This window comes from Bacillus sp. PPSBB_2 (assembly GCF_045291115.1).
Lineage (GTDB): Bacteria > Bacillota > Bacilli > Bacillales > Bacillaceae_G > Bacillus_A > Bacillus_A cereus.
Map to the genome: position 1 here is coordinate 4,406,731 of NZ_CP147983.1, position 57,213 is coordinate 4,463,943.

Below are 57,213 nucleotides of genomic sequence, written 5' to 3' on the forward strand. Positions count from 1 at the left end.
TTGAAATGAAGCTTCGCGATATAATGTGAAATTAGGACGCCTTACAACTAATTGCGGGCATAACCTTTTCGCTTCCCAAAGGGGCATCGTCGTACGTATTCCGTATTCTCTCGCCTCATAACTACATGTTATAATAATTCCTTTTCTCTCTTTTTCATTTCCAGCAACCGCTAATGGCTTTCCTTGTAATGATGGATCATGAGCAATTTCAACAGATGCGAAAAAGCAATTCATATCTACATGTAAAATAACACGACCATTTTTCGGATACATTTCTCGCATAGTACTCACTCCCTAATCAGAACGTTCGTTCTTTTATTATATCAAATTTTGCACAATAGTTATAATAATTACTTGTTCTTTTTTATAATCGATATAAATCGAAACTTTAATCAACTCTCACTAATCGGACTTTTACGGGCAGCAGGGCCCCCACCTAACTTCTTTACTTTCGCTGAATTTTGAGGTAGGGGTCTTACTGTCCGGCAAATAGCGGGATAAACTCAATTATACATTCCTTGTAGTTATATTAATCATTGCAATTAATTATTTACTACTTCCGATTTTCAATATGAATACGTTAGGATTATTCCTTCGTCTAGTACATGTAGCAACAACGTATATACTTCCATAGGTTTTCTTATATTGGCTTATACGTCTTGTCAAAGCAATCGAATCAAAATAAAAAGCGTGTAAATCACAATTGATTTACACGCTTTTTCTATTCCATTACTTCGCTACTTCTTCAATAATTGCAACAACTAATTCTGCTGTTTTTGCTAATTCTTCAACAGGAATCTTCTCGTTTGTTGTATGAATTTCTTCATAACCAACCGCTAAGTTAACTGTTGGGATACCATGTCCTGCAATTACGTTTGCATCACTTCCGCCACCACTTTGGTGAAGAGAAGGTGTACGACCAATTTTTTCAGCTGCACGTTTTGCAACTTCTACAACGTGATCGCCATCAGCAAATTTAAATCCTGGGTACATAACGTTTACTTCAACGTCTGCATGACCGCCCATTTCTTTTGCAGTTGTTTCAAATGCTTCTTTCATTTTCGCAACTTGTGCTTCCATTTTCTCATTAATTAAAGAACGAGCTTCTGCAAAGATTTGTACATGATCGCAAACGATATTCGTTTGTGTACCACCTTCAAAACGTCCAATATTTGCAGTCGTTTCAGAGTCAATGCGACCAAGTGGCATCTTCGCAATTGCTTTCGCTGCGATAGTAATTGCAGATACACCTTTCTCTGGCGCTACACCAGCGTGAGCTGTTTTCCCGCGAATAATTGCGTTCACTTTCGCTTGTGTTGGAGCTGCAACAACGATTTCACCAACTTTTCCATCGCTATCTAATGCGTAGCCATATTTCGCTGTAATACGCTCACGGTCTAATGCTTTTGCACCAACAAGACCTGATTCTTCTCCGACTGTAATAATAAATTCTATTTTACCATGAGGGATATTTTTCTCTTTTAAAACACGGATTGCTTCGAACATTGATGCTAATCCAGCTTTATCATCCGCACCTAAAATTGTTGTACCATCTGATACGATATATCCATCTTTAATAGAAGGCTTAATTCCATTACCAGGAACTACTGTATCCATATGAGAAGTAAAGTAAATTGTATCAACACCATCTTTTGTTGCTGGTAAAGTACAAATTAAGTTACCTGCACCATGACCAGTTACAGCCATTGTGTCATCTTCAAATACTTCTACACCTAAATCTGTAAATTTCTTCGTTAATACTTTGCAGATTTCTGCTTCAAATTTCGTTTCAGAATCTACTTGTACTAATTCCATAAATTCATTTACTAAACGTTCTTGATTAATCATAAGACTGCGCCTCCTGCACTACCATTATGTATGTAACACTATTAATTATAACAGAATTTCGCAAAAGTTTCGAAATACAAGACAAAAAACAGATGGTTTACATGTCTAGATAACCATCTGCTTTCTATTACTCATTTAACAATACCCAGCGCATATGATCTTCCCACACGCCATTTACCATTAACATCTTCCTAGACACGCCTTCATATTGAAAACCTATCTTCGTTACTACTTGTATAGATGCTAAATTACGAGGCATAATCGGAGCTTCTATACGATGTAACTGAAATTCCCCAAAAGCAACTTGAATTGCTTTTCTAAGCGCTTCTGTCGTATACCCTTTGTTTAACTCTGCTTTATCTAATTTATAACTGAGTACACAAGATTGATAAATGCCACGAACGATTAAATTAAATGAAATACACCCAATTATTTTCGTATCATCACCCTTTTTAAAAATCCATAGTCTGATGATTTTCCCTTCTTCGAACTCTTTTCTATCCTTTTGCAACTTTTTCTTTTGATAATCTAGCGTAAAAAAATCATCCGGTCTATACTCTTCCCAAGCTTTTAAAAATTCACGATTTCTGTCGTAATATTGAAGAACTGTTTCAGCATACGACTCATCAATTTCCCTTAAGTATAAACGATCTGTTTCGTATATTTTCATCATCGTATCTCCATTCTTCAGCTTGCCCAACTAAAAATTAACAATATACCCTTTTACTATATTCTCTATACACACTCAAATTTCCTGTTATATTTTGCAATCCCCTCCCGAATTTTGTCCTCACTCTCCCCTTGTCCATAATTTCATTTCTCGTTACAATGAAATTGTACTGATTTGCAAGGAGGTATAACGATGCATAAAAAAGCTCAAAAAGTTATGGTTTATGTGATGCTGATTTCTATGCTTGTAACAACATTACTTGCTGGCGCGAGTATGTTTTGGTAAAAAGGGCGATGTGTTCGTCCTTTTTTTACTTTTTACACATGACAAAATAAACCATCTCGACATCGAGATGGTTTATTTTATATAAAACACAATCGCTACAATACTAAAGGAAAATGACATTACAAGTGCTATTACAAAACTTGTATATTGTTTCTGCTGAAATGCTCCAATAACAAAAGTTAGATTAAGTAATGCCATACATACAATCGCTACAAGATAAGAACATATATTAAAAGTTGCCAATATGAATGTAATAACAAATAGAAATCCCATAAAAAACTGCATATACGAAAGTTTTGGATTCAAGTACATATGAGCAACCCCTTTATCTAATTTTATCTTTCTATATTCTCATTAACGCACGGTTATGTACACATGTCAAGACAACTTATTATAATAGAAAAAGCCAACCTTTTCGTTGGCTTTTTCATATGCAACGGCTCCTTTTTCTTTTGCCAATTGCTGAAATGATTTTTTCGATTTCACAATCCATACTTTCGTTCCAATTGGAATGCGATCAAACAAATATTCCACATCGTTTTTCTTCATTCTTATACACCCTTGTGAAATATACTTTCCAATTGAACTCGGTTGGTTTGTTCCATGTATTCCATATTTACTTCCATCAGTTCCTCTTGCATTAAATCCAATCCACCTTGACCCAAGTGGATTTTTTGGCGATCCACCTGGAATATCCTTCGCAATGTAATACGGATCCTTTGCTTTCATTACAACATCAAAAGTTCCTTCTGGAGTTAATTCATTCGTTTTCCCTGTCGCTACTGGAAAAACCTTTTGAATCTTTCCATCGTCAATGTAAGCTAATTTATTCGTTGCTTTATTTACAATAATAAAAGGATCTCCGGCACGTGGATTATCCCCAAGAGGCCAAATCGGCAATAAAGAAAGACATAATATGATAGAGAGAAGATACGGCATAGATAATTCCTACCTTCTATATAAGTTCTTTTATATTATCCTTTCCCTTAAAGCGACTTTTAATGAGTAAATATTGTTCCATTTCATACACAAGTTGAACAAGTTTCGCACGTATCTCAAATTCTTCGCGTGTAGCTGGCAATGGCATGTCTCTAAATAATTCCCTCATTTCTTGAAGCTGCCTTAAGGAAATAACGCCAGTACTCTCAGGGCTAATAGCATTACCAATGTTTTCAACAACATCTGCAATCATGTCAGCTTGTTCATATGTCCACGATAAAGAAGCTGCTAGTGGTATCATTCGCTCTAAAATTTCGAATTGTTGCATACGCATATTAAAATAACGATAGTAATAATCATCTTCTCGCATAAATGCATTCTCAAGTTTTTTAAACGATAAATCTCTTGCTTCATTTAACATATTCTCGGTTTCGATGAGTTCTGCTCCACTCCAACTACTTTCTCGATTTCGTAAATACACAACCATTTCAAACAAAATCGTTTTAAAATTACTCTCTATTTTATCCTGATACTCTTTTAGCTTATTTTCACTACTCGGCATATACATATTTACTAATAACGCCACACTAATCCCTATCGTTAATATAGCAATTTCATTTCCAACTATAAGCCATGTAATTTGCTTCAATGAATATAGATGCATAACAATAACTGAACTCGTGACAATACCTTCTTGAATTTTAAGCATTACTGCAGTCGGAATAAATGTAAGTAACAATATGCTAATTGCAAGTGGTGTATAGCCGATTGTTTCAAAAATACAAAACGCGAATACCATTGATAATACACAAGCTAGAAAACGATGTAACGACACTTGAAGCGATTTGCGCTTCGTATTTTGTACACATAAAATAACTAAAATACCTGCTGAACTATAAAATTCCAACCCTAATAACTGAGCAATAAAAACTGCCGCGCCTGTCCCTATTGCTGTTTTTACTGTACGGTATCCAATTTTAAACATATCATTACTCCTATATGTATAAACGTATTTACAGCTAGTATAAAAAAAGGATGACACAATGTCATCCTTTTCTACTTATTATTCACATAACCTTTTCATATTACAATATTTTTTGTAAAAATTGTTGCGCACGTTCACTTTTCGGCGCTGCAAAAAATTCTTCTGGCGCACTATCTTCTACAAGCTTTCCTCCGTCCAAGAAAAGAACACGATCTGCCACTTCTTTTGCAAAGCCCATTTCATGTGTAACGATAGCCATCGTCATTCCTGTCGTAACTAACGATTTCATAACTTCTAACACTTCTTTCACCATCTCTGGATCTAGCGCCGATGTCGGTTCATCAAATAACATAACTTCCGGTTCCATCGCTAACGCTCTTGCAATTGCTACACGTTGCTTTTGTCCTCCCGAAAGACGATTTGGATACGTATCTTTTTTATCTACTAATCCAACCTTTTCTAAAAGTTTCTCAGCTTTCTTTTCAGCTTCTTGCTTCGTTACCCCTTTTACATTGATAGGAGCATACGTAATATTTTCTAATACAGTCATATGAGGAAATAAGTGAAAATGTTGAAATACCATACCGACATTTTCACGAACATGCATAACATTCGTTTTCGGATTCGTTACTTCTTCCGTCCCAATCCAAATGTGACCATCCGTTGGTGCTTCTAACATATTCATACAACGTAAAAATGTTGATTTTCCTGATCCAGAAGGCCCTATAATTGCGACTACTTCCCCTTTTTCAATTGTTGTTGTAATTCCTTTTAATACTTCGTTTTTACCAAATGATTTATGAAGGTTTTCAATTTTAATCACTTTTCTTCATTCTCCCTTCAATTGCCTTCCCGACTAATGTAAGAATAATGACTAACATATAATAAATCAGTCCAACAAAAAGTAATGGTTCAAGATATTTAAATGTCTCACCGCCTACAATGTAAGCACGACGCATTAAATCAGTCGCGCCTATTACTGTTACTACAGCCGATTCTTTCGTAAGTGTCGCAAATTCGTTCACAAGCGCTGGTAATATATTTTTTAATGCTTGAGGGAAAATAATATTTTTCATCATTTTTCCGTACGGTATCCCTAAAGCCATTGCTGCTTCTGTTTGTCCTTTATCAACCGCTTGAATACCAGCACGAATTACTTCTGACATGTATGCACCTGAATTCAAGCTAAATGCAAGTACAGCAGCTAAGAATGCTGGTATTTCATAACCAATTATTTGTGGGACGCCGAAATAAATAATCATTAATTGCAATACAAGGGGTGTACCACGAAAAATTGATGTATAAAAATCTGCTGCTATATTTAATGCTCGTATTCTAGCAATTTTACAAAGTGCTAATAGCGTTCCTAAAATAAATCCTGCTAAAGCTGATACTGCTACAATCTTCAAAGTAACTTCTAAACCTTTTAGTATATATGGTATCGAAGGCGTAATCGCCGAAAAATCTAAGTTCATTCTTTTCATTCCCCTCACAGAAAAGTGAAAGGCAGCTTATTTTCCGCTGCCAAACCATTTCTTCACTAATTTATCCATTTCTCCATTTTCTTGCATTTTTTTAATTACTTTATTAAATTCTGCTGTTTTATCACTGTTTTTCGGAAGGGCAATTGCTGCTCCAACTTCTTCTGGTGCTTCTTTAATTTCAATTCCTTGTAAATCTTTCATTTTCTCTAAATAATTTTTAGCAACTGTGTCTTCTATAATTGCAGCGTCAAAACGACCAGCTTTAATTTCTTGTACGATTTCTGGTATACGGTCACGTCCCTCAACTTGGAAATCTACTTGTTTTTTAAATTCTGCTGCTTTCTCTTCTTGAATAGACCCTGTTTGTACCCCTACTTTTTTCCCTTTTAAACCCTCTACAGATTGAATGTTAGAGTCCTTTTTAGAAACGACCATGTTTTTCGCAACAAAATAAATATCTGTAAAATCAACATTATTTTTACGCTCTGCAGTTGGCGTCATGCCTGCCATTACGAAATCAACTTTTCCTGAACTAAGAGATGCTAATAAACCACCAAAATCCATATCTTTCACTTTCACTTCATACCCAAGTTCTTTTCCGATATATTTAGCAACATCAACATCAAAGCCAATAATTTCATCGCTCTTTGACGCATCTACATATTCATAAGGTTTATAATCTGCTGAAGTTCCCATTACGAGTACTTTTTTATTTCCTTTTGTTTCTTTCGATTCCTCATTACTACAAGCGCTGAATATACTTACAATTAAAATAAGTGCAAACGATATTGATACTAACTTCTTCATCTTTCTTCCCCCTAATAATGTATATTTAAAAGTTTAATAGAATATTTATTCGATGTTTGTATTGTATCAGCACTTTTATTTTTATGCAATATATAAAATAAAAATAAATAAATAAACAATACAAACGCTGTTTGTTATGTATAAAATGATGCATAAAATAACATAACTATGCATATCTCAGAAATTTTAATAATAAATAAAAAAGGCGGCACATCCACTTGATTGTGGACGTGCCGCCTTTTCTCTTATTTTTTATAGTTCTTCACAACTCTCTTCGAAATATGATTGTAGTTTCGCAATAACTTGCATCGGTTCATGACCTTCAATTTCATGACGCTCTACCATCGTTACAATTTTTCCATCTTTTAATAAAGCAAATGATGGAGAAGAAGGTGGGTACCCTTCGAAATATTCACGCGCTCTTGCTGTCGCTTCTTTATCTTGACCTGCAAACACCGTTACAAGGTGGTTAGGACGTTTATCATAATGTACGGAATGCGCAGCAGCAGGACGAGCAATACCACCTGCACAACCACATACAGAGTTTACCATTACAAGTGTTGTTCCATTTCTTTTAAACGCTTCTTCTACCGCTTCCGGCGTCGTCAATTCTGTATATCCAGCAGAGACAATCTCTTCACGCGCTTGGCGGACAACATCATTCATAAAAAAGTTAAAATTAATCACTCTTTTCCCTCCTCTAAAACTACCTATTTGTATCTTACCAGTTAATGTTTATGAAATACAAGTAAGTTTACTTGTATTTAAGTATAGAAAAGGTGTTAGAGCTCTTGCTCTAACACCTTTTCTTTAATGACCACGATGTTTTTGCTTTGCTTTTTGTACTTTCATTAAACGTCTTCTTTCTTTTTCAGCTTCTCGCTTCTCTTTAGACTGCAGTTTCTTTTCTTGTTTATGCAATTCATAAGATAAACTAATCGCCTCTTGCGCCTTAGTAAAACGTTTAATAGTTGTTTCTTTTGCTGCTTGTCGTATGATACGCTTTATGTTTTTAGGACGCTGTTTTTCTTTAACTTCTACACCACATTTTGCAAAGTGCTGAAAATGCTCTAAAAGTGAACCATTCACAAACATAAGCACTTCTTCATCTGACGGTTCCGCCCCAAAAATATACCTCGCCCCATACAATTTCCCTTTTTCTTTACATGTAATGATTCCAACAAAAAATTGGCCATCGTGATATACTGTCAAATCCATTGACAGCCCCTCCTTTAAAAGATTAGAAATACGGGACATCCCGGAGGGGAAGGTTACTGACATGAAATCATGCGTCTGGACTACCAACCAGAGCTGTGTTTTTGTATTTCTTTCACTATTATTATATCTTTTTTTCCATAATCTTCATATATTCAGCAATCATTTTTTTATGCGATCCTACAATATAGTCAGGTAGTTCTGTTACTGAAAAGAATTTAAGCTGAACTGCTTCTTCTTTATTCATAACAAAATCCCCTTCGTATTCATCCGTATAATAGGCGGTTGTTACAGATTGAAATTCATCACCGTTTTCTAATTTTGTAAAGTAGTTCGCTCCAGAAAATACATTGATTAGTCGCAAGTTCTTCACTTTTATTCCTGTCTCTTCATATACTTCACGATAAGCTGTTTCTTCTGGTGATTCACTAAGCTCCATTAGCCCGCCAGGTAGCCCCCATTTTCCGTACGGCTCTGTCCGCTGCTGCAATAAAACATATCCATTTTCATTTATAACGAGTACAACAGCACCAACTAAAATTAAAGGGCGATGACCAACTATTTTTCGTAATTCTTCTACATATCCCACCGTATCGCCTCCTTTTTCGTTGTCCACACTATTGTATCATATGTACGAAACGACAAAATGCGTATATTTTTCATTTTTTTAACAAAATATTTATTTTATGTGATTCATCTACTGTAGCTAACATAATAGATTCGACTTCTGTACTCTCCTCTAGAAATTCTCTCGCCCACGCTTCTGTTTTTCCTAATAATGCAAGAACATCTTTCTGTATCCTCCCATCCTTTACTAATACAAAAGAAACTGGAGATTTTTTTCCCGCCACTTTAAGATCAAGCCGCGAAACTGCTTCATATTCTGGATACCGAAATATAGAAACGACACCGTTTGCTTCCCATAATGCTAATTTAATCGTTTGAATATCGCTCACATTTCGCATACGAAGTTCCGAAAACAAATATTCCAAGGTAATTCTCGCCTTTTTCAAATTGCTAAAATTAATGGAACCATTGTGTATAAGAATAATAGGTGCAGGCTCTAAAAAACGTCTCCATCTATCCCATTTCAGCATTAAAACTGAGCTTATAATATGAAGTACAACAAGTATGAACGTTGTAATCATCGATCCCAGTAACCCTACTTTTTCATCAGACAATGCGTTAGAAATATTCCCACCAAGCAATAACACTAATACAACATCTAAAAAACGAAGTTGTGCGATAGACCTTTGCCCCATCGCTTTCGCAACTAATATTAAAAATATGTATGCTATAATAGCCCGAATAACCCATTCACTATTAGAAAGATGTCGTGCTCCTTCAAAAATATGCATATGCATCACTTTGCACTCCTTACCCGTCTCAAACTGCTATCCTGTTTTAGTTTGCAACGTTTATGAGCATATATGTAAAAAAGCTGGTTCGTTTAAAAACGAACCAGCTTTTTTTACTTAACTGAAAACATATATTTTTTATACGTTTTCCGTACCGATAATATGAGCCCCATCATAATCATATTTGAGAATAAGGAACTTCCCCCATACGATAAGAAAGGTAATGCAATACCTTTTACAGGCATTAACCCAACGATCATACCGATGTTTTGGAATATTTGAACTGTTAATATACCGATAGATCCAGCGCATAATAATGTACCAAATAAATTATCAGCGGAATAACCAATAATAATTGTTCGATATAGTAGCAACAGGAACAAGAAGACAACTAACGCTGCTACGATAAATCCACCTTCTTCGGCAATTGTAGCGAAAATAAAGTCAGTATGCTTCTCTGGGATATAGACGCTTCCTCCACCGTATCCTTTACCTTCCATACCTCCACTACCTACAGCTAGAATCGATTGCTGTGTTTGATAGCCTTGATCTGTATGTTCAAATGGGTCCAACCAACCTAAAATACGTGACTGTTGGTGAGGTTTTAGTAATGTAACTAAATTATTATAGAAAAAATCCTGATACTTAAAGTAAATAAACATTAACACAGATAATATCGTCACCGGAATAACTGTGCATATTGCTATCAATTTCTTCTGAATACCTGACATAAATAAAATACATGCAATAGCAGCAGCATATAAGAACACCATACCTGTATCCGGTTGGCTATATACAATTGCCGTAGGAGGAATAGATACTAGCATAATCTTTCCTACTAATATTAAGTCTGTTTTAAATGTTCGAACCATATGCTGTGCATTATGCTTTACGGCTAAATTTGCTACTAACATAACCAGTGCAATTTTGAAAAACTCTGACGGCTGAATAGATCCAATTAGTGGAAATCTAAACCATCTTTTTGCTCCTAGTATCTCCGGTGTAAAGGTTGAAACCGGTAATATTTTTAGTAGAATAATTGACAAAAACGTTGCAATATACAATGGCCATGATAATTTTTGTAGCTGATCTGAATCAACACTTGCAACAAGAAGTAACATTACAATTCCAATTATGTAGTTAATACCTTGTTTCAAAGCAAAATTCTCCGCCCCATATTGGCCAGTTTGCTGACTGCTATATATAGCAGCTATACTCGTCACACATAGTGCACACAAAATTAAAATTAATTTTACATCTAAACTTTTTAGAAACTCGGTACTTCTTTTCATGACATCCTCCTGAAACATTGTTACGGCAAAAATAAAAAACCAGGAGTCAACATTCTTCATGTTTTGACGACTGATTACACATTATCTATAAAACACTTATATAGAATAACTCTCTTTTTCATACAATACAATATATTATACTACAGTTTCATCAGTAAGATTTGCCAAAAAAATTATTCTTTTCTTATTTTATATCCATATACCATATATCAGCAATGTATTTTCGTAAATTCCTAATACATAATCATTTATTGTAAGATTACTGGGAAAGGTATTTATACATATAGTAGGATGTAGATGAAGAAATAAGATAATAAAAAGCTCGCATAAGCGAGCTTTTTATTAATATACAGATGTATTATTTTCTGACATGTTTTCTAAAATTTCTTTAACACGCCCTAAGAACTTACCACAAATTAAACCATCAAGTACTCGGTGATCAAGTGATAAACATAAGTTAACCATATCACGAGCACCGAACATACCGTTATCCATAATTACTGGGCGCTTTACAATTGATTCAACTTGTAAAATAGCCGCTTGTGGGTAATTAATAATACCCATAGATTGAACAGAACCGAATGATCCTGTGTTATTAATTGTAAATGTTCCACCTTGCATTTCGTCTGCTTTTAACGATTTCGTACGTACTTTTCCTGCAAGTTCTGTAATTTCACGAGCGATACCTTTAATTGTTTTCTCGTCCGCTTGCTTAATTACTGGTACAAATAGTTCTTCCTCTGTTGCAACAGCGATAGAAAGGTTAATATCTTTCTTCTGAACAATTTTATCGCCAGCCCACATTGAATTAATTTGAGGATACTCTTTTAACGCTTGTGCTACTGCTTTTACGAAGAAAGCAAAGAACGTTAAGTTAAAGCCTTCACGCTTCTTAAAGTCACCTTTAATTGAGTTACGGTATGACACAAGGTTTGTCACATCTACTTCAATCATCATCCAAGCATGTGGTGCTTCGTGTTTACTACGTAACATGTTTGCTGCGATTGCTTTACGCACACCTGTTACTGGAATTTCGATATCTCCAGGCATTGTAGGTACAGAAACTGGTTTCGCAGCTTCTACTTTTTGCGCTACTGGTGCTGCTTTTGGTGCTTCTGGGCGAGCTTCTACTACTGCCGCTACAGCTTCCTCTTTCTTCGCCGCACCTGCTTGTGGGATATTTCCAGATTCCACTAGCTTTAAAATATCTTTACGAGTGATACGGCCGTTTGCTCCCGTACCTTCTACTAGATCTAAATCAACGTTATGCTCACCCGCAAGCTTTAACACAGCTGGTGAAAAACGTGGTTTTCCATCAATTGGTTGTTTTACTTTCGGTGCTTTTTCAGACGTAGCTACTTCTGCCTTTGATTCTTCTTTAGTTTTTTCCTCAACAGCTGTTGCTGCTACTTCATCTGCGCCTTCTACTTGAATCACACAAACTACTTCACCTACAGCTAACGTATCACCTTCACCAGCGATTAACTCTTTCACAACACCCGTGAAAGAAGATGGTACTTCAGCATTTACTTTATCAGTCATTACTTCTGCAAGCGGATCATACTTATTTACGTGATCGCCAACATTAACGAGCCATTTACTAATTGTGCCCTCTGTAACGCTCTCCCCGAGCTGAGGCATTGTAATATTTTCTACAGCCATGTATAGTCCCCCCGATTAAAATTCCGCAAGTTCACGCATTGCTTTTTCAACTTTATCTGGATTTACCATAAAGAATTTTTCCATTGTTGGTGCATATGGCATTGCTGGAACGTCTGGACCTGCAAGACGTGCGATTGGCGCATCTAAATCAAATAGACAGTTTTCAGCGATAATTGCTGCCACTTCACTCATAATGCTTCCTTCTTTATTGTCTTCTGTTACAAGAAGAACTTTACCTGTTTTAGAAGCTGCTTCAATGATTGCTTCTTTATCTAATGGATATACAGTACGTAAATCAAGAATGTGTGCAGAGATGCCATCTTGTGCTAACTTTTCAGCCGCTTGAAGAGCAAAATGAACACATAATCCGTACGTGATAACTGTAATATCATCACCTTCACGTTTTACATCTGCTTTTCCGATTGGTAATACGTAGTCATCCTCTGGTACTTCACCTTTAATTAAACGATATGCACGTTTATGTTCGAAGAATAATACTGGATCTTCATCACGAATGGCTGCTTTTAATAAGCCTTTTGCATCATATGGTGTAGAAGGGATAACGATTTTTAAACCTGGTTGGTTTGCAAACATCGCTTCTACAGATTGTGAATGATACAATGCACCGTGAACACCCCCGCCAAATGGTGCACGAATTGTAACTGGACAAGTCCAATCATTATTAGAACGATAACGAATTTTTGCTGCCTCAGAAACAATTTGGTTTACTGCTGGCATGATGAAATCAGCAAACTGCATTTCAGCGATTGGACGCATACCATACATTGCCGCACCAATTGCTACCCCAGCAATTGCAGATTCTGCAAGCGGTGCATCAAGCGCACGATCTTCACCAAATTGATCATACAAACCGTGTGTCGCTTTAAACACGCCACCTTTTTTACCAACATCTTCTCCTAAAACGAATACTTTCTCATCGCGTTCCATTTCTTCGCGCATTGCTAATGTAATAGCATCAATATAAGACATTACAGCCATGAAACGTTCCCCCCTATTCTGCGTATACGTGCTTCAATGCATCTTCAGGTGCTGCATACGGAGCATTTTCTGCATATTCTGTTGCTTCATTTACGATATGCATAATTTCGTCTAACATTTGTTTTTCCGATTCCTCAGTTAATACACCAGCTTCTTTTAAATAAGCCGCGAATGTTATAATTGAATCTTTTTTCTTTGCTTCTTCTACTTCTTCTTTATCACGATAAACACGATCATCATCGTCACTAGAATGTGCTGTTAAACGATATGATACTGTTTCAATTAAAGTTGGGCCTTCACCACGACGACCGCGATCTGCTGCTTCTTTTACAGCTTTATATACTGCAAGCGGATCGTTTCCGTCTATTGTATATCCAGGCATACCATAACCAATTGCACGATCTGATACGTTTTTACATGCTAATTGTTTTTCAACTGGAATAGAGATTGCATATTTGTTATTTTCACACATAAAAATAACAGGTAGTTTGTGTACACCAGCAAAGTTTGCCCCTTCATGGAAGTCACCTTGGTTTGAAGAACCTTCTCCAAATGTAACGAACGTTACTAAATCTTTCTTCTCCATTTTTCCAGCTAATGCAATACCAACTGCATGTGGTACTTGCGTTGTTACTGGAGATGAACCTGTAACAATACGATTTTTCTTTTGACCGAAGTGACCAGGCATTTGACGACCACCAGAGTTTGGATCTCCAGCTTTCGCGAAAGCAGACAACATAAGCTCTTTAGCTGTCATACCAAATGCTAGTACAACACCCATATCACGGTAGTATGGTAATGCATAATCTTTCTCTCTATCAAGAGCGAACGCCGCTCCAACTTGTGCAGCCTCTTGTCCTTGACAAGAAATTACGAATGGAATTTTACCAGCACGGTTTAATAACCACATACGTTCGTCGATTTTACGTGCAAGTAACATCGTACGGAACATTTCTAATACTTGCTCATCACTTAAGCCAAGCTCTTCATGGCGCTTTTCTTTTACTTCTGCCATTTTTCATAACCTCCTAAATCCACATTTTTATGCGTGTAACGCTCTTCCATCTACAGCAAGTGCAGCTTCACCAATCGCCTCAGATAATGATGGATGCGGATGAATTGTATGTGCTACTTCCCAAGGTGTTGCATCAAGTACTCTTGCAAGACCAGCTTCAGAAATCATATCTGTTACATGTGGTCCAATCATATGAACACCAAGAATGTCATTTGTCTCTTCATCAACTACAAGTTTTACGAAACCATCTGATTCTCCGTATACAAGTGCTTTTCCGATTGCGCGGAATGAGAACTTACCTACTTTTAACTTATAGCCTTTTTCTTTTGCTTCTTGTTCTGTTAAACCGACAGAAGCAACTTCTGGACTGCTATATACGCATTTTGATACCATAGAGTAATCAATTGGTGTAACTTCTTTCCCTGCAATATGTTCTACTGCAGCAATTCCTTCATGAGAAGCAACGTGAGCAAGTTGCAGGCCACCGATTACATCTCCAATTGCGTAAATATGCGATTCTTTCGTTTGATAAAACTCATTTGTTTGAATGTATCCTTTTTCCACAACGATATCTGTGTTCTCTAAGCCAATATTTTGCGTATTCGCTTGTCTTCCTACAGATACAAGCATTTTTTCTGCTTTAAATTCTTTATTTTCACCGTTGTGTTCAGCTTGGATTGTTACTCCATTATCTTTTACCAATGTTTCTGGTAATACTTTTGCACCAGTTACCACTTTAATACCTTTTTTCTTGAATAGACGTTGCATTTCTTTTGAAACGTCTTGATCTTCTAGTGGTAATATCGTTTTCGCATACTCTAATACTGTAACTTCTACACCGAAGTCAGCAAGCATAGATGCCCACTCAATACCGATTACACCGCCACCAACGATAATAATCGAACTAGGAAGCGTTTCCATTTTTAGAGCATGATCTGAAGACATTACGTACTCTCCGTCTAATTCTAAACCTGGTAATGAATTTGGACGAGAACCTGTTGCAATAAGTACATTTTTTGGAATTAACATTTCATTCTCTTCTCCACTTGCAAGTTCAACTGAAATTGTCCCTGGCATCGGAGAGAAAATAGATGGGCCAAGAATACGGCCAATACCTTCAAACACATCAATTTTACCTTGTTTCATTAAATGTTGAACGCCTTTATGAAGCTGCGTTACTATCTTCTCTTTACGCTCTTGTACTTTCGCAAAGTTTAGTTCTACATTGCTTGCAATAACTCCGAACTCTTCGCTTTTTTTAGCAGTTGCATATACTTCCGCACTACGTAAAAGAGCTTTACTAGGAATACATCCTTTGTGTAAACAAGTACCACCAAGATTTTCTTTTTCGACTAGTGCAGTTTTTAACCCTAGTTGTGATGCACGAATTGCAGCAACATATCCACCAGTACCGCCGCCAACGATGACTAAATCATATTCTTTTGCCATTATCTCAACCCCTAGCTACCGTTTCTTTTTCACGTACAACGTATTCTTTTGGAGCTTCTTCTTCACGTAATACACGAAGTGCTCCTTCTGCTAACGCTTCTAACTCATCTTCGCCTGGATGTACGATAACATCTGCAATCCAGTCCACTCGCTCTTTTATTTCATCGACAAGAATTTTACTGTATGCCAGTCCACCAGTTAATACGATTGCATCGATTTTCCCGTGAAGTACAGCGCTAGCTCCGCCAATCTCTTTTGCAACTTGATATGCCATTGCTTTATAAATAAGAGTTGCTTCAGGATCACCTTTTTCAACCATTTGCTCTACTTTAATCGCATCATTTGTACCGATTAAACTTACAAGTCCACCTTGTCCGACAAGTTTTTTAATCATTTCATCACGGTAATACTCACCAGAGAAACACATTTCTACTAGTTGCCCTACTGGTACTGTACCAGCGCGCTCTGGACTAAATGGTCCTTCTCCGTTTAAACCGTTATTCACATCGATTACTCTTCCTTTTTTATGAGCACCAACTGTAATACCGCCACCCATATGTGTAACTAATAAATTTAAATCCTCGTATTTGTGATTTAACTGTTCAGCTACTTTACGAGCAACTGCTTTTTGATTTAATGCATGGAAGATACTTTTGCGTTCCATACCAGCAATGCCACTTATACGAGCAACCGGCTCCATCTCATCTACAACGACAGGATCTACAATGAATGCAGGAATGTTTAATCCAGAAGCAATTTCATATGCTAAAATGCCTCCAAGGTTTGAAGCGTGATGACCGCTAAAGCCATTTTTCAAATCTTCTAACATCGCATCGTTTACTGTATACGTACCGCCTTCGATTGGACGAAGTAATCCACCACGCCCACAAACAGCGTTTAATTTTGAAATGTTAATACCATGAGAATGTAGAACTTCTAAAATCGTTTCTTTTCGAAACTCATATTGGTCGATAATTCTCTTATATTTTCCAATCTGTTCTACGTCATGACGAATCGTTTCTTCTAGAACGGGTCTTTCATTATCAAAAACACCAATTTTTGTGGATGTACTACCTGGGTTAATAACAAGAATTCGATTTACAGACAATGTTGCTACCTCCACTAATAAATTCAAAAGGAAGTGGAAACCTCATAAGAGGTAACCACACCTTTTGTAAAAGTTATATATGAATGATTAGCGACGGCTAATAATATCGTGACCGTTGCGTAAGTAAGTGCTACGAGAATTCTTCAAGCTTGCAATGCGCTCTTCAGCTAGACGATCTGCCGCTACATAAGTTGCTATGCCATCGCGTTTTGAAATTTCGATTACTTTTGCAATCGTGTCATAAATAGACTCAACACGTTTTAGTGCACGTTCTCTATTGTATCCATATAATTCGTCTGCTACGTTAATTACGCCACCTGCATTAATTACATAATCTGGTGCGTATACAATACCCATTTCATGAATGATGTCACCATGACGATCTTCTTTTAATTGGTTATTTGCAGAACCTGCGATTACTTTTGCTTTAAGTTGTGGAATAGTTTCATCATTAACTGTTGCGCCTAGTGCACATGGTGCGTAAATATCGCATTCAACACCGTAAATTTCATTTGGTTCAACTGCTGATGCACCGAATTCTTCTACAGCACGTTGTACAGCTTCTTTATTAATATCTGTAACAATTAATTTTGCTCCTTCAGCGTGTAAATGTTTGCATAGGTGATATGCTACGTTACCAACGCCTTGAACAGCAATTACTTTTCCTTCTAAATTGTCAGTACCGAAAGCTTCTTTTGCAGCTGCTTTCATACCACGGTAAACACCGTATGCAGTTACCGGAGATGGGTTACCAGAAGAACCGAATGATGGTGAGATACCTGTTACAAAGTCAGTTTCTTCATGGATAATATCCATATCATCTACTGTTGTACCAACATCTTCAGCTGTAATGTAACGTCCGTTTAGTCCTTGGATATAACGTCCTAGTGCACGGAACATTGCTTCGCTCTTATCTTTACGAGGATCACCGATAATTACTGTTTTCGCACCACCTAAGTTTAAACCAGCTGCTGCGTTTTTGTATGTCATCCCTTTTGCAAGACGCAATGCATCTTCAATCGCCGCTTCTTCAGAATCATATGTCCACATTCTTGTTCCACCAAGAGCCGGTCCAAGTGTTGTATCATGAATTGCAATAATTGCTTTTAAACCAGATTCTTTATCTTGACAAAATACTACTTGCTCATAATCATATTTTTCTAAGTATTCGAAGATTTCTAATGTCATTGTCGTTTCCCCCTAATGTTTTACCCTTTTTGGTTTATTTTGAAGCAGTCGCAACTGCCAATGCTAATGAATATACTTTTGTTTCTGCTGAATCAGCACGAGATGTTAAAACAATCGGTGCTTTTGCGCCAGCAATCATTGCTCCTACTTTTGCATCCGCAAAGTATACGAGTGATTTATATAGCACATTTCCAGCTTCAATCGTTGGGACGAGTAAAATATCTGCCTTACCTGCTACATCACTTACTATGCCTTTATGCTCTGCTGCAATTTGTGATACTGCATTATCTAAAGCAAGTGGTCCATCAACGATACAATCTTTAATTTGTCCGCGGCGATTCATTTGTGTTAACATCGCTGCATCAATTGTCGCCTGCATCGCTGGATTCACAACTTCTACTGCTGCAATTGGTGCCACTTTTGGCAAGTCGATTCCTATTGCCCGGGCAACTTCTACAGTATTTTGTATAATAGCAGCTTTTTGTGTTACATCAGGTGCGATGTTCATCGCTGCATCTGTAACGAAAATAAGACGATCGTAATTTGGAACTTCAAATGCTGCTACATGTGAAAGTACGCTACCTTTACGTAGGCCCCACTCTTTGTTTAACACAGCCTTCAAAATATTCGCTGTTGGGATGTTCCCCTTCATAAGCACGTCTGCTTCACCATTTCTCACAGCTTTAACAGAAAGTTCTGCAGCCTCTGCACTAGACATTGCTGCAATCACTTCAACATGTTCTGAAGTTTGTAAACCATGTTCTTGTAGCATCCCCATTATTTTTTCTTGATTTCCATATAGACGAAATTGAGCTAACTGTAATTTAATTGCTTTCGCTACAGCTTCAATTACTTCATGATCTTCAGCTACTGCTACAGCTACAGTTTTTTTAGGCTGCCCTGCTGCTTGATCAATTAAGTATTCTAACTTCATATTTTGTAATCAACCCTTTCCGTCGTCCCTCGTCTATTTATAAAGCAAATACCGTGCCAACTTTTAAAAGTGGTCTTACCAATAATGAAAACGCATTCAAAATGCAGTAAAATCAATACTTTGGAAAATAACAAAAGATTCTGTCTTATTTTGTCGCTTTTTGTATACCATGCAATAAATTGCACGGTACGCAATTTATTGCATGCTATTTTTTGCATGGTCATACTTTTCTAGCTTGTAATATAAATTTCGAACGGAAATTCCTAACGCTTTTGCAGTTTGCGTTTTATTCCCATCAAATCTCTCCAAATATTCATGAATAATATTCCCTTCAAACTCTGTCACTAAATGTTCAAGTGGCTTTTCTTCTAATTCAGGTAATAAATGAGATTGCTTTGACTCCACCTGCTCTTCGTTATGTAATGGCGGTAAATGGTGTACATCAATATAGGTCTCGTTATAATTCATAAAGATAATAGCTCTTCCCAGAATATTTTCAAGTTCCCTCACATTCCCTGGCCATTCGTATGATTGTAAATATAAAATGGCTGAATCAGTGAGCCCTTCTACATTACGACCGTAATCTTGATTAATTTTTTGAATCAATCTGTCCGCAATTGTCGGTATATCTCCTTTACGTTGACGAAGAGATGGAATTTGAATTGGGATTTTATTTAATCGATAATATAAATCCTCCCTAAACTTCCCTTCTAGAATAGCCTTTTCTAAATTCACATGCGTCGCTGCAATTACTCGAACATTAATAGGTATCGCTTTCGTTCCACCAACTTTTACAATTTCTTTTTCCTGCAGTACACGAAGGAGTTTCGCTTGTGTATTTGCAGATAACTCCCCTATTTCATCTAAAAAAATACTACCGTTATTTGCTTCCTCAAAGAACCCACGTTTCCCGCCTCTTTTCGCTCCAGAAAACGCCCCTTCCTCATAACCAAATAATTCACTTTCTAACAACGTCTCCGAAATGGCCGCACAGTTTACACGGACGAACTTATTGTATTTTCGATTACTTCCATTATGGATTGCATGTGCAAACAATTCTTTACCAGTCCCAGATTCACCGCGTAACAGTACTGTTGCTGGTGTATTTGCTCCTAGCTTCGCCTGTTCGATAGCTGCCGTTGTTTCATCTGAATTCCCGACAATATCATCAAATGAATATTTCGCTTCTAATGTGCGAATAATTTGCCTTGCTCTATTCAATTCATTTGTTAACTTTTGAATTTCCGACACGTCACGGATAACGCCGACGCTTCCTTTCAATATTCCATCCACAATGACTGGTGCCACGTTTACAATTACATCGCGCTTTTTTTGCCCAATCTTCATATGTATTCCGCGCACCGCACGACGCGTTCGAAGTACTTTCATATGCATACTTTCGCCTTCTACAATATCAGTTGTAGCAGGCTTCCCAATAATATCTTCTTCTGTTAAACCCGTTAATTTCGTATATGCCGGGTTAATGACTAAACCTCTTCCTTTTTCATCCACAACCGAAATTGCTTCTTCAGATGAGTTAATAATTGCCTCTAATAGTGTTTGAATTTCCTTTAAATCTGTAACTTCTTCCGCTAAATCTACAACTTCTGTTATATCTTTAAAAATTGCAAATGCCCCTTGTACCTCTCCGCCCTCTTTTAATATCGGTATACGCGTTGTAATAATTTTCTTTCCATTCTCTAATGTTAGTTCATAATTTACTTCTATTTGTTTCGTACGTATAATGCGAAGTAATTTACTAGTTGGAATGACTTCTAAAATATATTTTCCTATCGCCTCTTCTTTTTTATATCCGATAATACGCTCTGCACTTTTATTAAAAAGACGAACTTGTCCCTCTCGATCAATTACGATCATGCCATCATGTGTAGAATTTAAAATTAATTCTCCTTGTTGCGTTTGTTCCTCTAATCGCCCAATTAGCCCTTCCTTCTCATGCGCTAATCCTGTAACAATTTTTGCGATATCACCTGGTATAAGAAGAGTGTCTTTTTTCTTTTTTTCCAATAAAACCTTATGCACATCATCTTCACCTGTCATATCAAATATTACATCGATATGCATAGAAAGAAATGGAGTTACACTTTCTCCAATTGCAATCCCGTATTCCTTAGCAATTTGTAGTCCTTTTGCCAACGGATTTATATCAATAATCCCTATAATTTGAAATATATTCGAACTTTGTAACAGATTCAGCAGTGCGCTCCCGCCTTCACCTGCACCAACAATTAATACTTTTTGTTTCATATATCCCACTTCCTCTCGAAGTAACTCTGCAAATTTTTTCACACTTTTATCTTACTCGTTCAGCACCCTCTTGACAAACCCCCTTTCCCTATAACATCATTAAAATATACGAAATAATCTGAAAAGGAGCGTTATGTATGCAGCGTTACGTTGCTCTACTATTAGCACTCATCCCTATTTCATTAGCTGTGTTTGGTATAAAGTTAATGAGAGATACTGTATTCGGGATTCTATTTCCACCAATCTCTATACTGTGGTTACAATTTTTAATCGGCGCTCTCTGCTTCGGGCTCGGGTTTTATATCTTCGGTGGCTTCGTCTTGCACCGAGACCGTAAACGAAATAAAGTACAAGCTCGCTTTAGAAGATAGGAATGCCCCACTATTTATAAATAAAAAAATGAGACCGTTACACGCGGTCTCATTTTTTTATTGGCATTAACGTTCTTGCCGTTTCAGGGTAATCAGTAATAATCGCCGATATATTCATATCAAAATATTTACGCATAAGCGTTTCTTCATTAATTGTATAAGGGCGAACCTCTACACCACTTTCCATCGTTAGTTCGGCAATAGCATCTTGAAGGTAACGATAATTCGGATGTACTGCTGTAGCCCCCATTTTTTTCGCGTATGCCCACGGACTATGCAAACCTTCGCGATATAAAATTGCTGTTTGAATATCAGGAGCCATCATATGGCACCGTTTCATACTGTAGTGATTAAACGAAGAAAATATAACACGATCCTCTAGACTAAATTTCCGCACAAGCGTTATAACTTCTTCCTCTAAACCTCTGTATGGAATTTTATTATTTTTAAGTTCAATATTAAGTAGCAAACTCGTTTGTTCAAGCCATTCTAATACCTCTTCTAAAAGTGGTATTTTACAAAAACCTACTTTATCACCAAATTTATAACTTGCATCTAACTTGCATAAGTCCTCATATACATAATTCCGAACCGCGCCTTTTCCATTTGTTGTCCGGTCCACCGTTTCATCATGAATGACGACAACTTTTCCATCTTTCGTTAATTGAACATCAAGTTCAATTCCATCCGCTCTAAAAGACTCAGCCGCTTCAAATGAAATCATTGTATTTTCTGGGTACGTTCCAGCCGCACCACGATGTGCAAATATAAGAGTCATCCTCACTCCCCCAATCTTATGCTATACTATACGAAAAAGGAGGTACTTCTATGAGACCATTACAAATCTCTCCAGATACTGCAGTCCGCTTATCAAAAGCACTAGGTGTTCCACTTGAACAACTCATGCATATGCCGCAGCACATTTTAATTCAAAAGCTAGTTGAATTAGAAAAACAAAATAAAGACGAAGAATAATACAGTCCTGTTTTGCAGGACTTTTTATTATTTTCTATTATATCACGGATGCCTTTCCTACTAAAATCCTTTAACAGATGTACTACGATGTGATTTAGCCGTTCCTTCATCATTTAATAATGAATCACATCTTTTCTTTTTTTGTTACACGTCATAAAGAAAGCAGACTATTTATTTATAAGTCCCCATTGCGTTCTAAAAACACGATCATAAAAAAACTAGAAGCCCTTTATATTATTTTTTATTGAACGTGCGGAGCATCCCCTGATTCGTATAGTTCTTTCGCTTTTCCCTCCCCGAATGTAGTTAAAATATAATGTTGCTCTTCTAACGCATCCATTGCTCTAGTTACTTTACAAACGCTATCTTCTTGAGCATCCGAGAAATAATTGTGATCTTCTACAATTTTACTAAAATCTTTTTTCGCCCATCTATCAGCAATTGCTAAAAGTTCATTTTTCTTCGTAAAGCTACTCTTATTTATAATTTCTTTTAATTTTTTAGCATTACTTTGAATCATTGGGATAGAGCCCGATTTTCGTTCTGCCACCACTTTTTGATGAGTCATGCGATGCATCGCTGTAATGACTTCGCTTTCAGTAGAATTTTCAGTAACATACACATCAACAAAGACCCCATCCACCTCTCTACCTACTATTGTTTGGTCTTCTTTTTTATCTATTTGAGCGCTCACTTCTTTATCTACTGGATTATCTGCAAGTTCTAACATTCCAAATGTAACTGCAATAGCAAGAACTCCCATAGCTGCTACTATTCCTAGCCAAGTTGAAATTTTATTTTCCATTCCCCTTCTCCCTATCTATATCTATTTTATTGCCTTATAAAAAACTCACTTACATGTAATATTACTGAAAATAGGTTTTATTTTCCACACTATCAAATAATCTCTTTTTCTCAACAAAATAAAAAGACCAACGAATTATAGCATTCATTGGTCTTTCATTAAAAAGTTTATTGGCTTTAAATTTGATATCGAGTATCAATTTCAAGAATTATTAAGCTTTACTAAAGCTTAAATCCCTTACTACTTTTACTCTCAACTAGCTTTATGTTCAAGTCTCAGCTTATCCGCAACCATTGCGATAAACTCAGAGTTCGTAGGTTTTGCTTTTGACATGGATACTGTATAACCGAATAAGGACGAAATAGAATCAATATTCCCACGGCTCCAAGCTACTTCAATTGCGTGACGAATTGCGCGCTCCACACGGCTTGCTGTGGTATTATATTTCTTTGCGATATCTGGATACAATACTTTCGTAATCGATCCTAATAATTCGATATCATTGTATACCATGGAGATTGCTTCTCGTAAATACATATATCCTTTAATATGAGCGGGTACACCAATTTCATGAATGATACTCGTAATACTCGCATCTAAGTTTTTCGGTTTTCCATCTACTGTTGTTGCTGATCGGAATGATGGTAGTGGACGCTTAATCATAGCGTTTGCTTTACCACTCACTTGACGAATATGACTCGTTAAATTCTCCATATCAAATGGTTTTAATATGAAATATGAGGCACCTAAGTCAACTGCTTTTTTCGTCACATCTTCTTGCCCGAATGCTGTCAACATAATTACGCTAGGCTGTTTTAACCTTTCAATATGTCGCATTTTTTCCAATACAGCTAAACCATCTAAGTGTGGCATAATAATGTCTAAAACGAGTACATCAGGTTGCTTATCTGTTAATAAGTTTAAACACTCTTGACCATTATAAGCAGTACCGATTACTTCCATATCATCTTGAGCGGCTACATAGCTCTCTAACATTGATACTAATTCTTTATTATCATCCACAAGACATACTTTAATTTTCTCCACAGCTTTTCCTCCCTTACCGAATCGATTCTCCGACATGTGTATCCTTCTAGGCTACATGAATTGTTCGACAATTGTGTGAAAATTCCCTTTTAAAGTTTCTTACTTTCCGATAAAATCACAAAAAAATATGTTTATCGTTCATTTATTCCCTTTCGCAACACATTCCATCATAGAAATACAACGAAACGTTCAACCCTTTCCTTTTATTTTACAACAAAAAACACCTCTTGCGGAGCTTTTACAAAATTTCAACGAATTTTTCAACAGAAAAAGCGAGCTAATAATATATATTAGCTCGCTTTTTTCTCTTGATCATAAATATTAATTCCAGCTTGATGTAACATCCATTCAATATGAACACCATATCCTGATGTTGGATCATTTACAAATACGTGTGTAACAGCACCAATTACTTTTCCATTTTGTACAATTGGACTTCCACTCATTCCCTGTACGATACCGCCCGTTTTCGCTAATAGACGTTTATCTGTTACTTTTATTACCATACCCTTTGTGGCTGGGAATTTTTGTTGCACTGTACTAACAACTTCAATATCAAACGCTTCTACTTTATCTTGATCAATAACTGTTAATATTTTTGCCGGTCCTTCTTTTACTTGATGAGATAATGCGATAGGCATCGCTTTATCCATTATACCGTTTTTCATATTCGTATTTAATTTTCCAAAAATACCATATGGACTATTAATTGTAATATTGCCAATCACTTCACGGTCTGGTGAGAATCTTGCTAATTTCTCCCCTGGATTCCCATGACTACCTCTTTCAATTGATGTAACTGTCGAGCGCATAATTTGTCCATCTTCGACTTGAATCGGCTTTTTCGTATCATTATCAGAAATAACATGACCAAGTGCCCCATATTTCATAGAATCTGGATGAACAAATGTCATCGTTCCAATTCCAGCTGCCGAATCACGGATATACAAGCCAATTCGATAAGACGATTCACCGTTGTCTTTTTGTGGAGTTAGCTTCGTACGAATATATTTTCCATCTCTTAACAATACAAGATTAAGCGGTTCACCTGTTTCTCCACTATTATGAATAAACGGTGCTACATCACTCATTCTTTCAATTGTTTTACCATTAATTTCAGTAATCATATCTCCAATTTGTACACCTGCTATTTCACCAGGAGATATTTTACCTTTTTCAGTTTGAATTAAATGATGGCCTACAACAAGTACACCTTTTGTATTTAATTTCACACCAATTGATTGTCCACCTGGAATCACTTTAAAATCTTTTAACACTTTCACATTTACTTTTTTCACTGGAAAACCAGCAAGCTGAAATACCATATCAGCTTCACCATTTTGATGAGAATTTACCATAAGTCCTTGTTTTTGTTCATTCGAACTCACTGTAAATACATGACGATTTGTGGATGAAGCTTTGAAAACTGGTAATGATGATATTTCTGATTGTTGTCCTTCAAAAACAACAAGTTGTTTCGGTGATGAAATAAACGTTCGAAGCGGTTTAAAACATCCAATAAAAACTAAAGAAACAAGGAGACAAAGACCTATTATTTTTCGAAATTTTTCTAATTTCAACTTGTTCACTCTCCTCGCTCCTACCCCACATTCAGCCTCTTGGCTTCACTTTTTAATCTCTCCTTGCAGTGCTTTATTTATAACCGGAAGAATTAAGAAATCGTCATTTGAGAAAAAAAGCTATCCATTACTGGATAGCCTCTGCTGTCTGTTTAAAATGATGTGCTTGCGTAAGTAATTCTTTCGCATGCTCCGTCGTTAAATCTGTGATTTCCACACCAGAAATCATTCGAGCTATTTCTGTTACTTTATCCTCCATAGTTAAAACAGTAACTGATGTAATTGTCCGATCATTCGCTACTTGTTTTCGAATAAATAAATGTGAATCTGCCATTGAAGCTACTTGAGGTAAGTGCGTAATACAAAGTACTTGCGAGTTTACTGATACTCGATAAATTTTTTCCGCAATAGCCTGCGCGACCCGGCCACTTACACCCGTATCCACTTCATCAAAAATAACAGATGCAACTCCTTGATGCTTAGAAAAAATGCTTTTTAAAGCTAAAATGATACGAGATAACTCTCCGCCAGAAGCAACCTTTGAAAGTGGTTTTAGCGGCTCTCCTGGGTTCGTTGAAATATAAAATTCCACATGATCGTAACCATCCGCCGTAAGTCTTACCGGCGCACCTTCCACAAGGGGCTCTTCTGCATTTCCTTCTCTCTTCATAATTCTCACTTCAAATTTCGTTTTTTCCATATATAATTCTTTTAATTCCTGATGAATTGCATTTGTAAGGTGTTCTGCAAGTTCATGACGCATATTACTTAACAACGTTGCTTCTTTCAGAATAACACTTTCTAATTCCTTCAACTGTTTCTTCGTCGTTTCAATATGAACGTCTTTATTTTCAATCGTAAAAATTTCCTGTTCAATTTTATCAGCATACGCTAAAATCTCTTCTACAGTATTTCCATATTTTCTCTTTAGCATACGAATTTCATTCAAACGTGTTTCGATTTCATCTAAACGATTTGGATCATATTCCATCATATCGAGCTTTTCTCTCAGTTGATAGGCAACCTCTTCTAATAAGTAATAGCTATTTGCAATTGAATCATGATTTTCCTGATACACTTCATCTAAATGTGTAATACTTTCCATTTGCCCCATTGCACTTCTTACATTATCTAACCCTTGTCCGTCGGCACTTAACGAACGATATGCATCACCTAACGCTTTATAAATCTTTTCAAAATTAGAAATTTGCAATCGTTCCTCAGTTAATTCATTTTCTTCATCCATCTTTAAATCCGCCTTGCGAATTTCTTCATGCTGAAATTGAATTAAATCTAAGCGATGTGCCATTTGTTGCTCATTTTCACTTAACGATTTCAATTGTTTTTTTAATTTTTCATAGTCAGCGTATACGTTTTGATATATGTCTAATTGTTTAACGATTCGATCCCCATCAAAGTGATCAAGCATAAACAGATGTCGTTCTTCATTCATTAAATCTTGCGTTTCGTGCTGTCCATGAATATCAACAAGTGTTTTCCCAATTTCTTTTAATATGCTAAGTGTAACAAGCTTCCCATTTACACGACATACACTCTTCCCGTTCGCAGCAATATCACGCTTTAAAATAATCATGCCATCTTCTATTTCTATATCTAACTCTTCTGCCTTTTCAATACATGGATGCTTCTCATCTTCAACATAAAATAGCCCTTCAATCTCAGCCTTTTCTGTTCCATATCGAACAAATTCTGCTGACCCACGGCCACCTACAAGTAAACTAATTGCATCAATAATAATCGATTTTCCGGCCCCTGTTTCACCGCTTAAAACCGTTAAACCTTTTTGAAAAGAAATATTTAATGCTTCAATAATAGCAAAGTTTCTAATCGATAATTCCGATAACAATGCCCCATTCACCTCGTTATAAAATAATCCCTTACTAAAGGATTTTCTCAGTTCTTCATTCAAATAATCATGCTATATATTTGTATGTATATACTCTTCTAACCCGCTTCATTGTACCAAACATTTGTTTTACGGGTCAATCCATCTATTTTCTAACTTTATGCAAACAAAATATTATATTACAATTGAAAATTCATATTTTTAACCAATAAAAATATCTTGTTCACTTTCCACTTTACGATGGAAAGCAAACAAGATTTTTTGTTACAACATATTTAAGAAACGATCAGAGACAACACCTGTATCGTCAGGTGTACGGCAAATAATTAAGCAAGTATCATCACCACAGATGGTTCCGATGATCTCATCCCACTCTAAATGATCAATAAGTGCTCCAAGTGAATGAGCGTTACCAGGCAATGTTTTTAGCACAAGCATATGTCCTGCCGTGTCTAATTTTACAAATGAATCCACTAGATTTCGTTTTAATTTTTGTAACGGGTTAAATCGTTGATCTGCTGGCAAGCTATATTTATAGCGCCCATCATGTAATGGCACCTTCACTAAGTGCAGTTCTTTAATATCGCGCGATACTGTTGCTTGCGTTACATTAAATCCCTCATTACGTAAAATATCAACTAATTCATCTTGTGTTTCAATTTCTTTGTTTGCAATAATTTCCCTGATTTTAATATGGCGCTGACCTTTATTCATACATTTGCACCTCACACTATCTCTTACCATAGTTTAAACATTGGTATACTTCACTTATTTATGTTAACTTATAATTCGTTTCTTGTACACAATTGTTTTTACAATCATTATACAATTACAGCAAAAAGAGGAACAACATATGTTATTCCCCTTTCCCTTTTTGTTTTAGAACTTCATGCGCTTCTGTAACAACTTGCTCTATAGAAATCGGAGAATGATTTTCGCCATTCTCACGTTCACCATGCCATTTCAGATGAATTAAAAATTCAATATTACCATCCCCACCCGTAATTGGTGAGAATGTTAAACCTTCCACATCATAGCCTTCTTTTAAAGCAAACTCGACAATCATTTCTACAACAGCTTCATGTACTTTTCTATCGCGAACGATACCTTTTTTCCCAACTTGCTCTCTTCCAGCTTCAAACTGCGGTTTAATTAACGCTGCTACATCTCCGTTAGGCATAAGCATTGTTTTTAAAACTGGCAGTATAAGCTTTAATGATATAAATGAAACATCAATACTTGCAAATTGAGGTAAACCACGTTCTAAGTCTGCTGGTGTCACGTAACGGAAGTTTGTTCGTTCCATTACAACAACACGCTCATCTTGACGTAATTTCCACGCTAGTTGATTGTATCCTACATCTAATGCATAAGATAATTTCGCTCCATTTTGAAGCGCGCAATCTGTAAAGCCACCAGTTGATGAACCAATATCTATCATAACTTTATCTTGTAAATCAAGATGAAATGTCTCTACTGCCTTTTCAAGTTTATAACCACCACGACTTACATACGGCATAACTTGTCCCTTCACCGTAATCTCAGTATCTTGCGAGATTTTCTCTCCTGGCTTATCAAGTCTCATCTCATTCGCATATACGAGTCCGGCCATAATGGCGCGCTTTGCTTTCTCACGCGTTTCTATAAGTCCTCGCTCTACTAATAGTACATCTACTCTTTCTTTTTTTACGCTCATTTGTTACGCCCTTTTTTGTTTTGATGGAATCATTGTATGAATACGGTCTACAACAGCATCTGTCGTTAAACCAATTTCTTCTAATAATTTTGTTACACTCCCGTGCTCTATGAAGCGATCTGGAATACCCATTCGTTCAACTAATGCACTATGGTAACCATTTTCAGATGCAAATTCAACTACTCCTGTTCCAAAACCACCGATTAAACAAGCTTCTTCAATCGTTAAAATCGGTATATTCTTTCCTAGAAGATCATGTAAATATGCTTCATCCATTGGTTTAATAAAGCGAGCATTCACTACTTTCACTGAAACCCCAGCTTTTTCAAGACGCTCAGCTGCTTCCATTGCCATTGGTATTGTCGTACCAAACGTTAAAATAGCTGCTTGTGTACCCTCTTTTAACGTCTCCCACGTACCGATTGGAATCGCCTTTAATTCTTCATCCATATGAACGCCAAGTCCATTACCGCGCGCATAACGCAATGCGATTGGTCCATCTTCATATTGCATCGCCGTATAAACTAAATGTTGCCCTTCATTTTCATCTTTCGGCATCATAAGCACCATATTCGGCAAGTGACGTAAGAATGAGATATCAAATACGCCTTGATGCGTTTCACCATCTGCTCCTACTAATCCCGAACGATCTATTCCGATGAAAACATTTAAATTTTGGCGGCATATATCATGAACAACTTGGTCATATGCTCTTTGTAAAAATGTTGAATAAATCGCTAAGAATGGCTTCATTCCTTGCGTTGCCATACCTGCTGCCATTGTTGTAGCATGCTGTTCTGCAATACCTACATCAATCATACGATCTGGGAATTCTTTTTGGAATTTCTCAAGTTTTGATCCAACAGGCATTGCAGGTGTAATTGCTACGATACGCTCATCTGCTCTCGCTAGCTTAAGTACTGTTTCACTAACAACAGCACTCCATGCTGCTGCAACTTCTTTCGGCTTAACGAAGTCACCTGATTCAATTTTATAAGGTCCTGTTCCATGCCAAGTTCCAATAACGTCACTCTCAGCCGGTTTATAACCTTTTCCTTTTTTCGTAATAACGTGAACGAGTACTGGGCCTTTTGTTTTCTTTGCATATTGCAACGTTTCGAATAACTTTTCATAATCATGTCCATCGACTGGACCTAAATATGTAAAGCCTAACTCTTCGAAAAATACACCAGATACTAGTAAATATTTAAGACTATCTTTTATTTTCTCTGCTGTCGCAGCCACTTTCCCGCCAACTGCTGGGATTTTCTTTAATATATACTCTAATTCATCTTTTACCCAGTGATATTTTCCTGCGGTACGTAAACGACCGAGCACATTATGAAGCGCACCAACGTTTGGTGCAATTGACATTTCATTATCATTCAAAATAACAATCATGTCTGTTTTTTCATGTCCAATATGGTTCAATGCTTCTAAAGCCATTCCGCCTGTTAAAGCACCATCTCCAATAATTGGTATAACATATTCTTTCGTTTTCTTTAAATCACGTGCCAGAGCCATTCCCATTGCAGCCGATAACGAAGTCGAGCTATGACCAGTTTCCCATACATCGTGCTCACTCTCACAACGTTTCGGGAAACCACATAGACCTTGATATTGCCTTAATGTACCAAACTCTTTCGCGCGTCCAGTTAAAATTTTATGTACATAGGATTGATGTCCTACATCCCATAAAAATTTATCTTGCGGGCTATCAAATAATTTGTGCAGAGCAATTGTGAGTTCTACTACACCTAAATTAGGTGCAATATGTCCACCTGTTTGAGAGAGCTCTTCAATTAAAAACTTACGAATATCCTCACTCAATCCCTCTAGTTCACTGATAGACATATCTTTCAAAAAACTAGGGTTTTGAATTTGCGTTAGATCCACATGGATCACTCACTTTCATTTCATAATCTGTCAACATGTCAAATATTATAAAAAACATTTACACAAAACAAGAAATTCTCTTTTCTATTTTTCGTCTTGTCCCGCTATTAACCAGTCTATTGCGCCTTAATCCTATTATAAACCATATTTCTTCAGGCGATGAAAAAAATAGCCGCTAACACAAAGTGATAACGGCAATGTAATCTACATATATTTTTGCCAATAACAAGAAAAGAAAAACCTTTTCCTACATTTATATCATAAAATGATGAATGACTCAACAAATGAAAACGCTGTTATATTAGTTATTACGTTTTGCAATCAAATCGCAAATAGATAGTAAATATTCATCTTGTAATTGCAAGGAGCTAATCGCACCTTTTGCTTCTGCAATTGTTTCTTCTAAAATATCCTTTGCTCTATCTACAGTAAACAACGTCGTATATGTGCTCTTTTCATTAGAAAGATCGCTACCAATCGGTTTTCCAATCTCTTCTTCAGTTCCTTCGACATCTAAAATATCATCTCGAATTTGGAAAGCTAGACCGATATATTTGGCAAACGTAAGCAACTTTTCTTCTTGCTCTTCTGTCGCATCAGAAAGTATCGCACCCGCAAGTACAGCAAATTCAAGTAGTTTTCCGGTCTTATGTTTATGGATGTACTCCAATTCATCAATCGTAAGGCGTTTCCCTTCCGCTTCCATATCTGCCACTTGTCCGCCAACCATTCCTTCTGGTCCTGCTGCTTTTGCGAGTTCAAGTACAAGTCTTACTTTTTTTTCAGCAGAAATTTCTTTTTGCTCATATGCCATAATAACTTGAAAAGCGTATGTCAATAAGCCATCTCCTGCTAAAACTGCCATCGCTTCACCAAATACCTTGTGATTTGTGGGCTTTCCTCTTCTTAAATCATCATCATCCATACAAGGTAAATCATCATGAACTAACGAATATGTATGAATCATTTCAAGAGCACAAGCTGCACCTACTCCAAGATTTCTTTCTTTCCCAAACGCTTGTAATGTTGCAAACAAAAGTAACGGGCGGAGACGTTTTCCACCCGCTTCCAAAGAATATGCCATCGCTTCACGAAGTACATTTGGACATTGTAATCCATTTGCATAGCTTACAAGTTTTTCTTCTACGAAAGTTTTACTTTCTTTCAAAAAAGTATCAAAAGCAATCGTCACTATGCTTCATCTCCTAAAGCAGTAAACGGTTCAAGCTCTCCATCTTCCCCAAGAATAACTGCCATTTGTTCTTGTACATTCTTCAGCTTCTCATCACAAAGCTTAGATAATTCCATACCTTCTTTAAAATAAGAAATCGCTTCTTCTAAAGGTACGTCACCTTGTTCTAGCTTAGAAACAAGATGCTCAAGTTGCGAAATTGCCTCTTCAAAGCTTAATTTATTTTCCATTATTCAATTCACGCTCCTCTATGCCTGATACGCTACAATCTAGTATTCCATCTTGTAATTGAACTGAAACAGCATCTCCAAGGCTTACATCTTTCACACTTTTTAACACTTGCTTCTCTTCATCATATACAAGCCCGTACCCTCTCATCATTACTTTAAGCGGACTTAACGCTTCAAGTTTTTGAGCAGCTCTTACAAAGGCAAATTCTTTCGTTTGAAGTAACGTTTGCATTTCACGTTGTAATTGCTTTTGCAACGTTTCCACAGCTACCTTCGTTTGCATAATTTTTTGAGATGGGTGGTGCTTCTCTAAATAAAATGAAAGTTGCTTTAACTGATTCACCTTTTTATCAATATAGCGCTCTTTCGCTAAAACAAGCTGTTCTAGCGCTCTATCTAATTGCTCTTCCTTTTGCTCATATACTTGTCTTGGATAACGGAACGCATACGATTTTTGCAACACTTGTAGTTTTTCTTCTTTTTTATGTACTAACTCTCTCATTGCTCTTTGCAATCTCAGAGTTCTTTGTAATACCTTTTCTTGTAACTCTATAATGTTAGGTGCTGCCAGCTCAGCTGCTGCGGTCGGTGTTGGCGCGCGTAAATCCGCAACAAAATCTGCGATTGTAAAATCCGTTTCATGGCCTACTGCCGAAATAATAGGGATTTCACTCTTAAAGATTGCTCTTGCAACCATTTCCTCATTGAAAGCCCATAATTCCTCAATAGAACCTCCACCACGACCAACGATTAGTACATCTATCTCTCCCATTTCATTCGCTGTACGAATCGCTTGTACAATCGAGGGAGCCGCTGACTCCCCTTGTACAAGTACCGGAAATACAATAACATTCCCAATTGGATAACGACGTTTAATCGTTGTTATAATATCACGAATCGCTGCTCCTGTTGGCGACGTAATCACACCTATTGTTTTAGCGTAAGGAGGAATCGCTTTTTTATAAACTTGAGAAAAAAGTCCTTCTTCTTCTAAACGAACTTTTAACTGTTCGTACGCTAAATGTAAATTTCCGACTCCGTCAGGCTGCATGTCTTGAATATAAATTTGATAAGAATCACTCGCCTCGTAAACAGAGATTTTCCCTTTCACGAGTACCTTCATCCCATTTTCCGGTTTGAATTTAATATTACGATTATGGCCCGCAAACATAACCGCTGCGATTCTTGCATTTTCATCTTTCAATGTAAAATACATGTGGCCACGGCTATGATTTTTAAAGTTGGAAATTTCACCTTTTAACCAAACAGACTGCAAATGCGGATCATATTCTATTTTTGTTTTTATATAGCGTGTTAACGCTGTAACGGTTAAATATTGCTTCTCCATTTCTCTCTCCTCATAGCCGACTCAAATTATTTACAAACGACACCTGCACGTTTGGCAGATTCAACAGTATTATGAAGAAGCATTGTGATTGTCATTGGACCAACACCCTTTGGCACAGGTGTAATGTAACCCGCAACATCTAACACGTTGTCAAAGTCAACATCACCACAAAGTTTTCCTGTTTCTAAACGGTTAACACCAACGTCAATTACAACCGCCCCTTCTTTAATATAATCCGCTGTTATCATTTTAGGTCGTCCAACAGCTACGATTAAAATATCAGCTAACTTCGATAACTCTTTCATATTTTGCGTCTTAGAATGACAATATGTGACAGTGGCATTTTCATTTAAAAACAATTGCCCTACTGGTTTACCGACAATATTACTTCTTCCAATTACTACTACATGTTTTCCAGAAATATCAAGATTTGTTTCTTTTACTAATTCTACAATACCATGCGGTGTACATGGAAGGAATGTATCTTGTCCCGTCATCATACGTCCCACGCTGATTGGGTGAAATCCGTCTACATCCTTTTCTGGTGAAATTCTTTCAATGATAGCTTTTTCTTCAATATGTTTTGGTAAAGGTAATTGCACTAATATGCCATTAATACGGTCATCGCCATTTAAGCGATCGATTTCAGCAAGCAAACGTTCCTCAGTAATTGTTTCAGGAAGTTCAATTAGCTCTGAGTAAATCCCTACTTGTTCACAGCCTTTTTCTTTTCCTTTCACATAAGAACGAGATGCTGGATCTTCTCCAACTAAAATAACTGCTAATCCTGGTACAATACCTTGCTCTTTCAACTTCACAACTTCTTCTGTTAATTGTGCTCGTTTTTTCTCCGCAACTTCATTTCCTTTGATGATTACTGCTACCATTTTAAGATTCCCCCTTAAAGAATTTACAGTGTATCTTTTATATTAGATAAAACGCCGTTAATAAAACGACGAGATTCCTCATCCCCAAATGTTTTAGCAATTTCAATTGCTTCGTTAATTGTTACGTTGTGTGGAATTTCTTCCATGTATTTCATTTCATACACAGCTACACGTAAAATACTGCGATCAACAATACTAATACGCTCAAGCTTCCACTTTTTTAAATTTTGACGAATCGCTTCATCGATTGCTTCTTTATTTTCTACAAAACCTACTACAAGTGACTCTAGAAACTCATTTGTTTCTTCGCCTTCATCTAGCGTGTTTTCCACTGCTACTTTCGGTTCTAATTCACCTGTAATATCCATTTGGTATAATGCTTGCATTGCTCTTTCTCTAGCCGTCCTACGTTTCATTGTAACTCTCCTTTATGCTTCAAGTCTTTCCTTATACTTTGTTATATTATTATAATTTATAAGCCGTCAATTCACTTACTCTTACAGTTTTCATTGATTTTCCAACCTTATAATACAATGATAATAACACAATTTATCGTTTCACACACGGGTTACAAGGCTGAAAAATAATAAAAAGATTAACTTCAAGTTCCATATCTTATCACAATGTACGTTTTTTGGAAAAACGAAACATTTTCTTGTTTATTTCTTATTTTTTGAAATAGTATAATAATTAGAGGGTTGTAATTTGTGAAGAAATGAAACGATAAAAAAGATGCCTATGTTACTAGGCACCTTTTCATTCTTACACTGGTTCGATTTCTGTTTTTTGTGTTTCGAATGTTACGCCAACGATGTGAACATTCACTTCTTTTGGCTCAAGTCCTGTCATTGTAAAGAGTGCTTGGCGAATATTGTCTTGAATCTTTTGTGCAACAACTGGAATTGCTACACCAAAATACATTACAACATAAAGGTCAACGATAATATCTTCGTTTGCTAATTCAACCTTTACACCTTTACCATGATTTTTCTTACCTAACTTCTCAACAACATCTGTAGCAAAATTACCGCGCATTGCCGCTACACCTTCTACTTCTGCAGCTGCAATACCTGCAATTACTTCAATTACTTCTGGTGCAATTTCTACTTTACCAAGAGTTGTATCTTGACCCATATCTAACATATGTTCAGCCATGAAAAAAACCTCCTTTAATGTATCACTGCGTCACAAGTTCATGCTCTTCCAAAAATTTCGTATTAAACTCACCTTTTACAAAATCAGGATGATCTAGCAATTGCAAATGGAACGGGATTGTTGTATGTACGCCTTCAATGACAAATTCACTAAGTGCGCGCTTCATTTTTGCAATTGCCTCTTCACGTGTTTTTCCGTGAACAATTAATTTAGCAACCATCGAATCATAGAAAGGTGGGATTGAATATCCCGGATATACAGCTGAATCGACGCGAATACCAAATCCTCCTGGTGGTAAATACATTTCTACTTTACCTGGAGATGGCATAAATTTTTTGGCAGGGTTTTCCGCATTAATTCGACATTCAATTGCCCAACCATTAAATTGTACTTCTTCTTGCTGTAACGATAACTTTTCTCCTGAAGCAACAAGAATTTGCTCTTTAATTAAGTCCATTCCCGTTACCATTTCAGTAACCGGATGCTCAACCTGAATTCTCGTATTCATCTCCATGAAATAAAAGGTTTTCGTTTTATATTCATAAATAAACTCAACCGTACCAGCACCTGTATAATCAACCGCTACCGCCGCTTTAACTGCCGCTTCACCCATCTGCTTGCGAATATCTTCATCAAGTGCAGGTGATGGACTTTCTTCTAATAGTTTTTGCAAACGGCGCTGAATTGTACAATCACGCTCTCCTAAATGAATGGCATTTCCGTGTGTATCTGCCATTATTTGAATCTCAACATGGCGGAAATCTTCAACGTACTTTTCTAAGTATACACCAGGGTTCCCAAAAGCGGTACTAGCTTCTTGCTGTGTAATTTGAATTCCTTTTATAAGCTCTTCTTCATGGCGTGCAACACGAATACCTTTTCCGCCGCCACCTGCAGTCGCTTTAATAATAACTGGATATCCAATTTGATTAGCAAGCTCGATCGCTTCTTCGGTATTTTTAATAATCCCTTGTGAACCTGGTACAATCGGAACCCCTGCTTCTTTCATTGTATCACGAGCAACGTCTTTTGTGCCCATCTTTGAAATAGCTTCTGGACTTGGACCGATAAAAATCAAGTTACATTCACGGCATAACTCTGCGAAATCTGCATTCTCTGCTAAAAATCCGTATCCCGGATGAATAGCATCGCAGCCTGTTAACTTCGCAACGCTAATAATGTTTGTCAAATTTAAATAGCTTTCTTTCGAAATCGTTGGTCCTACACAATACGCCTCGTCTGCAATCTGTACGTGAAGTGACTCTTTATCTGCTTCTGAATAAATTGCAACTGTTTCAATATCCATTTCTTTACAAGCACGAATAATTCGTACAGCAATTTCCCCACGATTGGCTATTAATACTTTTTTTATCATCACAAAGACTCCCTTATTACGCTTTTACAAGAAATAGCGGTTGTCCATACTCAACAAGTTGTCCGTTATTAACAAGAATTTCAACAATTTCGCCCTCTACATCAGCATCAATTTCGTTAAATAACTTCATAGCCTCGACAATACATACGATAGAATCTTTCGATACTCTATCCCCAACACTTACATATGGAGGGGTATCAGGCGAAGAAGAAGAATAGAATGTACCTACCATCGGTGATGTGATTTTATGTAGGTTTTCATTTTGAACAGTCTTCTTCTCTTCTTGTTTTGGTGCTTCTGCTTGTGCTGCTGCTACTTTCGTTTCAACTTCAACAGGCGCTACTGGTTGCATAGCTTGTTTTGCTGCAGGTGCTTGCACAGCAACAACTTCATTACCACGCTTTTTCATTTTGATTGTTGTACCGTCTTTTTTGTATTCAAATTCATCAATATTAGAGCTATCAATTAATTTAATTAATTCGCGAACTTCTTGAATTTTAAACATGTAAAATCCACTCCCATACTCTTGTTTGTCCCGTTTTTACAGATTCTCGTCACGAAAACTAGATTGACTGTAAAAATACGATGTACTCTATTAGAAAATATATTTCATTAACTAATAGAAATATTTACTATTTCCATCTTACGATAAATTTTTTAAACATTCCAATTTATATTTCTTTATAATAAATCGAAATTCCTGTAAAAATATTATTCCAATAAAAAATTTAATACCTAGTAATAATACCAAGTTTCACATGAAATTGGCAAGACCACTTCTAAAAAAACATTCACTACTTTTTCAAAACGTTACACAGCAAACATGCCATTCCCTCTCCACTCTTCACCACACCTATAGTCAATAACATATTTTTACCAAATATTATTTTTTTGTTTACACGCCGTTCATCATTCCTTCATATAAGAATAGTATGTTCAAAGTGTAGAAAATATATTGTGTCGAGGTGTGGAAATATGATATGGCTCATTCTCTTTTTACCTGCTGTAATCGTTTGGGCATGCGTTCTTTTCATCCACGTCAAATCCGGAAAAAGTAATCATCAGTACCATGAACCACTAATCTTTTACTCACAACGTATTTCTCCGTTCCGAGTTGAACATAGTAAAAATAATTACAAAGACGAAATAGAAAAAAGCTATCGAAAATGATAGCTTTTTTCTATTCACACGTACTTACATACTCTTTTTACTATTTGCATACCCTTTGCTTAGTAAAAGATAATAATCCGCAGGGAAATCCCTACGGATTAAAGTTTCACTTATTTCGCTGGTGGATCAAATTTCACACCTACATCTTTTGATCCGCCTTCACTTCTTACAAGTTGAATAATTTTATTTGCTTCTTTCTGTGAATGTTTTGCCGCTTTAACCGTTACTCTAATATCAGTACCATCAGCTCTTACAAGAGCATCTGGATATCCTCCTTGAGATTTAATTACTGTCTCAAGTAATTCTTGCTTCGTTTCCATTGTAGTGATTGCATCAAAGTTATCTTTCGCTTTACTCTTTTCTGTCGCTGAAGATTTCGAAGAATTCATCACTTCTTGTAATTTTGCTTTCTCTTCACTACGCTGATCTTCCATTTGCATACGTAAAGCTGTGAAATTCTCATCACTTGATTGAACTGATACATTGCCCTCTTTTTTACTTGTTTCTTTTTTTGCATTTTCTTTTTTGTCTGTTTCTTTATTTGTTGTTTCTTTGCTTGTATTTTCTTTTTTCGGAGTTTCTTTAGGCGCTTCGTTTGTTACTGCTTTATCAGTACCTTGTTTTTCTTGTCCAATCTTTTCACCTGTTGCTGGCGATGCTGTATTCATTTTGTCAGGAGTTGTCACGTAATACACAGATAGTACAACAACTAAACTTAACATCGTTAATAGCCAAACTGTTTGTTTTTTTAACACTTTATTTCCTCCCTATCAATTTTTCGGTGAAACTGAAACGCGATGGGCCGGTACATCTAGCAGCCTTATCACAGCTTCTTTTACCATTGCTTTAACTTGTATATTATCCACTCCCTTTGCTACGACAAGAACACCACGTACTTTCGGCTTCTCTGTTCGTAAAACAACAGGAGTTTCTTTATCCCCTTCACGTATAATGACAGTCTTTTCATCAAGAGACTCGTCCTCTACTTCTCTCTTACCGCCTGTTTTATCTGTTTCACCTGTTGTTTGTGAGCGTTTCACTGTATTTTTTTCTAAAATTTTTTCTTCAGATGAATCCAAATTCACTTTAATCGTTACGTCTTTTACTCCTGCTATTTCTTCTAAAGCAGTTTTTAATTCTTGTTCATACGCTTTTTCATATTTTTCTACATTTGACATATTATCATTATTTTTTTGTCCAAAAGTTGGTACATCTTTTTCCTGGTTTTGAGTTTTTTGTTCTTTAAATACAGGTACTTCTTCTTTTTTACTTGAAAAAAAACTACTAGAAAACATAAGCAACATTCCAAGTATGAGTAGGACAAGTAAGAACTTAGGTGTTACCTTTCTTCCCTTCTCATTACTTTCTTTTTCATCTCCATTCAATAAGTTTCGAAAAAATGAGAACTTCGAATTTTTATCTTTATTGTCCATTTACTCTACCTGTCCTCCCTTCCATTTGAACTTGGATTTGTTTATTCTCTAGTTGCCACCTGCTTGAAAAGAAGTCTTTCATTTCTACATTCGTTTCCTCTACTTTTTTCGGTGGTTCTTTCGTGTTAATTTCAACTGGTTTTACTGTTTCGATTGCATCATTTTTACTACGTTCTTTTTCTTTTAACGTCACAACAACAGATTGAATATCTTTCGCTGACTTTACTTCCGCTGTGCTTTCCGCTGCGACTATTTGTATTTCAGAGACTGACATACCATACTGTTTCTCAAACTCTTTTCCTACTTCTTTTTTCATTTTGGTAGCCATCTCTTCTAAACTATATGCACGTGTTAGAGCTTGTATTTCTTTTTTCTTCGAATCTATTGAATTTTTTACAGATCCTTCTGCTACGTACTTTTCTTCATTAAAATTTGCAATTACTTCATTTACATCTGTCTGCAATAGTTTAAAAAGAGGTGTTAAAATTAATACGACTAACAAAAGACTTACAACGAATTTAACGTATTTTTGCAAATTCGAATTTGGAAGAATAAGATGAAGCATTGTCGCTAAGAGCAAAAAAACGATAATATTTCTGATCCACTCTGTAACAAATTGCATACTCTTCACCTCCTACCGCATCATAAGTGTAATATTCCCCGCAGCAATAATAATTGTAATACTTAAAAAGAACATAAATGATACGATAGCTAAGCAAGCAAATACGTAAATGATGCTTCGTCCAATAATGTCTAAGCATTGAATAATTGCTCCGCCGCCAACCGGTTGCAATACTGCTGCTGCGAATTTATAAATAAATGCGATACAGAAAATTTGAATCGCTGGAAAAGCAACAATTAAACATAAAATGACGAGCCCAATAATTCCGACTGTGTTTTTCAATAATCCTGATGCGCTAATAACAGTATCTGCCGCTTCTGTAAACATCCTTCCGACTACTGGAATGAAGTTCCCTGTTACAAATTTAGCAGTTTTCACAGCTATTCCATCAGCAACAGCTGTTGCTGTTCCTTGTACAGATAATACCCCTAAAAAAATCGTTAAAAAGATACCGATAATCCCAACGCTAACGTTTTGCAGAAGCTTGGACAATTTCGTCACTTTATATTGATCACTCATTGTACTTACAATACTTAATATCGTTGCCAGTAATAAAAGCGGTAGAACGATATAATTCATAAGAAGCCCGCTTGTATTCATTAAGAAAATGATAATCGGATGAAAGAAAGATACAGATACAACCCCGCCACCAGTCGCTATAAGCGCCAATAAAATTGGCAATAGCGCTAATATGAAATCTACCATTGTTTGTATCGTTTCTCTTGCATATGTCATAACGACATAAAAACTATTTAAAGCAAAAATAATAAGTACCATATATACAACAGCATCAGCAATTTTACTTACACTACTTTTTGAAAAAGCGGATTGCAGTGATTGCAACAATGCACTAAAGATTGTGAGCATAATGAGTGTGCCAAGCAGTTTTCCATTAGCTGCAAGCTCATGAAATAAATATTTTAATAACCCTATCATCCACTCTTTTAGAGAGAATTCTTTTTCTCCCTTTACAAACTCCATAAAACTCCCTTTTTGACTCTCTGGCAAATAGCCTCCATATTTTGTAACAAGCCCGTCCCAAAATTGCTTCACATCTTCAATTCCGAGCTTATCCAATTGTTGATCAACGACGTTTGTTTCTACAGGAGAAGCTTGTACAACAACTGGTAAAGAAAAGAAAAGGAAGCAAGCAAATAGCAGCTTAGCTCCAAACCTCCTCAACATTCACTCCCCCTTATCCCGTCGGTAAAAATCCGAGAATAGTTTCAATTACAACCGTCAAAATAGGAATTGCCATAACGAGAATTAAGATTTTCCCAGCAAGTTCAATTTTCGAAGCGATGGCACCTTGACCAGCATCTTTTGTAATTTGAGCTCCAAACTCGGCAATATAAGCAATTCCAATAATCTTTAGTAACGTTTCCACGTAGACGTTACTAACTTTCGCTTCACTCGCAACTCTCTCAATCATTTGTAAAATAGAATGAATTTGATCGATTAAAATAAGAAACATCACGCTACCTACGAACACAATAAATAAAGATGTAATACTAGATTTATGCTGGTTCAAAACAGCAGCTAAAAACGTAGCAACGAGGCCTAATCCGACAATTTGTATAATTTCGATTCGAACCGCCTCCTTTACTGGAAGAGAAAGACACTTTTAATCTTGTCGAATAGCGTATTAATTAAAAATGCAACATGAAATAAAATGACGACAAAACCGACAAGGATAACCCAATTTGCAATATCCTCACGCTTCAATTCTTTTAGTACAGTATGAATGAAAGCTAAAACAATGCCGATTCCGGCGATTTGAAATATTAATCCAACATCAATGGACATCGCCTTTCTCCCCCCTATAGCAGTAAAATTACAATAAGTAGCCCTGCTAGTACCCCTAAGCTCTTAATCATTTTTTCGTATTGCAGTTGTAAAGCTTTCGCTTCCTCTTCTTCTCTCTCCAAATGTGTAATACATAAGCGAATATGTTTTTGTTGTGATTCACGATCATGTTGCCCTAGCGTTTCACCAAATTGCTGCAGTATTTCATACTCGGTTTGTTGAAAAGCCGTCAACTTCCAATTCTCTTTCAAACTATCTATCCAAGCTTCCCTTACTGTTTGTTCTCCACTTTCTAGTTTTTTAGCGAAACTTTGAAATATCCAATTTAATGGCTTTGGCATTTGTTTAACTAATCGCTCGGCAGCCTCAGATAAAGGTGTGTGTCCATACATAATTTCTGCCTCTAATGATTGAAGTGCTGATTTTAATAACCTAAGTTGCCTCGGTCTCTCACTGTATCTTTTAGCGTACGAAAACCCGAAAAAGGTGCTGACCGCAACGATTAACACTGCACCAAATATTTTCACCATACGCCCTCAGCCTTTCTATTTGATAACACTGGTTTTCCATATTTATCTTTCACCTGCATAACCGTTCCTGGACCCCTCGCTTTTGACAACTCCACAAACCTATCAAATATACCAAGCTCTAGCACTGCCTTGAGCGATGGACGTCTCACAACATCCTCATAGGAAAATCCGTGTGCGCTTATAAAAAGCTGGACACCTGCATGCACTGCCTCCATAATTGCTTCACTATCTTCTTTACGGCCAATTTCATCTACGATCAAAATATCAGGACTCATAGAACGAATCATCATCATCATTCCTTCTGCCTTTGGACATGCGTCTAACACATCGACTCGGGTACCAAAATCATATTGCGGGATCCCTTTCACACAACCAGCAATTTCTGACCGTTCATCAACGATCCCCACTTTACAGGAAGGAATTTCCGAAGCACTTACCCCTTGACTCATGCAACGTGCTACATCTCTTAAGAGTGTCGTTTTTCCCGTTTGGGGAGGGCCAATTACCATCGTGTTTAACCACCTTTTTTCATACAAATATGGCAAAAGCGGTTCAGCAATCCCTATTTTTTGACGAGCAATACGAATATTAAAGGAAGAGACATCACGAATCATTTTCACTGCGCTTTTTTCTGTAATGACTTTTCCTGCTAACCCGATTCTATGCCCTCCGCGAAGCGTCGCATACCCACGTTTTAATTCCTCTTCCATCGTATAAATTGAGAATTGACTTAACTTATTCAATAAGTAAATAGCATCCTCTGCAGTAGTGATATAGTCATAAAAAAACACCTTTCCGTGTGCAATACACTCTAGCGGCCTTCCAATTCGAACACGAATTTCCTCTAAAGCATCGTATTGCTTACATTCTTCAATTAAGTACTTCATCGTTTTTGGTAAAACTTCTAATACCTCTTTCATCGGCTTCTCCCCACTATACTCGACTTACTATTTCAGTAATGCGATAAAAATACAGCAAATTCCAAGCGCTAGAAAAAAGAGCTTCAAGAAAGAAATTTCACTTGCTACACTCGCTATCCCAATTGTCATTGTTAAAATTAATACGGTAGGTCCAACAAACGCCAACATACCATTTATAAACAACGCTTTCTTCGCATCATTCACATAAAGCATAAGCAAAGCAGCAAATATCTCCGCACTACCTGAAAATAATCGAAGTGCCCCCATAACAAGCACGGATGTTTCCATTGCCGCTAGCCACTGTTTCATTCTTCCACCTTCTCCCGTAACAGTTACTAACTTCGTATTCTAAAAAAGAATATATTTGTACAACCATATGCAGAGGTTGTCTATTTCAGAAGTAAAAACATAATTTTTCTCTAAATTCCGAATTACAATCTGAATATTCATATTATTTCATGGTATATTATGGTATATTTAGTTTAAAAGAGGTTTAAACCATGCAACACGTCACTTTATTACCACTAGATTTATGCCATACAAATGTGATTTTCGAGCTATCAAGTGATCCACATATAAAAAATGCATTGGGAATAACGGTAGAAAACATCGAAGACACGAAAACATTTCTTCTTTTCGCAATAGAAGAAGAGCGTCAAAAGAAATCCTTATCGAGAATGATTGTGAATGAAAAAAATGAAATAATTGGCCTCACCACACTTAAACATATTAATAATGAAAAAAAGCAATCTCACATTGGTAGTTGGCTCGGCTATCCGTACTGGGGAAAAGGCTATAACGAGGCTGCTAAAAAAGAAATCTTTAAAATCGCCTTTTTAGACTTACAACTTTCCTACGTATTTGCTGGTGCTAAAACGAATAATATCCGCTCACTAAAAGCACAAGAAAAACTACCTTATATTTCATTGCATGTGGAAAACAAGTTTCCAGACGAACACGCTGCACTAGAGAAAGAAGTAAAGTCACCTTGCTCTCTGCATGTCGTGTCACGTAAAAATTTTTTAAACTGGTTGAAATTACAAAATGAGGAGGAAAAATATGAAGGCATTGAAAATTAGTTTAACCGTTGTAGCAGAATTAGCTCTTATTTATCTTTTTTCATTATTAGTCGGTTGGTCATTTATAGAGACCTTTTTCCTTGGTAGTTTAGCAATATTTGCAATTATGTGGTTAATTATTATGAGTAACCATAGAAATAACATTACAGATCACGCAATAAGTAAAACATTAACTGGCGTTGAGACTGGCGAAATAAAACCATTTCAAATTGTTTTGACTCCATCTATTATGGGTACTCTTTCACTTGTTTTAGTCAGTTTTATAATAACAGCTATTTACTATCTACCCTATTTCCTATAAAAAAAGCACTCGTGAATTATCACGAGTGCTTTTTTACTATGCACGAGAAACGTATTTACCTTCACCAGTGTTGATGATAAGCATTTCGCCTTCGTTAATGAAGATTGGTACTTGTACAACAAGACCAGTTTCTAATGTAGCTGGTTTTGTTACGTTAGAAGCAGTATCACCTTTAATACCAGGCTCTGTTTCTGTAACTTGTAATTCAACTGTGTTTGGAAGTTCAACACCAAGTACTTCGCCTTGGTAAGTCATAATTGCTACTTCCATGTTTTCTTTTAGGAATTTAAGCTCGCGCTCGATTTGTTTTTCACCAAGTTCGATTTGCTCATAAGTTCCGTTATCCATAAATACATGAGCCTCACCGCTTGCGTATAAGTATTGCATACGACGGTTTTCGATGTGTGCTTTTTCTACTTTCTCACCTGCACGGAATGTTTTCTCTTGAACAGAACCTGTGCGAAGATTACGTAGTTTAGAACGAACGAATGCAGCACCTTTACCTGGCTTTACGTGTTGGAAATCAAGTACTTGCCAAAGGGCATTGTCCACTGAAATTGTTAAACCTGTACGAAAATCGTTTACTGAAATCATGTAAAAAAATCCTCCTGTGTATTACAAAATAATAAGTTCTTTTGGTGATTTCGTAATTACTTCATTACCTTCACTTGTCACAATGATATCATCTTCAATACGTACGCCGCCAATACCTGGAATATAAATACCTGGCTCTACTGTTACAGCCATACCTGGTTCAAGTACTATATCAGAACGGAACGCTAAACCTGGTGCTTCATGGATTTCAAGACCTATTCCATGACCAGTAGAGTGTCCAAAGTATTCACCATATCCTTTTTCCGTTATGTAGTCACGCGTTAGCGCATCAGCCTCGCGACCTGTTAAACCAGCTTTAATACCGTTCACACCACGTAATTGTGCTTCTAAAACGATATTATAAATTTCTTTTAATTTATCAGATGGTTCACCGACTGCAATCGTACGAGTAATATCAGAACAATATCCTTTGTAATAAGCGCCGAAGTCTAATGTAACGAAATCTCCTGTTTCTATCACTTTTTCAGATGCCACGCCGTGCGGTAATGCCGAACGAAGACCTGAAGCAACGATAATATCAAACGAAGAAGATGTTGCTCCTTGTTTTCTCATGAAAAATTCAAGTTCATTTGACACTTCAATTTCAGATACTCCCGGGCGAATGAATGATAGAATATGCTCAAAGGCAGCATCTGCAATCTGTGCAGCTTCCTTTAATATCTTAATCTCTGAATCAGTCTTTATCAAGCGTAACTTTTCTACAAGTCCAGAAGTCGGGATAAATTCAGCATCAATCGCTTCCTTATGCACTGAATAAGAACTATATGTAAGAGTATCTTGCTCAAAACCAAGTTTTTGAATTCCAAGCTCTTTCACTTGCTTTGCCACTTCATCAATGATCAATCCTGCGTGCTGTACAACCTCATATCCAACCGCTTGTTTACTTGCCTGCTCGACGTAACGGAAATCTGTAATAAATTGAGCACGATCTTTTGAAATAAGAACAACGCCTGCTGTTCCTGTGAAGTTAGCCATATATCTACGACTATGTTCATTTGTTAACAAAATACCGTCAATGCCAGCCTCATCAAATGCACTTCGTAATCTTTCAATTTTCTCCATTACTTTATGCCTCCCTCAATTTCTCCATTAATGCAAATAACGCTAACTTATAGCCATAAAAACCAAATCCTACAATTTGACCTGCACAAACAGCTGCCGTCACAGATTCATGACGGAACGATTCACGCTGATGAATGTTAGAAATATGTACTTCAATAACAGGAATCGAAATGCTCGCAATGGCATCACGAATCGCATAGCTATAATGCGTAAATGCTCCCGGATTTAAAATGATCCCTTCATATATATCTTCCGCTTCATGAATAATGTCGATAATGGCACCTTCATGATTCGATTGGAAACATTCTAACTCCACTCCCATTGTTTCTGCTTCTTGCTTCATATCTGCTTCAAGTGTCGCTAGCGTGCCCTTTCCATATACATTTACCTCACGAACACCGAGGCGATTTAGGTTAGGACCGTTTACGAGGAGTAACTTTTTCATATTCTTAAAACTCCTTAATATTAAATATCTATACAATATTTTAACATAGGAGTTACTTATTTGAATAGTTCGTCTTCTCTTGCCCTTCTTGTTCTGCTTTATTGCTATTTACTGCGTAAGAAACAGAATATGCTATAAACACACCATACAATATAAAAATACATATTGTCGTCACAATTGTCTCTTTTGGTAAATGGAGCGCACTTTTAATAACAGGAGCCATTAAACCCATCCCCAAAAACAGTAGTGCCCACCAAAATAGCCCATAAATAATTCCCGCTATAATCCCTTCAAACTTCGCAAAAAATGCTTTATACAAAAAGGCGATCAAAATTGAAAGAAGTCCCATACACACTATTCCGAACACATTGCCCCATACACCCTCTTTCCAACTTCCAAACGCAAATGGTAAAAGGAAATAATTCGGTCCCGCCTCCGTGAATGAAAATATATGAAGGAAATACCAGATCCCGCCCCAAAAGATTCCACCAAACAAACCAATCTGCACAAAATTCCTTGTTCCTAATTGTTCTTGACTCACATCGACACCTCCGCTCAATAGTATGCCCGAAACTATTTTGAAGCATGTTTAAATCCTGCGAAATTTGTCTATAAAAAGAATAAGAAATGTCCGACTCTCATAACATTTTCCCTTGTCATCTACTTGTATTTGCCGATAAAATAAAGGAAACTCGGTGATTGTCTTATTTCAAAACGACAGAACCCAGTATGACAATTGCCTCTTTTTCTACATAAGAGAGAAACAAATACAGGTTGGTGTTAACATGGCAGAAGAGTCAAAACAAATATATGGCGGGCAAGCGGTCATAGAAGGAGTTATGTTTGGCGGTAGAGAATATACTGTTACAGCGGTTCGTCGTAAAGATAAATCGATTGAATTTTATCGATTACCACGCGTTCGTAATAAAGTACTATCTACCCTAAAAAAAATTCCATTTTTACGAGGGATTGCCGCTATTGTGGATGCAAGTGCGAATGGAGCAAAGCATTTAAACTTCGCTTCAGAACGATTTGACGTCCACCCAGAAGATGATGAACAAATTGCAAATAAAAAAGAAGAACAATCAAAATTAACGATGGTATTAGGAGTTGCAGCTGTTGGCGTTTTATCTTTTATATTCGGTAAAGTCATTTTCACAGCAGTTCCTGCACTATTAGCTGAATTAACGAGACCGATTTTCCCATCTCATACTGGGCAAATCATTGTCGAAAGTGTCATTAAGCTCATGCTATTATTGAGCTATATATACTTTATTTCTTTAACCCCACTTATTAAGCGGGTATTTCAGTATCACGGTGCAGAGCATAAGGTAATCAATGCTTACGAGAATAACCTTCCTCTGACTGTAGAAAACGTTCAAAAGCAAACTCGTCTCCATTATAGATGCGGCAGTAGCTTTATTATATTTACAGTCATTATTGGAATGTTCGTTTATTTCCTAGTCCCTACAGATCCTCTTTGGGCACGAGTTATAAACAGGATTTTATTAATTCCAGTTGTACTTGGTATTTCTTTTGAAGTATTGCAATTTACAAATCGATTACGAGATATTCCCGTATTACGCGTACTTGGATATCCTGGATTATGGCTACAACTATTAACAACGAAAGAACCAACAGATGATCAAGTGGAAGTAGCAATTGCATCGTTTGAAGAATTATTACGTTTAGAGAACAAACAATAATTATTTAAAAATGGTGTTCAACTCCTTTCCTCATCGTTAATATACTAATTTCAATATATGTTTTTAGGAGGTGTCCCTTATGAACGGTCGTTCGTTTACTTTCGCTATATTTGTGCTTATTATCGGATTGGCAATATTCGGCCTTGTTTCATCTGTTATTACAAATCCCATGGGTGTATTAAGAAATATCGGGTACATGTTACTTGTTGTCGGTATCTTTTACTTGCTATACAAGATGTTTACAAATTCCAGTGGTTCCGCAAATTCGCAAAGCTCATATAAGCGTGCGGCAAAACAATCGAACCGCAAACATGGGAAACAAAATGTAGCACCCCTAGGCAATTCTTTCTTTAAGTCAAATACTTCTAATGACAAAAGTAAAAAAGGGAATTCTTCCACTTTGAAACGAAAAAGAAAACAGTCTCATTTAACTGTCATTGAAGGCAAAAAAAGCAAAAAGAAAGACCGTGCTTCCTTTTAGGAAATACGGTCTTTTTTTATACTTTGAAGCACTTCTTTTAAACTTTTCTCTCTCATACTTTCAATTCGAAGATGATGATTTTCAAACGGTAAATTCCGTGTCACATCATTAGGTACCACAACGCACGTTAATCCCGCTGCAACTGCTGCTCTCAATCCATTTAATGAGTCTTCAAATACAACAGCTTCAGATGGCTTAATTCCTAATTCTTCTATTGCAACTCGATAAAGAGCTGGATCTGGTTTTACCTTCTCAACATCTTCTCTCGTTTTAATTACTTCAAAATATTCTCGAATTTGTAGCTCTTCTAAAAAATGAATAACCCATTCTCTAGAAGAACTAGAAGCTAGTGCGATTTTTAATCCCATTTCTTTCGCTTCTTCTAAATATTCTTTTACCCCGTCACGAGCTTCTGGTATTCTCATTTTCTCTTTATGTAAAGTTGCCACTTTTTCTTTTAATACACTTTTGTTAAACTTCTCTTTTAATTGATCATTTAAATATGTATAAAGTACCTCATCTGTTGTTCCAATGCATTTCGCAAATTCCTCTAAAGGTAGTTCCCCGCCGTATTCACGAACAGCATCTCTGAAAGAGTGAAACCATATCGTTTCTGTGTCCACAATTAATCCATCAAAATCAAAAATAATTGCTTTCATAATTCTCCCATCCTTTTCGAATTGAAATAAAAAAGGAAACGCCATACGTTCCCCTTAATTACTTTTCTCTTCATTTGCTCTTTGAACACCGCGAAGCGTTTCCACTCGGACCGCATCTTGTTCAAAGTATTGCACTAAATCACCAATGCGATCAATCGCTTCCCAACTTAAATGATGTTCAATTCCTTCTACATCATTGTAAATTTTACTTTCATCCACACCGATAATACGCATAAATTGCTCTAGCAAGTCATGACGATATACGAGACGTTCTCCGATTTTTTTACCTTTTGTTGTTAATACAAGCCCTCTATATTTTTCATAAATTAGATATTCATCTTTGTCTAATTTTTGCACCATTTTTGTTACAGAGGATGGATGTACACTAAGCGCTTCAGCAATATCAGATACGCGGGCGTAACCCTTTTCATCAATCAACAAATAAATTTGTTCAATATAATCTTCCATACTAGGGGTAGGCATCGGTTTCCTCCATCCAAGTTCATTTTGCTTATTCCGTACGAAGCAATCAATAAAATGATACACCAGAAAGAATAACGTGACAAGTTGAAAACGAGCCTAAATATATAAAACAAAAAAGAATCTGTATTTGCATACAGACCCCCCTTAAGTAAAATATTGTATTTCTGCATTAGGAAAAAACTCATTTATATAACCTCTTATCGTTTCTTCCAATACTGCTGCATCATCCTTTTTATATACATATTTTCCGATGCCATATCGTCCCCATTTATACTTCCGCTTCTCTTCATCCATTTCAAGCTTCGTATTTGGATAACGCTCTTGAATAACCTTTTTCGCTGGTTTTGTAAAACGATGCTGAATTAATTCAAACGTTAAATTTGGTATCGTCATATCCTTCAGCGCATTGTACAGTCGCTCAAATAGTTCACGGTATCCTTCTTCCCATCCTTCATGCATATAAAGTGGCGCAACTATAAAACCAAGTGGATAACCCGCGCCTGCTACTTTACGAGCAGCTTCAATTCTTTCTTCAAACGGTGATGTCCCTGGTTCAAAATTTTTAATTACATACCGTGAATTAATACTAAACCTGAAACGCGTTTTCCCATTATGTTTTGCATCTAACAAATGATCAACGTGCGAATATTTCGTAACGAAACGCAAACGCCCATGCTCACTTTCTCCAATAAATTCAATCGCCCTCTTTAATGCATGTGTTAAATGATCAATCCCAACGATATCTGATGTACAAGCAGCTTCAAACCTTGTGATTTCAGGTGCTCTTTCATCCATATATTGCTGTGCCTTCTCAAATATTTCATCAAGATTCACATACACGCGAACGTAAGGCTTACTCCCAAGTGTCGTTTGCAAATAACAATAATGACAATGTCCCATACATCCTGTTGCAAGCGGAATTGCATATTCAGCTGACGGTTTTGAAGTATCAAACTTTAATGTCCTCCTCACCCCAACGACAAGCGTTGCTTTTGCATTACGATACTTTTGTAAATCATTTTCACCCGGCAAATTCCGAATTTGATTATGGGATGTCGTTTCACGAATTTCTAATCCCATCTTCGTAAACTTCTCATAAAGCTCTTTTCCAAGTGGATATTCAAGTGCCTTCGGTTCAAAGTACACGAGTTTTGGCATAAATGGTTTCATACGCTTCCCTCCTCTCGTTAGTATGGGAAACATTGAAAAATTAACACTCATTAAAGTTTTCCACTTCAGTAACTTGCGTTGCAAGTTACTGAATGTTATAATCCGGATAACAGCTACCTTGCAACGCAAGTTACCTGAGTAAAAGGTGGTGAAATCATGCACAGCCAAATGTTAAAAGGTGTACTAGAAGGTTGTATCCTATACATCATTTCACAAGAAGAAGTGTACGGATATGAACTGAGCACAAAATTAAATAAACATGGCTTTACATTCGTAAGCGAAGGAAGCATCTATCCGTTATTATTACGTATGCAAAAAGAAAAATTGATCGAAGGCACATTAAAAGCTTCCTCACTCGGTCCAAAGCGAAAATATTATCACATAACCGATAAAGGATTAGAACAACTTAAAGAATTTAAACAAAGCTGGGGAATAGTTTCTACTACGGTAAATAACTTATTACAGAGGGAGTGATAGGGATGAATGCACAAGACATGATTGAATTGAATAATAAAAAACGTGAGCTTCTAACTTCCGAAAACGAGGCTGCTTATGGTGATATGTTAGTATATCTTCGAATATCAAACGTACCCGAGCAACAAATGGAAGAACTGTTACTAGAAATATTAGATCACCTCATCGAAGCACAAGCAGAAAATAAAAACGCTTATGACATCTTCGGAGATAATTTACAATCTTATTGCGATGAACTTATATCAGCTTTACCAACTCAAACAAAGTTAGAAAAAGCCTCTTTAATTGGATTTTCTATTAGCTTACTTCTTGCTATACAGTTTGGCATAAATGCAATTATTTCATTTTTTATGTTTTTCTTTGAAAAAAACAATACATTATCAAGTCCGCCTTTTAGCATCCTTGGAACTACTTTGTCCGTTTCAATAATTATACTAGGTATACTATTTATTTTATATTTATTAAAGCGTTACTCCTTTAATCAGAAAATGAATTGGAAAAGAAGAATTCTATTTGGATTCGCATTTGCTACTCCATTTTGTTCCGCTGTATTCTTAAATATTTATTTCCAAAAGCAACCTTACCTCATTTATCATCTAAACTTTTGGCAAAATGCTTTAATTGCTATCTTATTTTTTATTTTATATAAATTACTATATAAAAAATCAAATTTTTAACAGCCCTTCAAAAGGCTGTTTTTTCTTCTGTCTAATTTTACAAATTGAAAAATTTCATAAAGAAAATAAGAAAAATGCAAAATAATTAAAGTTAATTGTTGACGTGATGCTTTTATTATCGGTATCATAAATCTTCGTGAGCAATTATTTTTCGTTATACGATTTTTTTATTATTACTGAATTTTTGAGAGGAGAAATTAGATGTCAGTTAAGAAGAAAACGCAAGTACGCACCGGCAAAATGGTACGTGAACTAATGTTAGCAGACGAAGATGTAAATGCTTCGCTAATTATGGTATATAGTGAAAACGGTGTAAACGCAGAAATTAAAATCGAGGGCTTAACGCCGAAATGTAACGAAGAATTATTTTTGAGCGGAAACGTGGATTGGAACAAGAATGTTATTTATAAAATTGTTGATTTCACTGGAAACGCTGAAGTTGGTAAAGTTACATTAACAGCGATGAACAAAAACAATGTGTCTCTAGAAATTGAACGCGTTATGTGGAGTAAAGAAAATAAAGAAGCTGCCGAGCAAGAAGAAACACAGGTAGAAGCAGCACCGAAAAAAGAAGTAGTTGTAGAAGCTCCAAAAGCAATTACACCTGCTCCTAAGCCTGTTACGCGTGTGGAAACACCTGCTATGGCACCTAAGCCTACTCCGGTACCGACACCGAAGCCAGTAAGCGTAGAAGCAGCTGTAGAACTAGTTACTCCAGCGCCTGTGAAAAAAGCAGTCCCTACTCCAGTTACAAAGCAAGAGACAGCACCGATTGCTCCTGCAAAACCGAAGCAGCCTGCTTTGACTGAAACAAATTCAAAACTACAAGAAAATTATGTTAAACTCGTGAAAAAGACAATTGAAGTTTGTCAAGATTACGAGCTTGGCATCGACATAGATGATTCTATTGAAAGCTTAAAAGAAGAACTACAAAGCCAAGGTATTAGCGTTACATTTGACAAAGAAATTATGGACGTTGTAAGTCGCCTTCGTTCTTTACAAGATAAAGGAATCAAAGTAGAAAAAGTACTTAATTTACTATAAAAAAATAAGAGGTGGCAATTGCCATCTCTTATTTTTTATAATTCCACTCATTACTTTCATACTTTTCTTTCGCTAACGTTTGAACTTCATGTAACTGTTCTTCTGTTAATTCATATGGAACAAGTTCTACATCCAATCCTTTTTCAAAGCCAACTTCAAACGCTTTAATTAACTGTTCTATCGTAAATGTACGGTCTGTTAATTCATTAATTGCTACTGCTTTAGAAGAGAACATACTCTTCATACGTTCCTTCACACGTTCATTTGGGAATAAAAATAGATCATATAGTTCATCTAAATCAATTTCTAATGGAATCGATCCATGCTGTAAAATAACACCTTTTTGACGTGTTTGAGCACTACCAGCAATTTTTCGTCCTTCCACTACAATTTCATACCAAGATGGTGCATCAAAACATACGCCTGAACGTGGATTTTTTAAATTTTCACGATCTGCTTCTGTTTTTGGAACTGCATAATAGGCTTCTAACCCTAATGCCTTAAAACCATCTAATAAACCTTGCGAGATAACACGATACGCTTCTGTAACTGTTTTCGGCATATTCGGATGATCTTCAGACACAATAACACTATACGTTAACTCTTTGTCATGTAGTACACCCCTGCCGCCTGTTTGACGACGAACGAATCCATATTTCTTTTCGTTAACTACATCCATATTAATATCTTTTTCAACACGTTGAAAATACCCAACTGTTAATGTTGGTACTTCCCATTCATAAAAACGAATTGTTGGTGGCATTTTCTTTTCACTTTGCCAATTTAATAAACATTCATCTAACGCCATATTAAATGCCGGTGAACATTGACCAGAGTTAATATAACACCATTTTTCTTTTCCCATCCTGCACCTCATATAACCAATTATTTTTCACATTCTCTAGTCTACCAAATTCGACAAAATTTGTGAAAGAATACGAAATTTCTTCTTATATGCAAATGAATCTGTTGCATAAATACATAAGGGCATTATAATATTGAAAGTAGGATAAGAAAAAAGGGAGCGATAGAATCGTGTCAACAACTTGGATTATTTTATTAGCCGTAATCGTAGCATTTATCGGCTACACTGTATGGATGTACTTCTATCAGAAAAAATTAATTAAAACTCTTACAGAAGAAGAATTTCGCGCTGGCTACCGTAAAGCACAGCTTATCGATATTCGTGAAGCAGACGAATATAACGCAGGGCATATTTTAGGTGCACGTAACATTCCGTTATCACAAATTCGCCTTCGCCATAAAGAACTTCGTCAAGATCAACCTGTTTACTTATATTGCCAAAGCGGATTCCGTACAGGTCGTGCAGCGCAATACTTAAAAAAACAAGGCTACAAAGATTTCTACCAATTACAAGGTGGATTTAAATCTTGGACAGGCAAAATTAAAAAGAAATAATAACATACAAAAAACTAGCTGAATAAATCAGCTAGTTTTTTCATTTCATCTTATTCGCAATGTATAATAAATTCTGCTTGATTACCTTTTCATCGTTCTCTTCTACATTCCGATACAGCAGCTGATATTCAATTCCTTTCTCTTTCCATATAAGCGTAGCAAATTCGTCACCACGTTCATAATCATCTTTATTTTTAAAATAAGCAGACGTTCCATTATTCAGTTTCATTTGTTCTTGAAATCGCTTCTCTTCCATAAGATCTGGAAAACTATAAGGAAAGTTCGCGACATTTAACTCAATATACTCATTTCTACCTGGCTCCTTCTGTTTATATTTAATCGTTAAGACAGCGTTCTTTTTCCCAAGCGTTCTTACTTCACCCTTCACATCACTTGTAATGTCGTACGGTAAAAACGTTGGAACTTTAAACTTCACCGGAAAATATTTTGGAAGTTCCTTTAGCGGAATAGGATCCGTAACACGATCCATAGCTCCTCCTGTTGTTCCCACAAAGTGTTTTTCTTCTTGCATCGTTTGCTGAAACGAACACGAACTAAATACAAAACTAGAAAACACGAAACAAATGATTCTTTTTTTCAATTTGTTTCCGCCCTTTCATACCGCTCTCTTAACGAACGAAGCGTTGATATGCTCTTCATATTCGCTTTGTCATCAAACTCCACCTTTGAAAACTTTCTACGTTATTCTCACACATTTTGACAACACTTTTTGCAAACAAAAAAGACCCCTATCATTCTTACGCCCAAGTGAAAAGGTTACGCGAATAAAAAGAAGTCTTATTAATACCATAGTTTGTGAAAAGCTTTTCAGGTCAAGATTTTTTCTTTCTTATTATTTTCCCTTTATAATAAGTGAAAGAGGTGATACATATGGCCAATATAAAACAAATTGCTAAAACTGCTGGTGTATCGATATCAACTGTTTCTCGTGTCCTGAATAATCACCCTTACGTAAAAGAAGAAAAGCGTAAGCGTGTTCTAGATGCTGTTGAAGAATTAAACTACGCAAAAAATATAAATGCTGTCCATTTAATAAGAGGGAAAACATATACAATTGGCGTTATGCTTCCTTTCATTAACCTCCCCTACTTCAGTACCATTATTGAAGGAATCGGTAACGAAGCATTATTAGCTGGATATCACATTAATTTATGCCAAACAAATTA

The 57,213-nt window shown here is 36.4% G+C and carries 69 protein-coding genes (2 of these 69 cut by a window edge); 13 read left to right on the plus strand and 56 right to left on the minus strand.

Translation table 11 applies throughout. From position 1 onward, the window contains the following. From V6946_RS22105 to V6946_RS22115, 3 genes are all read right to left on the minus strand, one after another. Window positions 1–282: the 5' end (the start) of a DNA polymerase IV gene (locus V6946_RS22105; protein WP_001208858.1), read on the minus strand. Its footprint begins 957 nt before the window's first position; only the first 282 of its 1,239 coding nucleotides appear in the window; the start codon lies at window positions 280–282; the stop codon falls past the left edge of the window. Window positions 283–729: 447 nt separating this feature from the next. Next, entirely contained in the window at window positions 730–1,848 is a 1,119-nt protein-coding gene (locus V6946_RS22110; RefSeq protein WP_000609803.1) for a tripeptidase T, read from the minus strand. A 127-nt stretch (window positions 1,849–1,975) separates the two neighbouring features. Continuing rightward, a complete protein-coding gene (locus V6946_RS22115; protein WP_001987197.1) occupies window positions 1,976–2,521 on the minus strand; it encodes a GNAT family N-acetyltransferase in 546 nt (181 codons plus the stop codon). Between the two features lie 189 nt (window positions 2,522–2,710). Here V6946_RS22115 and prli42 point away from each other — a divergent pair, with 189 nt between their 5' ends. Next, window positions 2,711–2,803: a stressosome-associated protein Prli42 gene (gene prli42 / locus V6946_RS22120; RefSeq protein WP_000549040.1), complete on the plus strand. Its 93-nt coding sequence runs from the start codon at window positions 2,711–2,713 to the stop codon at window positions 2,801–2,803. Between the two features lie 72 nt (window positions 2,804–2,875). Here prli42 and V6946_RS22125 read toward each other — a convergent pair whose 3' ends face one another. The 19 genes from V6946_RS22125 to V6946_RS22215 form a co-directional block, all read right to left on the minus strand. Beyond that, window positions 2,876–3,115 (minus strand): DUF3894 domain-containing protein, encoded by a 240-nt coding sequence (locus V6946_RS22125; protein WP_000281167.1) that lies wholly within the window; start codon window positions 3,113–3,115, stop codon window positions 2,876–2,878. A 66-nt stretch (window positions 3,116–3,181) separates the two neighbouring features. Next, window positions 3,182–3,742, minus strand: a complete 561-nt coding sequence (locus tag V6946_RS22130; protein ID WP_006921495.1) for a L,D-transpeptidase — start codon at window positions 3,740–3,742, stop codon at window positions 3,182–3,184. Window positions 3,743–3,758: 16 nt separating this feature from the next. After that, entirely contained in the window at window positions 3,759–4,727 is a 969-nt protein-coding gene (locus V6946_RS22135; protein WP_000472671.1) for an aromatic acid exporter family protein, read from the minus strand. A gap of 100 nt (window positions 4,728–4,827) precedes the next feature. Beyond that, window positions 4,828–5,550 carry an amino acid ABC transporter ATP-binding protein gene (locus V6946_RS22140; protein ID WP_000590202.1) on the minus strand — a complete coding sequence of 241 codons (723 nt, stop codon included), beginning with the start codon at window positions 5,548–5,550 and terminating at the stop codon, window positions 4,828–4,830. Continuing rightward, window positions 5,543–6,202 carry an amino acid ABC transporter permease gene (locus V6946_RS22145; protein ID WP_366981587.1) on the minus strand — a complete coding sequence of 220 codons (660 nt, stop codon included), beginning with the start codon at window positions 6,200–6,202 and terminating at the stop codon, window positions 5,543–5,545. The genes V6946_RS22140 and V6946_RS22145 overlap by 8 nt, the downstream gene beginning before the upstream one ends. Window positions 6,203–6,238: 36 nt before the next feature. Continuing rightward, a complete protein-coding gene (locus tag V6946_RS22150; protein ID WP_000737667.1) occupies window positions 6,239–7,018 on the minus strand; it encodes a transporter substrate-binding domain-containing protein in 780 nt (259 codons plus the stop codon). Between the two features lie 252 nt (window positions 7,019–7,270). Beyond that, entirely contained in the window at window positions 7,271–7,684 is a 414-nt protein-coding gene (locus V6946_RS22155; protein ID WP_002024761.1) for a BrxA/BrxB family bacilliredoxin, read from the minus strand. Between the two features lie 144 nt (window positions 7,685–7,828). After that, window positions 7,829–8,236 (minus strand): YjdF family protein, encoded by a 408-nt coding sequence (locus V6946_RS22160; RefSeq protein WP_000366585.1) that lies wholly within the window; start codon window positions 8,234–8,236, stop codon window positions 7,829–7,831. A 121-nt stretch (window positions 8,237–8,357) separates the two neighbouring features. Next, window positions 8,358–8,822 (minus strand): NUDIX hydrolase, encoded by a 465-nt coding sequence (locus V6946_RS22165; protein WP_000542555.1) that lies wholly within the window; start codon window positions 8,820–8,822, stop codon window positions 8,358–8,360. A 70-nt stretch (window positions 8,823–8,892) separates the two neighbouring features. Further along, the gene (locus V6946_RS22170) at window positions 8,893–9,597 is read right to left on the minus strand and encodes a DUF421 domain-containing protein (protein WP_000550964.1); all 705 of its coding nucleotides are present in this window, start codon (window positions 9,595–9,597) and stop codon (window positions 8,893–8,895) included. Window positions 9,598–9,704: 107 nt separating this feature from the next. After that, entirely contained in the window at window positions 9,705–10,883 is a 1,179-nt protein-coding gene (locus V6946_RS22175) for an FtsW/RodA/SpoVE family cell cycle protein (RefSeq protein ID WP_000831183.1), read from the minus strand. A gap of 342 nt (window positions 10,884–11,225) precedes the next feature. Then, complete coding sequence (locus V6946_RS22180) at window positions 11,226–12,545, minus strand: dihydrolipoamide acetyltransferase family protein (RefSeq protein WP_197228503.1); 1,320 nt, start codon at window positions 12,543–12,545, stop codon at window positions 11,226–11,228. A 15-nt stretch (window positions 12,546–12,560) separates the two neighbouring features. After that, window positions 12,561–13,544 carry a 3-methyl-2-oxobutanoate dehydrogenase subunit beta gene (bfmBAB, locus tag V6946_RS22185; RefSeq protein WP_000290071.1) on the minus strand — a complete coding sequence of 328 codons (984 nt, stop codon included), beginning with the start codon at window positions 13,542–13,544 and terminating at the stop codon, window positions 12,561–12,563. A 13-nt stretch (window positions 13,545–13,557) separates the two neighbouring features. Next, complete coding sequence (gene bfmBAA / locus V6946_RS22190) at window positions 13,558–14,559, minus strand: 3-methyl-2-oxobutanoate dehydrogenase subunit alpha (RefSeq protein WP_000852551.1); 1,002 nt, start codon at window positions 14,557–14,559, stop codon at window positions 13,558–13,560. A 27-nt stretch (window positions 14,560–14,586) separates the two neighbouring features. Next, a complete protein-coding gene (gene lpdA, locus V6946_RS22195; protein WP_001051289.1) occupies window positions 14,587–16,008 on the minus strand; it encodes a dihydrolipoyl dehydrogenase in 1,422 nt (473 codons plus the stop codon). A gap of 4 nt (window positions 16,009–16,012) precedes the next feature. Beyond that, on the minus strand, window positions 16,013–17,116 hold the full coding sequence (gene buk, locus V6946_RS22200) for a butyrate kinase (RefSeq protein WP_000115781.1): 1,104 nt from the start codon (window positions 17,114–17,116) through the stop codon (window positions 16,013–16,015). A gap of 87 nt (window positions 17,117–17,203) precedes the next feature. Then, window positions 17,204–18,304 (minus strand): leucine dehydrogenase, encoded by a 1,101-nt coding sequence (locus V6946_RS22205; protein WP_000171355.1) that lies wholly within the window; start codon window positions 18,302–18,304, stop codon window positions 17,204–17,206. Window positions 18,305–18,338: 34 nt separating this feature from the next. Further along, the gene (gene yqiS, locus V6946_RS22210; RefSeq protein WP_000764677.1) at window positions 18,339–19,238 is read right to left on the minus strand and encodes a phosphate butyryltransferase; all 900 of its coding nucleotides are present in this window, start codon (window positions 19,236–19,238) and stop codon (window positions 18,339–18,341) included. Window positions 19,239–19,433: 195 nt separating this feature from the next. Further along, entirely contained in the window at window positions 19,434–21,506 is a 2,073-nt protein-coding gene (locus V6946_RS22215; RefSeq protein ID WP_033666632.1) for a sigma-54-dependent Fis family transcriptional regulator, read from the minus strand. 137 nt (window positions 21,507–21,643) lie between these two features. On the opposite strand from V6946_RS22215, the gene V6946_RS22220 reads away from it, so the two are divergent. Beyond that, window positions 21,644–21,877, plus strand: a complete 234-nt coding sequence (locus tag V6946_RS22220) for a DUF2627 domain-containing protein (protein ID WP_001190211.1) — start codon at window positions 21,644–21,646, stop codon at window positions 21,875–21,877. 49 nt (window positions 21,878–21,926) lie between these two features. On the opposite strand, the gene V6946_RS22225 is transcribed toward V6946_RS22220, so the two are convergent. Further along, complete coding sequence (locus V6946_RS22225; RefSeq protein ID WP_000172583.1) at window positions 21,927–22,655, minus strand: glycerophosphodiester phosphodiesterase; 729 nt, start codon at window positions 22,653–22,655, stop codon at window positions 21,927–21,929. Window positions 22,656–22,705: 50 nt separating this feature from the next. Between V6946_RS22225 and V6946_RS22230 the strand changes: the two genes are divergently transcribed. Then, entirely contained in the window at window positions 22,706–22,852 is a 147-nt protein-coding gene (locus V6946_RS22230) for a YycC family protein (RefSeq protein WP_001247671.1), read from the plus strand. 241 nt (window positions 22,853–23,093) lie between these two features. On the opposite strand, the gene V6946_RS22235 is transcribed toward V6946_RS22230, so the two are convergent. The 15 genes from V6946_RS22235 to accB form a co-directional block, all read right to left on the minus strand. Further along, window positions 23,094–23,657, minus strand: a complete 564-nt coding sequence (locus V6946_RS22235; protein WP_000428230.1) for a PRK06770 family protein — start codon at window positions 23,655–23,657, stop codon at window positions 23,094–23,096. A 252-nt stretch (window positions 23,658–23,909) separates the two neighbouring features. Further along, window positions 23,910–24,704, minus strand: coding sequence for a sporulation transcription factor Spo0A (spo0A, locus tag V6946_RS22240; RefSeq protein ID WP_011110369.1), 795 nt, complete (start codon window positions 24,702–24,704; stop codon window positions 23,910–23,912). A gap of 290 nt (window positions 24,705–24,994) precedes the next feature. Further along, a complete protein-coding gene (spoIVB, locus tag V6946_RS22245) occupies window positions 24,995–26,293 on the minus strand; it encodes a SpoIVB peptidase (protein ID WP_002024767.1) in 1,299 nt (432 codons plus the stop codon). Between the two features lie 118 nt (window positions 26,294–26,411). After that, the gene (gene recN / locus V6946_RS22250) at window positions 26,412–28,151 is read right to left on the minus strand and encodes a DNA repair protein RecN (protein ID WP_000947767.1); all 1,740 of its coding nucleotides are present in this window, start codon (window positions 28,149–28,151) and stop codon (window positions 26,412–26,414) included. 264 nt (window positions 28,152–28,415) lie between these two features. After that, complete coding sequence (argR, locus tag V6946_RS22255) at window positions 28,416–28,865, minus strand: arginine repressor ArgR (RefSeq protein ID WP_001032580.1); 450 nt, start codon at window positions 28,863–28,865, stop codon at window positions 28,416–28,418. A gap of 142 nt (window positions 28,866–29,007) precedes the next feature. Beyond that, window positions 29,008–29,847 carry a TlyA family RNA methyltransferase gene (locus tag V6946_RS22260; RefSeq protein WP_006921516.1) on the minus strand — a complete coding sequence of 280 codons (840 nt, stop codon included), beginning with the start codon at window positions 29,845–29,847 and terminating at the stop codon, window positions 29,008–29,010. Window positions 29,848–29,850: 3 nt separating this feature from the next. After that, window positions 29,851–31,743, minus strand: coding sequence for a 1-deoxy-D-xylulose-5-phosphate synthase (gene dxs / locus V6946_RS22265; RefSeq protein WP_006921517.1), 1,893 nt, complete (start codon window positions 31,741–31,743; stop codon window positions 29,851–29,853). 301 nt (window positions 31,744–32,044) lie between these two features. Continuing rightward, window positions 32,045–32,935, minus strand: a complete 891-nt coding sequence (gene ispA / locus V6946_RS22270; protein ID WP_000150380.1) for a (2E,6E)-farnesyl diphosphate synthase — start codon at window positions 32,933–32,935, stop codon at window positions 32,045–32,047. Beyond that, window positions 32,935–33,165: an exodeoxyribonuclease VII small subunit gene (xseB, locus tag V6946_RS22275; RefSeq protein WP_000428423.1), complete on the minus strand. Its 231-nt coding sequence runs from the start codon at window positions 33,163–33,165 to the stop codon at window positions 32,935–32,937. Before xseB ends, ispA begins: the two co-directional genes overlap by 1 nt. Further along, window positions 33,155–34,513: an exodeoxyribonuclease VII large subunit gene (xseA, locus tag V6946_RS22280; protein ID WP_006921518.1), complete on the minus strand. Its 1,359-nt coding sequence runs from the start codon at window positions 34,511–34,513 to the stop codon at window positions 33,155–33,157. The genes xseB and xseA overlap by 11 nt, the downstream gene beginning before the upstream one ends. Window positions 34,514–34,539: 26 nt before the next feature. Continuing rightward, window positions 34,540–35,400: a bifunctional methylenetetrahydrofolate dehydrogenase/methenyltetrahydrofolate cyclohydrolase FolD gene (gene folD / locus V6946_RS22285; protein ID WP_000226732.1), complete on the minus strand. Its 861-nt coding sequence runs from the start codon at window positions 35,398–35,400 to the stop codon at window positions 34,540–34,542. Window positions 35,401–35,423: 23 nt separating this feature from the next. Then, window positions 35,424–35,816 carry a N utilization substance protein NusB gene (gene nusB, locus V6946_RS22290; RefSeq protein WP_000830247.1) on the minus strand — a complete coding sequence of 131 codons (393 nt, stop codon included), beginning with the start codon at window positions 35,814–35,816 and terminating at the stop codon, window positions 35,424–35,426. 346 nt (window positions 35,817–36,162) lie between these two features. Next, window positions 36,163–36,555: an Asp23/Gls24 family envelope stress response protein gene (locus V6946_RS22295; protein WP_000807630.1), complete on the minus strand. Its 393-nt coding sequence runs from the start codon at window positions 36,553–36,555 to the stop codon at window positions 36,163–36,165. 22 nt (window positions 36,556–36,577) lie between these two features. Continuing rightward, window positions 36,578–37,930, minus strand: coding sequence for an acetyl-CoA carboxylase biotin carboxylase subunit (gene accC, locus V6946_RS22300; RefSeq protein ID WP_000592870.1), 1,353 nt, complete (start codon window positions 37,928–37,930; stop codon window positions 36,578–36,580). A gap of 16 nt (window positions 37,931–37,946) precedes the next feature. Beyond that, window positions 37,947–38,435: an acetyl-CoA carboxylase biotin carboxyl carrier protein gene (accB, locus tag V6946_RS22305; RefSeq protein WP_406622121.1), complete on the minus strand. Its 489-nt coding sequence runs from the start codon at window positions 38,433–38,435 to the stop codon at window positions 37,947–37,949. Between the two features lie 470 nt (window positions 38,436–38,905). Between accB and V6946_RS22310 the strand changes: the two genes are divergently transcribed. Further along, the gene (locus V6946_RS22310) at window positions 38,906–39,100 is read left to right on the plus strand and encodes a hypothetical protein (RefSeq protein ID WP_000638000.1); all 195 of its coding nucleotides are present in this window, start codon (window positions 38,906–38,908) and stop codon (window positions 39,098–39,100) included. Between the two features lie 110 nt (window positions 39,101–39,210). On the opposite strand, the gene V6946_RS22315 is transcribed toward V6946_RS22310, so the two are convergent. From V6946_RS22315 to V6946_RS22355, 9 genes are read right to left on the minus strand one after another with little or no spacing between them, the layout of a single operon-like run. Beyond that, entirely contained in the window at window positions 39,211–39,855 is a 645-nt protein-coding gene (locus V6946_RS22315; RefSeq protein ID WP_000914709.1) for a SpoIIIAH-like family protein, read from the minus strand. 15 nt (window positions 39,856–39,870) lie between these two features. After that, a complete protein-coding gene (gene spoIIIAG, locus V6946_RS22320) occupies window positions 39,871–40,533 on the minus strand; it encodes a stage III sporulation protein AG (protein WP_000368881.1) in 663 nt (220 codons plus the stop codon). Continuing rightward, the gene (gene spoIIIAF, locus V6946_RS22325) at window positions 40,523–41,155 is read right to left on the minus strand and encodes a stage III sporulation protein AF (RefSeq protein WP_001161052.1); all 633 of its coding nucleotides are present in this window, start codon (window positions 41,153–41,155) and stop codon (window positions 40,523–40,525) included. Before spoIIIAF ends, spoIIIAG begins: the two co-directional genes overlap by 11 nt. A gap of 12 nt (window positions 41,156–41,167) precedes the next feature. Then, entirely contained in the window at window positions 41,168–42,340 is a 1,173-nt protein-coding gene (spoIIIAE, locus tag V6946_RS22330; protein ID WP_000946110.1) for a stage III sporulation protein AE, read from the minus strand. A gap of 10 nt (window positions 42,341–42,350) precedes the next feature. Beyond that, the gene (gene spoIIIAD, locus V6946_RS22335) at window positions 42,351–42,734 is read right to left on the minus strand and encodes a stage III sporulation protein AD (RefSeq protein WP_077393170.1); all 384 of its coding nucleotides are present in this window, start codon (window positions 42,732–42,734) and stop codon (window positions 42,351–42,353) included. 23 nt (window positions 42,735–42,757) lie between these two features. Then, entirely contained in the window at window positions 42,758–42,961 is a 204-nt protein-coding gene (spoIIIAC, locus tag V6946_RS22340) for a stage III sporulation protein AC (protein ID WP_000020914.1), read from the minus strand. 14 nt (window positions 42,962–42,975) lie between these two features. Beyond that, on the minus strand, window positions 42,976–43,491 hold the full coding sequence (gene spoIIIAB / locus V6946_RS22345) for a stage III sporulation protein SpoIIIAB (protein WP_000238702.1): 516 nt from the start codon (window positions 43,489–43,491) through the stop codon (window positions 42,976–42,978). After that, a complete protein-coding gene (spoIIIAA, locus tag V6946_RS22350) occupies window positions 43,485–44,411 on the minus strand; it encodes a stage III sporulation protein AA (protein WP_366981589.1) in 927 nt (308 codons plus the stop codon). Before spoIIIAA ends, spoIIIAB begins: the two co-directional genes overlap by 7 nt. 27 nt (window positions 44,412–44,438) lie before the next feature. After that, window positions 44,439–44,720 carry a YqhV family protein gene (locus V6946_RS22355; RefSeq protein WP_000816050.1) on the minus strand — a complete coding sequence of 94 codons (282 nt, stop codon included), beginning with the start codon at window positions 44,718–44,720 and terminating at the stop codon, window positions 44,439–44,441. A 191-nt stretch (window positions 44,721–44,911) separates the two neighbouring features. Between V6946_RS22355 and V6946_RS22360 the strand changes: the two genes are divergently transcribed. Further along, window positions 44,912–45,490 (plus strand): GNAT family N-acetyltransferase, encoded by a 579-nt coding sequence (locus V6946_RS22360; protein ID WP_006921527.1) that lies wholly within the window; start codon window positions 44,912–44,914, stop codon window positions 45,488–45,490. Next, window positions 45,471–45,791, plus strand: a complete 321-nt coding sequence (locus tag V6946_RS22365; RefSeq protein WP_366981590.1) for a hypothetical protein — start codon at window positions 45,471–45,473, stop codon at window positions 45,789–45,791. Before V6946_RS22360 ends, V6946_RS22365 begins: the two co-directional genes overlap by 20 nt. A gap of 36 nt (window positions 45,792–45,827) precedes the next feature. Here the strand turns inward: V6946_RS22365 and efp are convergent, their stop codons facing one another. The 4 genes from efp to V6946_RS22385 are packed head-to-tail and all read right to left on the minus strand — an operon-like array spanning window position 45,828 to window position 48,454. After that, window positions 45,828–46,385, minus strand: coding sequence for an elongation factor P (gene efp, locus V6946_RS22370; protein WP_000626516.1), 558 nt, complete (start codon window positions 46,383–46,385; stop codon window positions 45,828–45,830). Between the two features lie 21 nt (window positions 46,386–46,406). Then, on the minus strand, window positions 46,407–47,468 hold the full coding sequence (gene pepQ, locus V6946_RS22375) for a Xaa-Pro dipeptidase (protein ID WP_000411039.1): 1,062 nt from the start codon (window positions 47,466–47,468) through the stop codon (window positions 46,407–46,409). Between the two features lie 4 nt (window positions 47,469–47,472). After that, window positions 47,473–47,913 (minus strand): type II 3-dehydroquinate dehydratase, encoded by a 441-nt coding sequence (gene aroQ, locus V6946_RS22380; RefSeq protein ID WP_000735140.1) that lies wholly within the window; start codon window positions 47,911–47,913, stop codon window positions 47,473–47,475. A 52-nt stretch (window positions 47,914–47,965) separates the two neighbouring features. Then, on the minus strand, window positions 47,966–48,454 hold the full coding sequence (locus V6946_RS22385) for a YqhR family membrane protein (RefSeq protein WP_000076881.1): 489 nt from the start codon (window positions 48,452–48,454) through the stop codon (window positions 47,966–47,968). A gap of 244 nt (window positions 48,455–48,698) precedes the next feature. On the opposite strand from V6946_RS22385, the gene V6946_RS22390 reads away from it, so the two are divergent. Next, a complete protein-coding gene (locus tag V6946_RS22390; protein WP_000807121.1) occupies window positions 48,699–49,619 on the plus strand; it encodes a DUF1385 domain-containing protein in 921 nt (306 codons plus the stop codon). A 79-nt stretch (window positions 49,620–49,698) separates the two neighbouring features. Then, on the plus strand, window positions 49,699–50,100 hold the full coding sequence (locus V6946_RS22395; RefSeq protein WP_001014463.1) for an SA1362 family protein: 402 nt from the start codon (window positions 49,699–49,701) through the stop codon (window positions 50,098–50,100). Here V6946_RS22395 and V6946_RS22400 read toward each other — a convergent pair. The 3 genes from V6946_RS22400 to splB all read right to left on the minus strand — a co-directional run bounded on the left by V6946_RS22400 (window position 50,097) and on the right by splB (window position 52,412). After that, window positions 50,097–50,759, minus strand: a complete 663-nt coding sequence (locus V6946_RS22400; RefSeq protein WP_025687934.1) for an HAD family hydrolase — start codon at window positions 50,757–50,759, stop codon at window positions 50,097–50,099. The two genes, V6946_RS22395 and V6946_RS22400, sit on opposite strands and share 4 nt — an antisense overlap. Window positions 50,760–50,813: 54 nt before the next feature. Then, window positions 50,814–51,242 carry a transcriptional regulator MntR gene (mntR, locus tag V6946_RS22405; protein ID WP_001143084.1) on the minus strand — a complete coding sequence of 143 codons (429 nt, stop codon included), beginning with the start codon at window positions 51,240–51,242 and terminating at the stop codon, window positions 50,814–50,816. A 144-nt stretch (window positions 51,243–51,386) separates the two neighbouring features. Then, on the minus strand, window positions 51,387–52,412 hold the full coding sequence (splB, locus tag V6946_RS22410) for a spore photoproduct lyase (protein WP_006921537.1): 1,026 nt from the start codon (window positions 52,410–52,412) through the stop codon (window positions 51,387–51,389). A gap of 156 nt (window positions 52,413–52,568) precedes the next feature. Between splB and V6946_RS22415 the strand changes: the two genes are divergently transcribed. The 3 genes from V6946_RS22415 (at window position 52,569) to V6946_RS22425 (ending at window position 54,607) form a co-directional block, all read left to right on the plus strand. Further along, window positions 52,569–52,886, plus strand: a complete 318-nt coding sequence (locus V6946_RS22415; protein ID WP_406622122.1) for a PadR family transcriptional regulator — start codon at window positions 52,569–52,571, stop codon at window positions 52,884–52,886. Between the two features lie 5 nt (window positions 52,887–52,891). After that, window positions 52,892–53,563 carry a DUF1129 family protein gene (locus V6946_RS22420; protein WP_000993584.1) on the plus strand — a complete coding sequence of 224 codons (672 nt, stop codon included), beginning with the start codon at window positions 52,892–52,894 and terminating at the stop codon, window positions 53,561–53,563. A 201-nt stretch (window positions 53,564–53,764) separates the two neighbouring features. After that, window positions 53,765–54,607 (plus strand): hypothetical protein, encoded by an 843-nt coding sequence (locus V6946_RS22425; RefSeq protein WP_406622123.1) that lies wholly within the window; start codon window positions 53,765–53,767, stop codon window positions 54,605–54,607. 28 nt (window positions 54,608–54,635) lie between these two features. Here V6946_RS22425 and V6946_RS22430 read toward each other — a convergent pair whose 3' ends face one another. After that, the gene (locus V6946_RS22430) at window positions 54,636–55,472 is read right to left on the minus strand and encodes a biotin/lipoate A/B protein ligase family protein (protein ID WP_000514081.1); all 837 of its coding nucleotides are present in this window, start codon (window positions 55,470–55,472) and stop codon (window positions 54,636–54,638) included. 170 nt (window positions 55,473–55,642) lie between these two features. Here V6946_RS22430 and V6946_RS22435 point away from each other — a divergent pair, with 170 nt between their 5' ends. Beyond that, entirely contained in the window at window positions 55,643–56,026 is a 384-nt protein-coding gene (locus V6946_RS22435; protein ID WP_000108653.1) for a rhodanese-like domain-containing protein, read from the plus strand. A 40-nt stretch (window positions 56,027–56,066) separates the two neighbouring features. On the opposite strand, the gene V6946_RS22440 is transcribed toward V6946_RS22435, so the two are convergent. Further along, a complete protein-coding gene (locus V6946_RS22440; RefSeq protein WP_033692318.1) occupies window positions 56,067–56,603 on the minus strand; it encodes a hypothetical protein in 537 nt (178 codons plus the stop codon). 314 nt (window positions 56,604–56,917) lie between these two features. On the opposite strand from V6946_RS22440, the gene V6946_RS22445 reads away from it, so the two are divergent. Next, a protein-coding gene (locus V6946_RS22445) for a LacI family DNA-binding transcriptional regulator (protein ID WP_006921543.1) crosses the window boundary here: on the plus strand, window positions 56,918–57,213 show its beginning. It continues 682 nt past the right edge of the window; only the first 296 of its 978 coding nucleotides appear in the window; it begins with the start codon at window positions 56,918–56,920; its stop codon lies beyond the right edge, outside the window.

What these genes read in the sequence shown, in the direction of transcription:
- bfmBAA (WP_000852551.1), bottom strand. Translation starts at nt 14,559, where the DNA reads ATGGCAGAAGTAAAAGAAAAGCGCCATGAAGAGCTTGGCTTAAGTGAT.
- nusB (WP_000830247.1), bottom strand. Translation starts at nt 35,816, where the DNA reads ATGAAACGTAGGACGGCTAGAGAAAGAGCAATGCAAGCATTATACCAA.
- spoIIIAF (WP_001161052.1), bottom strand. Translation starts at nt 41,155, where the DNA reads ATGCAATTTGTTACAGAGTGGATCAGAAATATTATCGTTTTTTTGCTC.
- V6946_RS22205 (WP_000171355.1), bottom strand. Translation starts at nt 18,304, where the DNA reads ATGACATTAGAAATCTTCGAATACTTAGAAAAATATGATTATGAGCAA.
- mntR (WP_001143084.1), bottom strand. Translation starts at nt 51,242, where the DNA reads ATGCCTACCCCTAGTATGGAAGATTATATTGAACAAATTTATTTGTTG.
- spoIIIAA (WP_366981589.1), bottom strand. Translation starts at nt 44,411, where the DNA reads ATGAAAGAGGTATTAGAAGTTTTACCAAAAACGATGAAGTACTTAATT.
- V6946_RS22420 (WP_000993584.1), top strand. Translation starts at nt 52,892, where the DNA reads ATGAATGCACAAGACATGATTGAATTGAATAATAAAAAACGTGAGCTT.
- V6946_RS22135 (WP_000472671.1), bottom strand. Translation starts at nt 4,727, where the DNA reads ATGTTTAAAATTGGATACCGTACAGTAAAAACAGCAATAGGGACAGGC.
- V6946_RS22415 (WP_406622122.1), top strand. Translation starts at nt 52,569, where the DNA reads ATGCACAGCCAAATGTTAAAAGGTGTACTAGAAGGTTGTATCCTATAC.
- V6946_RS22425 (WP_406622123.1), top strand. Translation starts at nt 53,765, where the DNA reads ATGTCAGTTAAGAAGAAAACGCAAGTACGCACCGGCAAAATGGTACGT.
- accB (WP_406622121.1), bottom strand. Translation starts at nt 38,435, where the DNA reads ATGTTTAAAATTCAAGAAGTTCGCGAATTAATTAAATTAATTGATAGC.
- spoIIIAB (WP_000238702.1), bottom strand. Translation starts at nt 43,491, where the DNA reads ATGGTGAAAATATTTGGTGCAGTGTTAATCGTTGCGGTCAGCACCTTT.
- spoIIIAE (WP_000946110.1), bottom strand. Translation starts at nt 42,340, where the DNA reads ATGTTGAGGAGGTTTGGAGCTAAGCTGCTATTTGCTTGCTTCCTTTTC.
- V6946_RS22295 (WP_000807630.1), bottom strand. Translation starts at nt 36,555, where the DNA reads ATGGCTGAACATATGTTAGATATGGGTCAAGATACAACTCTTGGTAAA.
- V6946_RS22225 (WP_000172583.1), bottom strand. Translation starts at nt 22,655, where the DNA reads ATGACTCTTATATTTGCACATCGTGGTGCGGCTGGAACGTACCCAGAA.
- V6946_RS22145 (WP_366981587.1), bottom strand. Translation starts at nt 6,202, where the DNA reads ATGAACTTAGATTTTTCGGCGATTACGCCTTCGATACCATATATACTA.
- V6946_RS22260 (WP_006921516.1), bottom strand. Translation starts at nt 29,847, where the DNA reads ATGAGCGTAAAAAAAGAAAGAGTAGATGTACTATTAGTAGAGCGAGGA.
- V6946_RS22230 (WP_001247671.1), top strand. Translation starts at nt 22,706, where the DNA reads ATGAGACCATTACAAATCTCTCCAGATACTGCAGTCCGCTTATCAAAA.
- V6946_RS22150 (WP_000737667.1), bottom strand. Translation starts at nt 7,018, where the DNA reads ATGAAGAAGTTAGTATCAATATCGTTTGCACTTATTTTAATTGTAAGT.
- V6946_RS22235 (WP_000428230.1), bottom strand. Translation starts at nt 23,657, where the DNA reads ATGGAAAATAAAATTTCAACTTGGCTAGGAATAGTAGCAGCTATGGGA.
- V6946_RS22170 (WP_000550964.1), bottom strand. Translation starts at nt 9,597, where the DNA reads ATGCATATGCATATTTTTGAAGGAGCACGACATCTTTCTAATAGTGAA.
- xseB (WP_000428423.1), bottom strand. Translation starts at nt 33,165, where the DNA reads ATGGAAAATAAATTAAGCTTTGAAGAGGCAATTTCGCAACTTGAGCAT.
- aroQ (WP_000735140.1), bottom strand. Translation starts at nt 47,913, where the DNA reads ATGAAAAAGTTACTCCTCGTAAACGGTCCTAACCTAAATCGCCTCGGT.
- efp (WP_000626516.1), bottom strand. Translation starts at nt 46,385, where the DNA reads ATGATTTCAGTAAACGATTTTCGTACAGGTTTAACAATTTCAGTGGAC.
- splB (WP_006921537.1), bottom strand. Translation starts at nt 52,412, where the DNA reads ATGAAACCATTTATGCCAAAACTCGTGTACTTTGAACCGAAGGCACTT.
- bfmBAB (WP_000290071.1), bottom strand. Translation starts at nt 13,544, where the DNA reads ATGGCTGTAATGTCTTATATTGATGCTATTACATTAGCAATGCGCGAA.
- V6946_RS22110 (WP_000609803.1), bottom strand. Translation starts at nt 1,848, where the DNA reads ATGATTAATCAAGAACGTTTAGTAAATGAATTTATGGAATTAGTACAA.
- accC (WP_000592870.1), bottom strand. Translation starts at nt 37,930, where the DNA reads ATGATAAAAAAAGTATTAATAGCCAATCGTGGGGAAATTGCTGTACGA.
- V6946_RS22365 (WP_366981590.1), top strand. Translation starts at nt 45,471, where the DNA reads ATGAAGGCATTGAAAATTAGTTTAACCGTTGTAGCAGAATTAGCTCTT.
- folD (WP_000226732.1), bottom strand. Translation starts at nt 35,400, where the DNA reads ATGGTAGCAGTAATCATCAAAGGAAATGAAGTTGCGGAGAAAAAACGA.
- V6946_RS22220 (WP_001190211.1), top strand. Translation starts at nt 21,644, where the DNA reads ATGCAGCGTTACGTTGCTCTACTATTAGCACTCATCCCTATTTCATTA.
- V6946_RS22400 (WP_025687934.1), bottom strand. Translation starts at nt 50,759, where the DNA reads ATGAAAGCAATTATTTTTGATTTTGATGGATTAATTGTGGACACAGAA.
- spoIIIAC (WP_000020914.1), bottom strand. Translation starts at nt 42,961, where the DNA reads ATGTCCATTGATGTTGGATTAATATTTCAAATCGCCGGAATCGGCATT.
- V6946_RS22215 (WP_033666632.1), bottom strand. Translation starts at nt 21,506, where the DNA reads ATGAAACAAAAAGTATTAATTGTTGGTGCAGGTGAAGGCGGGAGCGCA.
- V6946_RS22310 (WP_000638000.1), top strand. Translation starts at nt 38,906, where the DNA reads ATGATATGGCTCATTCTCTTTTTACCTGCTGTAATCGTTTGGGCATGC.
- V6946_RS22360 (WP_006921527.1), top strand. Translation starts at nt 44,912, where the DNA reads ATGCAACACGTCACTTTATTACCACTAGATTTATGCCATACAAATGTG.
- lpdA (WP_001051289.1), bottom strand. Translation starts at nt 16,008, where the DNA reads ATGGCAAAAGAATATGATTTAGTCATCGTTGGCGGCGGTACTGGTGGA.
- V6946_RS22160 (WP_000366585.1), bottom strand. Translation starts at nt 8,236, where the DNA reads ATGGATTTGACAGTATATCACGATGGCCAATTTTTTGTTGGAATCATT.
- V6946_RS22180 (WP_197228503.1), bottom strand. Translation starts at nt 12,545, where the DNA reads ATGGCTGTAGAAAATATTACAATGCCTCAGCTCGGGGAGAGCGTTACA.
- V6946_RS22130 (WP_006921495.1), bottom strand. Translation starts at nt 3,742, where the DNA reads ATGCCGTATCTTCTCTCTATCATATTATGTCTTTCTTTATTGCCGATT.
- V6946_RS22430 (WP_000514081.1), bottom strand. Translation starts at nt 55,472, where the DNA reads ATGGGAAAAGAAAAATGGTGTTATATTAACTCTGGTCAATGTTCACCG.
- argR (WP_001032580.1), bottom strand. Translation starts at nt 28,865, where the DNA reads ATGAATAAAGGTCAGCGCCATATTAAAATCAGGGAAATTATTGCAAAC.
- prli42 (WP_000549040.1), top strand. Translation starts at nt 2,711, where the DNA reads ATGCATAAAAAAGCTCAAAAAGTTATGGTTTATGTGATGCTGATTTCT.
- xseA (WP_006921518.1), bottom strand. Translation starts at nt 34,513, where the DNA reads ATGGAGAAGCAATATTTAACCGTTACAGCGTTAACACGCTATATAAAA.
- yqiS (WP_000764677.1), bottom strand. Translation starts at nt 19,238, where the DNA reads ATGAAGTTAGAATACTTAATTGATCAAGCAGCAGGGCAGCCTAAAAAA.
- V6946_RS22175 (WP_000831183.1), bottom strand. Translation starts at nt 10,883, where the DNA reads ATGAAAAGAAGTACCGAGTTTCTAAAAAGTTTAGATGTAAAATTAATT.
- V6946_RS22115 (WP_001987197.1), bottom strand. Translation starts at nt 2,521, where the DNA reads ATGATGAAAATATACGAAACAGATCGTTTATACTTAAGGGAAATTGAT.
- spoIIIAG (WP_000368881.1), bottom strand. Translation starts at nt 40,533, where the DNA reads ATGGACAATAAAGATAAAAATTCGAAGTTCTCATTTTTTCGAAACTTA.
- V6946_RS22155 (WP_002024761.1), bottom strand. Translation starts at nt 7,684, where the DNA reads ATGAATGATGTTGTCCGCCAAGCGCGTGAAGAGATTGTCTCTGCTGGA.
- pepQ (WP_000411039.1), bottom strand. Translation starts at nt 47,468, where the DNA reads ATGGAGAAAATTGAAAGATTACGAAGTGCATTTGATGAGGCTGGCATT.
- V6946_RS22125 (WP_000281167.1), bottom strand. Translation starts at nt 3,115, where the DNA reads ATGTACTTGAATCCAAAACTTTCGTATATGCAGTTTTTTATGGGATTT.
- V6946_RS22395 (WP_001014463.1), top strand. Translation starts at nt 49,699, where the DNA reads ATGAACGGTCGTTCGTTTACTTTCGCTATATTTGTGCTTATTATCGGA.
- V6946_RS22355 (WP_000816050.1), bottom strand. Translation starts at nt 44,720, where the DNA reads ATGAAACAGTGGCTAGCGGCAATGGAAACATCCGTGCTTGTTATGGGG.
- V6946_RS22390 (WP_000807121.1), top strand. Translation starts at nt 48,699, where the DNA reads ATGGCAGAAGAGTCAAAACAAATATATGGCGGGCAAGCGGTCATAGAA.